The 55,105-nt window shown below is 71.3% G+C and carries 58 protein-coding genes, 1 tRNA gene and 1 pseudogene (2 of these 60 only partly in view); 39 read left to right on the top strand and 21 right to left on the bottom strand.

Translation table 11 applies throughout. The features are described 5' to 3' along the window. Both nhaA and P4R38_RS11185 read right to left on the bottom strand, forming a co-directional pair. On the bottom strand, positions 1-975 hold the 5' portion of the coding sequence (gene nhaA / locus P4R38_RS11190) for a Na+/H+ antiporter NhaA (RefSeq protein WP_277192196.1). The gene continues 333 nt to the left of window position 1, outside the view; only the first 975 of its 1,308 coding nucleotides appear in the window; it begins with the start codon at positions 973-975; its stop codon lies off the left edge, out of view. Between the two features lie 135 nt (positions 976-1,110). Next, positions 1,111-1,815, bottom strand: coding sequence for a TetR/AcrR family transcriptional regulator (locus P4R38_RS11185; protein WP_277192195.1), 705 nt, complete (start codon positions 1,813-1,815; stop codon positions 1,111-1,113). Positions 1,816-1,946: 131 nt separating this feature from the next. Between P4R38_RS11185 and P4R38_RS11180 the strand changes: the two genes are divergently transcribed. Next, complete coding sequence (locus P4R38_RS11180; protein WP_277192194.1) at positions 1,947-2,384, top strand: nitroreductase family deazaflavin-dependent oxidoreductase; 438 nt, start codon at positions 1,947-1,949, stop codon at positions 2,382-2,384. Next, complete coding sequence (locus tag P4R38_RS11175) at positions 2,381-2,791, top strand: DUF4260 family protein (protein WP_277192193.1); 411 nt, start codon at positions 2,381-2,383, stop codon at positions 2,789-2,791. The genes P4R38_RS11180 and P4R38_RS11175 overlap by 4 nt, the downstream gene beginning before the upstream one ends. Positions 2,792-2,946: 155 nt before the next feature. Here P4R38_RS11175 and acs read toward each other — a convergent pair whose 3' ends face one another. The 4 genes from acs to P4R38_RS11155 form a co-directional block, all read right to left on the bottom strand. Further along, positions 2,947-4,935 (bottom strand): acetate--CoA ligase, encoded by a 1,989-nt coding sequence (acs, locus tag P4R38_RS11170; RefSeq protein WP_277192192.1) that lies wholly within the window; start codon positions 4,933-4,935, stop codon positions 2,947-2,949. A 169-nt stretch (positions 4,936-5,104) separates the two neighbouring features. Then, positions 5,105-5,794: a response regulator gene (locus tag P4R38_RS11165; protein WP_277192191.1), complete on the bottom strand. Its 690-nt coding sequence runs from the start codon at positions 5,792-5,794 to the stop codon at positions 5,105-5,107. Continuing rightward, positions 5,791-6,576 carry an alpha/beta fold hydrolase gene (locus P4R38_RS11160; RefSeq protein ID WP_277192190.1) on the bottom strand — a complete coding sequence of 262 codons (786 nt, stop codon included), beginning with the start codon at positions 6,574-6,576 and terminating at the stop codon, positions 5,791-5,793. Before P4R38_RS11160 ends, P4R38_RS11165 begins: the two co-directional genes overlap by 4 nt. Continuing rightward, positions 6,573-8,213 (bottom strand): sensor histidine kinase, encoded by a 1,641-nt coding sequence (locus P4R38_RS11155; RefSeq protein ID WP_277192189.1) that lies wholly within the window; start codon positions 8,211-8,213, stop codon positions 6,573-6,575. The genes P4R38_RS11160 and P4R38_RS11155 overlap by 4 nt, the downstream gene beginning before the upstream one ends. Before the next feature lie 100 nt (positions 8,214-8,313). Between P4R38_RS11155 and P4R38_RS11150 the strand changes: the two genes are divergently transcribed. From P4R38_RS11150 to P4R38_RS11135, 4 genes are all read left to right on the top strand, one after another. Then, positions 8,314-9,303 (top strand): Bug family tripartite tricarboxylate transporter substrate binding protein, encoded by a 990-nt coding sequence (locus tag P4R38_RS11150; RefSeq protein ID WP_277192188.1) that lies wholly within the window; start codon positions 8,314-8,316, stop codon positions 9,301-9,303. Positions 9,304-9,392: 89 nt separating this feature from the next. Next, positions 9,393-9,917, top strand: coding sequence for a tripartite tricarboxylate transporter TctB family protein (locus tag P4R38_RS11145; protein WP_277192187.1), 525 nt, complete (start codon positions 9,393-9,395; stop codon positions 9,915-9,917). Then, on the top strand, positions 9,917-11,419 hold the full coding sequence (locus P4R38_RS11140) for a tripartite tricarboxylate transporter permease (protein WP_277192186.1): 1,503 nt from the start codon (positions 9,917-9,919) through the stop codon (positions 11,417-11,419). Before P4R38_RS11145 ends, P4R38_RS11140 begins: the two co-directional genes overlap by 1 nt. After that, on the top strand, positions 11,416-11,802 hold the full coding sequence (locus P4R38_RS11135) for a universal stress protein (RefSeq protein ID WP_277192185.1): 387 nt from the start codon (positions 11,416-11,418) through the stop codon (positions 11,800-11,802). The genes P4R38_RS11140 and P4R38_RS11135 overlap by 4 nt, the downstream gene beginning before the upstream one ends. Before the next feature lie 70 nt (positions 11,803-11,872). Here the strand turns inward: P4R38_RS11135 and P4R38_RS11130 are convergent, their stop codons facing one another. The 3 genes from P4R38_RS11130 to P4R38_RS11120 all read right to left on the bottom strand — a co-directional run bounded on the left by P4R38_RS11130 (position 11,873) and on the right by P4R38_RS11120 (position 14,395). Beyond that, positions 11,873-12,466, bottom strand: a complete 594-nt coding sequence (locus P4R38_RS11130) for an AMIN-like domain-containing (lipo)protein (RefSeq protein ID WP_275239566.1) — start codon at positions 12,464-12,466, stop codon at positions 11,873-11,875. 220 nt (positions 12,467-12,686) lie between these two features. Continuing rightward, on the bottom strand, positions 12,687-13,676 hold the full coding sequence (locus P4R38_RS11125) for an OmpA family protein (RefSeq protein ID WP_277192184.1): 990 nt from the start codon (positions 13,674-13,676) through the stop codon (positions 12,687-12,689). A gap of 80 nt (positions 13,677-13,756) precedes the next feature. Next, entirely contained in the window at positions 13,757-14,395 is a 639-nt protein-coding gene (locus P4R38_RS11120; protein ID WP_277192183.1) for a nucleoside/nucleotide kinase family protein, read from the bottom strand. A 186-nt stretch (positions 14,396-14,581) separates the two neighbouring features. Here P4R38_RS11120 and P4R38_RS11115 point away from each other — a divergent pair, with 186 nt between their 5' ends. Both P4R38_RS11115 and P4R38_RS11110 read left to right on the top strand, forming a co-directional pair. Next, entirely contained in the window at positions 14,582-15,784 is a 1,203-nt protein-coding gene (locus P4R38_RS11115; protein ID WP_277192182.1) for a beta-1,3-glucanase family protein, read from the top strand. After that, positions 15,781-16,749: a chitinase gene (locus P4R38_RS11110; protein ID WP_277192181.1), complete on the top strand. Its 969-nt coding sequence runs from the start codon at positions 15,781-15,783 to the stop codon at positions 16,747-16,749. The genes P4R38_RS11115 and P4R38_RS11110 overlap by 4 nt, the downstream gene beginning before the upstream one ends. Before the next feature lie 290 nt (positions 16,750-17,039). On the opposite strand, the gene P4R38_RS11105 is transcribed toward P4R38_RS11110, so the two are convergent. Then, a complete protein-coding gene (locus P4R38_RS11105) occupies positions 17,040-18,680 on the bottom strand; it encodes a solute symporter family protein (protein ID WP_277192180.1) in 1,641 nt (546 codons plus the stop codon). Next, entirely contained in the window at positions 18,677-19,015 is a 339-nt protein-coding gene (locus P4R38_RS11100; RefSeq protein WP_275239558.1) for a DUF485 domain-containing protein, read from the bottom strand. The genes P4R38_RS11105 and P4R38_RS11100 overlap by 4 nt, the downstream gene beginning before the upstream one ends. A gap of 123 nt (positions 19,016-19,138) precedes the next feature. Between P4R38_RS11100 and P4R38_RS11095 the strand changes: the two genes are divergently transcribed. The 10 genes and pseudogenes from P4R38_RS11095 to srmL all read left to right on the top strand — a co-directional run bounded on the left by P4R38_RS11095 (position 19,139) and on the right by srmL (position 26,323). Continuing rightward, a complete protein-coding gene (locus P4R38_RS11095) occupies positions 19,139-19,987 on the top strand; it encodes a Fic family protein (protein WP_277192179.1) in 849 nt (282 codons plus the stop codon). A 759-nt stretch (positions 19,988-20,746) separates the two neighbouring features. Beyond that, complete coding sequence (locus tag P4R38_RS11090; RefSeq protein WP_277192178.1) at positions 20,747-21,460, top strand: nucleotide-binding protein; 714 nt, start codon at positions 20,747-20,749, stop codon at positions 21,458-21,460. Next, entirely contained in the window at positions 21,457-22,599 is a 1,143-nt protein-coding gene (locus tag P4R38_RS11085; protein ID WP_277192177.1) for a TadA family conjugal transfer-associated ATPase, read from the top strand. Before P4R38_RS11090 ends, P4R38_RS11085 begins: the two co-directional genes overlap by 4 nt. Next, positions 22,593-23,300 (top strand): type II secretion system F family protein, encoded by a 708-nt coding sequence (locus P4R38_RS11080; protein WP_277192176.1) that lies wholly within the window; start codon positions 22,593-22,595, stop codon positions 23,298-23,300. The genes P4R38_RS11085 and P4R38_RS11080 overlap by 7 nt, the downstream gene beginning before the upstream one ends. Continuing rightward, positions 23,297-23,872, top strand: coding sequence for a type II secretion system F family protein (locus P4R38_RS11075; protein ID WP_277192175.1), 576 nt, complete (start codon positions 23,297-23,299; stop codon positions 23,870-23,872). The genes P4R38_RS11080 and P4R38_RS11075 overlap by 4 nt, the downstream gene beginning before the upstream one ends. Before the next feature lie 113 nt (positions 23,873-23,985). Further along, positions 23,986-24,204, top strand: coding sequence for a DUF4244 domain-containing protein (locus P4R38_RS11070; protein WP_346770754.1), 219 nt, complete (start codon positions 23,986-23,988; stop codon positions 24,202-24,204). A 71-nt stretch (positions 24,205-24,275) separates the two neighbouring features. Continuing rightward, on the top strand, positions 24,276-24,617 hold the full coding sequence (locus tag P4R38_RS11065; protein WP_277192173.1) for a TadE family type IV pilus minor pilin: 342 nt from the start codon (positions 24,276-24,278) through the stop codon (positions 24,615-24,617). After that, positions 24,614-24,976, top strand: coding sequence for an Rv3654c family TadE-like protein (locus P4R38_RS11060; protein ID WP_277192172.1), 363 nt, complete (start codon positions 24,614-24,616; stop codon positions 24,974-24,976). The genes P4R38_RS11065 and P4R38_RS11060 overlap by 4 nt, the downstream gene beginning before the upstream one ends. A 200-nt stretch (positions 24,977-25,176) precedes the next feature. Beyond that, positions 25,177-25,569: pseudogene (locus tag P4R38_RS11055) on the top strand (hypothetical protein); the annotation flags it as partial. Positions 25,570-25,672: 103 nt separating this feature from the next. Beyond that, positions 25,673-26,323: a PheS-related mystery ligase SrmL gene (gene srmL, locus P4R38_RS11050; protein WP_277192171.1), complete on the top strand. Its 651-nt coding sequence runs from the start codon at positions 25,673-25,675 to the stop codon at positions 26,321-26,323. A 47-nt stretch (positions 26,324-26,370) separates the two neighbouring features. On the opposite strand, the gene P4R38_RS11045 is transcribed toward srmL, so the two are convergent. Then, positions 26,371-26,886, bottom strand: coding sequence for a hypothetical protein (locus P4R38_RS11045; protein ID WP_275239548.1), 516 nt, complete (start codon positions 26,884-26,886; stop codon positions 26,371-26,373). Between the two features lie 72 nt (positions 26,887-26,958). Further along, the gene (locus P4R38_RS11040) at positions 26,959-29,307 is read right to left on the bottom strand and encodes a DEAD/DEAH box helicase (RefSeq protein WP_277192170.1); all 2,349 of its coding nucleotides are present in this window, start codon (positions 29,305-29,307) and stop codon (positions 26,959-26,961) included. 88 nt (positions 29,308-29,395) lie between these two features. Between P4R38_RS11040 and P4R38_RS11035 the strand changes: the two genes are divergently transcribed. The 3 genes from P4R38_RS11035 to P4R38_RS11025 are packed head-to-tail and all read left to right on the top strand — an operon-like array spanning position 29,396 to position 32,056. Beyond that, a complete protein-coding gene (locus P4R38_RS11035) occupies positions 29,396-29,734 on the top strand; it encodes an STAS domain-containing protein (RefSeq protein ID WP_277192169.1) in 339 nt (112 codons plus the stop codon). Between the two features lie 58 nt (positions 29,735-29,792). After that, on the top strand, positions 29,793-30,500 hold the full coding sequence (locus P4R38_RS11030) for an AIM24 family protein (RefSeq protein WP_277192168.1): 708 nt from the start codon (positions 29,793-29,795) through the stop codon (positions 30,498-30,500). A gap of 56 nt (positions 30,501-30,556) precedes the next feature. Further along, positions 30,557-32,056, top strand: coding sequence for a DUF7059 domain-containing protein (locus tag P4R38_RS11025; RefSeq protein WP_277192167.1), 1,500 nt, complete (start codon positions 30,557-30,559; stop codon positions 32,054-32,056). 116 nt (positions 32,057-32,172) lie between these two features. On the opposite strand, the gene P4R38_RS11020 is transcribed toward P4R38_RS11025, so the two are convergent. Next, a complete protein-coding gene (locus P4R38_RS11020; protein ID WP_275239542.1) occupies positions 32,173-32,955 on the bottom strand; it encodes a dioxygenase family protein in 783 nt (260 codons plus the stop codon). Positions 32,956-33,115: 160 nt separating this feature from the next. On the opposite strand from P4R38_RS11020, the gene topA reads away from it, so the two are divergent. Further along, complete coding sequence (gene topA / locus P4R38_RS11015; RefSeq protein WP_277192166.1) at positions 33,116-36,004, top strand: type I DNA topoisomerase; 2,889 nt, start codon at positions 33,116-33,118, stop codon at positions 36,002-36,004. Positions 36,005-36,086: 82 nt separating this feature from the next. After that, complete coding sequence (locus P4R38_RS11010; protein WP_277192165.1) at positions 36,087-36,776, top strand: hypothetical protein; 690 nt, start codon at positions 36,087-36,089, stop codon at positions 36,774-36,776. A gap of 52 nt (positions 36,777-36,828) precedes the next feature. Here the strand turns inward: P4R38_RS11010 and P4R38_RS11005 are convergent, their stop codons facing one another. Beyond that, the gene (locus P4R38_RS11005; RefSeq protein ID WP_277192164.1) at positions 36,829-38,190 is read right to left on the bottom strand and encodes a serine hydrolase domain-containing protein; all 1,362 of its coding nucleotides are present in this window, start codon (positions 38,188-38,190) and stop codon (positions 36,829-36,831) included. Positions 38,191-38,317: 127 nt separating this feature from the next. Here P4R38_RS11005 and P4R38_RS11000 point away from each other — a divergent pair, with 127 nt between their 5' ends. The 7 genes from P4R38_RS11000 (at position 38,318) to P4R38_RS10970 (ending at position 43,086) form a co-directional block, all read left to right on the top strand. Then, positions 38,318-39,187: a hypothetical protein gene (locus P4R38_RS11000; RefSeq protein WP_277192163.1), complete on the top strand. Its 870-nt coding sequence runs from the start codon at positions 38,318-38,320 to the stop codon at positions 39,185-39,187. A gap of 27 nt (positions 39,188-39,214) precedes the next feature. Next, a complete protein-coding gene (locus P4R38_RS10995; RefSeq protein WP_277192162.1) occupies positions 39,215-39,850 on the top strand; it encodes a GNAT family N-acetyltransferase in 636 nt (211 codons plus the stop codon). Between the two features lie 67 nt (positions 39,851-39,917). Beyond that, on the top strand, positions 39,918-40,421 hold the full coding sequence (locus P4R38_RS10990) for a hypothetical protein (protein WP_277192161.1): 504 nt from the start codon (positions 39,918-39,920) through the stop codon (positions 40,419-40,421). Beyond that, a complete protein-coding gene (locus tag P4R38_RS10985) occupies positions 40,418-41,671 on the top strand; it encodes an APC family permease (RefSeq protein WP_277192160.1) in 1,254 nt (417 codons plus the stop codon). The genes P4R38_RS10990 and P4R38_RS10985 overlap by 4 nt, the downstream gene beginning before the upstream one ends. Before the next feature lie 4 nt (positions 41,672-41,675). Next, positions 41,676-41,867, top strand: a complete 192-nt coding sequence (locus P4R38_RS10980) for an antitoxin Phd (RefSeq protein ID WP_275239531.1) — start codon at positions 41,676-41,678, stop codon at positions 41,865-41,867. Further along, entirely contained in the window at positions 41,867-42,250 is a 384-nt protein-coding gene (locus tag P4R38_RS10975) for a type II toxin-antitoxin system death-on-curing family toxin (protein WP_277192159.1), read from the top strand. Before P4R38_RS10980 ends, P4R38_RS10975 begins: the two co-directional genes overlap by 1 nt. Before the next feature lie 44 nt (positions 42,251-42,294). After that, a complete protein-coding gene (locus P4R38_RS10970; protein WP_277192158.1) occupies positions 42,295-43,086 on the top strand; it encodes a MerR family transcriptional regulator in 792 nt (263 codons plus the stop codon). A gap of 69 nt (positions 43,087-43,155) precedes the next feature. On the opposite strand, the gene P4R38_RS10965 is transcribed toward P4R38_RS10970, so the two are convergent. Beyond that, positions 43,156-43,506 (bottom strand): hypothetical protein, encoded by a 351-nt coding sequence (locus tag P4R38_RS10965; RefSeq protein ID WP_277192157.1) that lies wholly within the window; start codon positions 43,504-43,506, stop codon positions 43,156-43,158. Here P4R38_RS10965 and P4R38_RS10960 point away from each other — a divergent pair. From P4R38_RS10960 to P4R38_RS10940, 5 genes are all read left to right on the top strand, one after another. Further along, a complete protein-coding gene (locus P4R38_RS10960; RefSeq protein ID WP_277192156.1) occupies positions 43,505-43,747 on the top strand; it encodes a hypothetical protein in 243 nt (80 codons plus the stop codon). The two genes, P4R38_RS10965 and P4R38_RS10960, sit on opposite strands and share 2 nt — an antisense overlap. Before the next feature lie 284 nt (positions 43,748-44,031). Further along, the gene (gene tmk / locus P4R38_RS10955) at positions 44,032-44,679 is read left to right on the top strand and encodes a dTMP kinase (protein ID WP_277192155.1); all 648 of its coding nucleotides are present in this window, start codon (positions 44,032-44,034) and stop codon (positions 44,677-44,679) included. Further along, positions 44,676-45,815 (top strand): DNA polymerase III subunit delta', encoded by a 1,140-nt coding sequence (locus P4R38_RS10950; RefSeq protein WP_277192154.1) that lies wholly within the window; start codon positions 44,676-44,678, stop codon positions 45,813-45,815. The genes tmk and P4R38_RS10950 overlap by 4 nt, the downstream gene beginning before the upstream one ends. A gap of 69 nt (positions 45,816-45,884) precedes the next feature. Further along, positions 45,885-47,462 (top strand): alpha/beta hydrolase, encoded by a 1,578-nt coding sequence (locus P4R38_RS10945; RefSeq protein WP_277192153.1) that lies wholly within the window; start codon positions 45,885-45,887, stop codon positions 47,460-47,462. Positions 47,463-47,613: 151 nt separating this feature from the next. Continuing rightward, positions 47,614-47,690: transfer RNA gene (locus P4R38_RS10940), tRNA-Thr, on the top strand. 156 nt (positions 47,691-47,846) lie between these two features. On the opposite strand, the gene P4R38_RS10935 is transcribed toward P4R38_RS10940, so the two are convergent. The 5 genes from P4R38_RS10935 to P4R38_RS10915 all read right to left on the bottom strand — a co-directional run bounded on the left by P4R38_RS10935 (position 47,847) and on the right by P4R38_RS10915 (position 51,367). After that, positions 47,847-48,857, bottom strand: coding sequence for a methyltransferase (locus P4R38_RS10935; RefSeq protein ID WP_277192152.1), 1,011 nt, complete (start codon positions 48,855-48,857; stop codon positions 47,847-47,849). After that, the gene (locus tag P4R38_RS10930) at positions 48,854-49,429 is read right to left on the bottom strand and encodes a hypothetical protein (RefSeq protein WP_277192151.1); all 576 of its coding nucleotides are present in this window, start codon (positions 49,427-49,429) and stop codon (positions 48,854-48,856) included. The genes P4R38_RS10935 and P4R38_RS10930 overlap by 4 nt, the downstream gene beginning before the upstream one ends. After that, entirely contained in the window at positions 49,426-50,340 is a 915-nt protein-coding gene (locus tag P4R38_RS10925; protein ID WP_277192150.1) for an alpha/beta fold hydrolase, read from the bottom strand. Before P4R38_RS10925 ends, P4R38_RS10930 begins: the two co-directional genes overlap by 4 nt. Further along, positions 50,337-51,137 carry a hypothetical protein gene (locus tag P4R38_RS10920; protein ID WP_277192149.1) on the bottom strand — a complete coding sequence of 267 codons (801 nt, stop codon included), beginning with the start codon at positions 51,135-51,137 and terminating at the stop codon, positions 50,337-50,339. Before P4R38_RS10920 ends, P4R38_RS10925 begins: the two co-directional genes overlap by 4 nt. Positions 51,138-51,226: 89 nt before the next feature. Further along, on the bottom strand, positions 51,227-51,367 hold the full coding sequence (locus tag P4R38_RS10915; protein WP_277192148.1) for a hypothetical protein: 141 nt from the start codon (positions 51,365-51,367) through the stop codon (positions 51,227-51,229). A 429-nt stretch (positions 51,368-51,796) separates the two neighbouring features. On the opposite strand from P4R38_RS10915, the gene P4R38_RS10910 reads away from it, so the two are divergent. From P4R38_RS10910 to P4R38_RS10895, 4 genes are all read left to right on the top strand, one after another. Then, positions 51,797-52,453 carry an ABC transporter ATP-binding protein gene (locus tag P4R38_RS10910; RefSeq protein ID WP_277192147.1) on the top strand — a complete coding sequence of 219 codons (657 nt, stop codon included), beginning with the start codon at positions 51,797-51,799 and terminating at the stop codon, positions 52,451-52,453. Continuing rightward, the gene (locus P4R38_RS10905; protein ID WP_277192146.1) at positions 52,450-53,805 is read left to right on the top strand and encodes a hypothetical protein; all 1,356 of its coding nucleotides are present in this window, start codon (positions 52,450-52,452) and stop codon (positions 53,803-53,805) included. Before P4R38_RS10910 ends, P4R38_RS10905 begins: the two co-directional genes overlap by 4 nt. A gap of 796 nt (positions 53,806-54,601) precedes the next feature. Further along, positions 54,602-54,862: a hypothetical protein gene (locus P4R38_RS10900; protein ID WP_277192145.1), complete on the top strand. Its 261-nt coding sequence runs from the start codon at positions 54,602-54,604 to the stop codon at positions 54,860-54,862. Then, on the top strand, positions 54,859-55,105 hold the 5' portion of the coding sequence (locus tag P4R38_RS10895; protein ID WP_277192144.1) for a hypothetical protein. The gene runs 161 nt beyond the window's last position; 247 of the gene's 408 nt are visible here — the first part of the coding sequence; its start codon is at positions 54,859-54,861; its stop codon lies off the right edge, out of view. Before P4R38_RS10900 ends, P4R38_RS10895 begins: the two co-directional genes overlap by 4 nt.

Raw genomic sequence — 55,105 nt, 5'->3', positions numbered from 1 at the left:
GACGCACTTGCCGGCGACGAGGCCGGCGACCACGCCGATCGTGACCGGGTCGCGCAGCGCGTCGCCGAACCCGCCGTCGACGACGGTGACCCCGGCTGCCATGAACGCGAACACCGGTACCGCGACTCCGGCGGACAGCGGTCGCAGCCGGTGCTCGAGGTCCGCGGCGTGCGAGGAGGACCCGTCCGCGGAGCCGCCGCGCGCATCGCGGACGGGAACCAGCAGCCCGAGGACGACGCCGGCGATGGTGGCGTGGATGCCGGACCCGTGCACCAGCGCCCAGGTCAGCACGCCGAGGGGCAGGAGCAGCCAGGGGGTGCGTACGCCGCGCTGCACGAGCACCCCGAACGCCGCGATCGGCAGCAGCGCCAGACCGAGCACGACCAGGTCGAGGTCGGCGGTGAAGAACATCGCGATGATGGTGATCGCGATGAGGTCGTCGACCACCGCGAGCGTGAGCAGGAAGGACCGCAGCGCCGACGGCAGGTGGGTCCCGAGCACCGCGAGCACGGCGAGCGCGAAAGCGATGTCGGTGGCCGTCGGCACCGCCCAGCCGGCCGGGCGGCCGTCCGCGGCGATGTTGACGACCGTGTAGACGACGGCCGGGACGACCACGCCGCACGCCGCCGCAACGACCGGTACGGCGGCGCGGGACGGTTCGCGCAGGTCGCCGACGACGAACTCCTGCTTCAGCTCCAGGCCGACGACGAAGAAGAAGATCGCGAGCAGCCCGTCCGACGCCCAGTGGGCGAGGCTCAGGTCGAGTCCCAGGGCCGCGGGTCCGACGTGGGCGTCGCGCAGGGCGGTGTAGCCGTCGCGCCACGGCGTGTTCGCCCACACCACGGCCAGCAGGGCGGCGACCAGCAGCAGGGCGCCGCCGACCGTCTCGGCGCGTAGGGCGGCGGCGATCCGGTGGGCCTCGGGCCAGGAGCCTCTGCTGAGCAGGCGTGGTGCGCGAGGAGTCGGCAGGACCATCGGTCGCCCCCTTCGAAGGGTCGGGTGTCGGTGTCGCCGCGAGCGCTCGCGACGGCCGACCAGACTTCCCGGCTCACCACCGCCCATCGTAGTTGTCCGGGTGCCGGCCCGTCCTTGGTGCGAGCGCGGGACGCGTCAGAGGTCGGTGAAGCCGACGTGCCGCGCGGCAGTCGCGAACGTGTGCGCCGCGAACGCGTCGGCCGGGTCGAACGTGTTGCGCAGCTGCCCGAACAGCTCGAAGCTGATCGCGCCGTAAACCTGCGTCCAGGCCTGGGCCAGCCGCAGCACCACTGGTTCGGGGACGCTCATCCCGAGCGCCTCACCCATCGCCGCGCACTGCCCCGCGAGCACCCGGCCGAGGGGCGGTCCCGGCTCGTGCACCTCGAGCGTCCCCGCGTCGTACGCCTCCTGCACGAGCGCGGCGGCGGCGCGGGGCGTACGCGTCGCGATGTCGGTGGTGGCCTCCGGTGCGTGGTAGCCGGGCACGGGGGAGCCGTAGAGCAGGGCGTACTCGTGCGGGTGCTCCTGACCCCAGGTGCGCAGCGCGCCGCACAGCCGGACGAATCGCCGCCCCGGCGTGGTCCGCGCGGACGCGGCGTGCTCGGCGGCGTCGGCGACCGCGCCGTACGCCTCGCTGATCAGTGCGGTGAGCAGGTCGTCCCGGCTCGCGACGTAGCGGTACACCGCGGACGACACCATCCCGACCTCGCGAGCGACCGCGCGCAGGGAGAGGCCGTCCGCGCCGCGCTCGGCGAGCTCGCGGCGGCCGGCCTCCAGGATCGCCGCCATGACCTCCTGCCGAGCGCGCTCGCGGGCAGTCCGGGGCGGGTCTGTCGTCATGGGAGGGGAGCGTGCCATCCAAGAGCGGTGCTCGCAAGAGAGAGCACTGCTCTTGCATTCTGTGCCGTGCGGGTGCATGATGGCGACATCAAACAGAGAGCACTGCTCTCGCAAATGCCTCGGAGGGCACCATGACCCAGCAGGTCGGCCGGATGACCAGGATCTTCAACTCGCTCGTGGGAGTGCTGGCGCGCCGTGGAGTGAGCCTCGCGGGCTCGCGAGAGCTCGAGACCATCGGCCGCAAGAGCGGGCAGCCGCGTCGCACCCCGGTCAACCTCATGGTGGTCGACGGTGCGACGCATCTCGTCGCCCCGCGCGGGCAGACCGACTGGGTGCGCAACGCGCGCAAGAACCCTGAGGTGACGCTGCGGCTCGGGCAGCGCGCGACGACGTACCGCGCCGTGGAGGTGCACGGTGAGCCGGCGGTCCCGGTACTGCGCCACTACCTGAAGAAGTGGGCTTGGGAGGTCGGAGCGTTCTTCCCGAAGGGCATCTCCGCGAAGTCCTCGGACGCCGAGCTGCTCGCGATCCTGCCCGACCACCCGGTCTTCCGCCTGGAGCAGGTGTGAGACGGGCGGCCTGGGCGGTCGCGGCGCTCGTGCTCGCGGCGTTCCTCGGGTTCGAGGCATTGACGTACGGCGGATGGGCCTGGGCGACCGGCGCACTCGGGCTGATCGGTCCCGACCTGGCCTTCCTCGCGGCCATCGGATCCGACCCGCGCGAGTCTGGCCAGGGGCGGCTCGCTCCGCGCGCCGTCCCGGCGTACAACCTGCTGCACCGGTGGCAGGTCGCCCTCGCGGTGACGGTGGCGGTGTGCTTCCTGCCGATCTCCCACGCCGCGTTCGTGCCGTGGTTCGTGCTCGGTCTCGGCTGGCTGCTGCACATCGCCGTGGACCGGCTGGCGGGCTACGGCCTGCGGGACGCCGACGGCTGGATCCGTGGCCGCCGCCACGTCGCGGTGGCCGATCGTGGCTGACCGACTACCACCCGCCGGTCGAGCCCTCCCACCCGCCGGTCGAGCCGGCGAGCCCCCAGGGGCGAGACGTGTCGAGACCAGGTGCACGCGCGCACCTGGTCTCGACACGGACCTCCGCTAGCGCTCCGGCCCGGCTCGACCGGCGAGGGCGGTGATCAGTCGGCGGAGGGCTTGGACATGCCTTCCTTGATCAGGTCCATCACCGAGGAGTCGGCGAGCGTCGTGACGTCGCCCACCTCGCGGTTCTCGGCCACGTCGCGCAGCAGGCGGCGCATGATCTTGCCGGACCGGGTCTTCGGCAGCTCGGCGACGACCATGATCTGCCGCGGCTTGGCGATGGCACCGATCTCCTTGGCGACGTGGTTGCGCAGCTCGGCGACCAGATCACCACCCTCGCCCTCCTCGTCGGCCTCCTGAACCGCGTCGCCGCGCAGGATGACGAACGCGCACACGGCCTGGCCCGTCGTCGCGTCGGAGGCCCCGACGACCGCGGCCTCGGCGACCTTCGGGTGCGACACCAGCGCCGACTCGATCTCGGTGGTCGAGAGCCGGTGGCCGCTGACGTTCATGACGTCGTCCACCCGGCCGAGCACCCAGATGTTGCCCTGGTCGTCCTTCTTGGCGCCGTCACCGGCGAAGTAGATGCCGGGGAAGCGCGACCAGTACGTCTCCTTGAACCGCTCCGGGTCGCCCCAGATGCCGCGCAGCATCGAGGGCCACGGCTGGTCGATGACGAGGTACCCGCCGTGGCCGTTCTCCACGGACCGGCCCTGCTCGTCCACGACGTCCACCGAGATGCCGGGGACGGCCAGCTGCGCGGCGCCGGGCTTGAGCGAGGTCACGCCGGGCAGCGCGCTGATCATGATCGCGCCGGTCTCGGTCTGCCACCAGGTGTCGACCACGGGGGTCTTCCCCCCGCCGATGACCTCGCGGTACCAGATCCAGGCCTCGGGGTTGATCGGCTCTCCGACCGACCCGAGCACACGCAGCGAGGACAGGTCGAACTTCGCCGGGATCTCCTTGCCCCACTTCATGAACGTGCGGATCGCGGTCGGGGCGCAGTAGAGGATCGACACCTGGTGCTGCTGGACGATCTCCCACCAGCGGCCCTGGTGCGGGGTGTCCGGCGTGCCCTCGTACATCACCTGGGTCGCGCCGTTGGCGAGCGGGCCGTACACGATGTAGGAGTGGCCGGTCACCCAGCCGATGTCGGCCGCGCACCAGTAGACGTCCTTCTCCGGGTGCACGTCGTGCACGACCGCATTGGTGTACGCGGCCTGCATCAGGTAGCCGGCGGTCGTGTGGAAGATGCCCTTGGGCTTCCCGGTCGTCCCGGAGGTGTAGAGGATGAACAGCGGGTGCTCGGCGTCCATCGGCTCGGCCTCGTGCTCCGGCGACGCGGCCTCCAGCGCCTCGTGCCACCACACGTCGCGCTGGTCGTCCCACTCGACGTCCTGCTCGGTGCGCCGGACGACGAGGACCTTGCCGACGCTGGGGCTCTGCGCGACCGCCTCGTCGACGGCGGACTTCAGGCCCGAGGGCTTGCCGCGCCGGTACCCGCCGTCGGCGGTGATGACGAGCTTGGCCTCGGCGTCGGCGATGCGGGTCCGCAGCGCGTCCGAGGAGAAGCCGCCGAACACCACCGAGTGCGGCGCGCCGATCCGGGCGCACGCGAGCATCGCCACGACCGCCTCGGGGATCATCGGCAGGTAGATCGCCACCCGGTCGCCCTTGCTGACGCCGGACTCCAGCAGGACGTTCGCGGCGCGCTTCACCCGGTCGAGCAGGTCGGCGTACGTGATGTCCTGGGTGTCGCCGGGCTCGCCGACGAAGTGCAGCGCGACCCGGTCGCCGTTGCCGGCCTCCACGTGCCGGTCGACGCAGTTGTACGCAGCGTTGAGCTGACCGTCGGCGAACCACTTCGCGAAGGGGGCCTCGGACCAGTCCAGCGTCTGGGTGAAGTCCTTGCTCCAGGCGAGCCGCGCACGGGCCTGGTCGGCCCAGAACGTCTCCCGGTCGGCGGCCGCCTGGTCGTACAGCTCGGCCTTCCCGACCGCCTGCTCGGTGAAGGCCTGGTCCGGAGGGAACTCACGGTCCTCGTGCAGCAGGTTGGACAGTGTCTCCTCGGATGCGGCGTCAGCCACGTCGACCTCCTCGTCAGCGGAAAAAGTGCTGCCCACACTCAACCCGTCCCCGCCGACGGGTTCAACCGTTCCCCGCACGTTGGGACCGTCCGGTGACGGCGTCCCTGCCCGTTCGTCCGCCCCCCTCGGCAAAAGCTGGTGCTCGGCACAGGTATGCCTGTGCTGACGATCAACTTTTGCCGGTGGGGATGCTGTAGAGGCGCTCCGGGCGGCCGACGCGGCCGTACTGCTGCCGGACGTGCGCCCGTCCGGTCGCCACGAAGTGCTCGAGGTAGCGCCGTGCGGTGACGCGCGCCAGCCCGAGCGCGTCCGCGCACTCGGCGGCCGACTGCTCGCCGTGCTCGCGCAACGACCGCAGCACCAGCTCGCCGGTCTGCGCACTCAGCCCCTTCGGCAGCCCGGTACCGGCCGCCGCCGACGACGCGCCGCCGAAGACCTGGTCGATGTCGGCCTGCCCGGGCTCCTCGACGTCGTGCAGCCGGTGGCGCAGCCGACGCAGCTCCTCCAGCCGGCCGGCGAGATCGTCCTGGGAGAACGGCTTGACCAGGTAGCCGACGGCGCCGGTGAGGCGCGCGGCCCGGACGCTGTCGAGCTCGCGCTCAGCGGTCACCATGAGCACCTCCACGTCCAGGCCCTCCGCCCGCAGGGCGCGCAGCACGTCCAGGCCGGACATGTCCGGCAGGTGGACGTCCAGCAGGACCAGGTCGGGACGGTGGCGCCGGACCGAGTCGAGGGCCTCGGAGCCGGTCCGCGCCGTCGCGACGACCTCGAACCCCTCCACCCGCTCGACGAACTTCGTGTGGACGCGCACGACCATGAAGTCGTCGTCGACGACGAGGACGGTGAGCGGACGCGTCACGACGCGCCCCCGACGAACGCGGCGACCCGTGGCGTGACGGTCGCGCTGAACTCGTCGAAGAAGCCGTGCCGCCCGCCCTCCGTGATCTCGGCGCGGGCGCCGGGGATGCGCCCGGCTATCGCGTGTGCGTTGGACGCCGGCGCCATCAGGTCGTCGCTGCCGTGCAGGACGAGGGTGGGCGCGGTGATCTGCGGCAGGCGGTCCCACGCGTCGTGGCCCGCACTCGCGCGCAGGTGCAGCTGACGGGCCCGCGCCGTCATCGTCGGGTCGCCGAGCAGCCTGCTGGGCGCGCCGCTGCGGGCGCGTGCCGGTGTGTACATCAGGTCGAGCAGGGCCGCGTCGCGGGCGGCGGGGTCGGGGGAGGCGAGCCGCCGGCGTACGTCCGCGTCGCGCTCCTGCGCGCCGGCGCCGCCCGGGGAGGTGCACGCGAGGACGAGCCGGTCGACCAGGTCGGGGTGGCGCAGCGCCAGCTCCTGGGCGACCCGCCCGCCCATCGAGGTGGCGTACACGTGAGCGCGCTCGACGCCGCACGCCGCGAGGACGGCCGCCGCGTCGTCCGCGAGCAGCGCGGTGCTCCAGCCGGCCTCGTCCGCCTGGGTGTCGCCGGTGCCGCGGTAGTCGAAGGTGATGGTGCGGTACGCCGGGCGCAACCCGTTGCGCAGGTCGTCCCACCAGGTGTGCGAGCTCGCCTGCCCGGGCAGCAGCAGGAGGGGCGGCGCGTCGGTGGCGTCGTCCTGGAGGGCGATGACCGCGCCGTCGTGCGTGCGGGGCGTGCCGGTCATGGGTGCTCCTGGTCGGCGGCGGCCACGTCACGGCCGGGACGGACCGGCAGCCGCGCCGTGAGAACCGCCCCATGATCGCCGTTCGCCGCCTCGACGTCGCCACCGCGTCGTGAGCAGATCGCCTGGACCAGGGCGAGCCCGACGCCGCGGCCGGCCGGACCGGAGGGCTTGGTGGACCACCCGCGCTCGAAGATCCGCTCGATGTCGACGGCGTCCACGCCGGCCCCCGTGTCGGCGACGCGGACCCGTACGACGTTGTCACTCAACGTGACTCGCGTGGACACCTTCAGGCCCGAGTTCGCTCGCGAGGCGTCCACCGCGTTGTCGACGAGGTTGCCGAGGACGGTGCCGACGTCCGCGCTGAGGCCCGGGGCGAGACGCGGCAGCGTGCTCTCCGGCTCCAGCGACAGGGTGACGCCGGCCTCCGCGGCCGAGGTGATCTTGGCGACCAGCAGCGCGGCCACGCGCGGGTCGGCGATCCGCTGCGTCACCGTCTCGTTGATCCGGGTACGCCGCCGGCTGACCTCGTCGATGAGCGCGACGGCCTCGTCGTACTCGCCGAGCTGCAGCAGCCCGGAGATGGTGTGCAGCCGGTTGTCGAACTCGTGCGTCTGTGCCCGCAGCACGTCGGTCACGCTCGCCTGCGCCGACATCTGGCTCTGCATCGACATCAGGTCGCTCCGATCCATGAGGGTCGTGACCGTCCCGACCGAGCGTCCCTCGTACGACGCGCGCCGGCGGTTGAGGACCAGGGCCCGGCCGTCGACCACGATGACCGTGCTCTCGCTGTCGCCCTGCGCGAGCAGCAGGTCGGCGACGCCCGCGTGCGGCACCACCTCCTGCACCGGCCGACCGACCGGGTCGCCGGGCAGGTGCAGCAACCGGTGGGCGGAGGCGTTAGCGAGCGTCACCGTCCCGTCCAGGCCCACGCCGACGACGCCTTCGTGGATGCCGGTCAGCAGGGCCTCCTGGTGGTCGGCGAGATGGGCGATCTCGGCCGGCTCGAGGCCACGGGTCTGCCGACGGATGAGGCGGGACAGCACGAGAGCGCCGGCCATCCCGAGCACGGCGGCGATCCCGAGGACGAGGAGCAGGTCCGGTACGGCGTCGGTGAGGCGGTCCCACCACGGCGGGTACTCCTCGAGCACGAGCACCGCGCCGACCGTTCGCGGTGGGGCGCCCTCCTGTGCCCAGATGACCGGCGCCTGCCCGCCGACCATCTTCCGATGCTGGACGGTCAGGTCACCCGACCACGAACGTCCTTGGCTCACAGGCGATCTCAGCGTCGCGACGGCATCCATGTCGCGGGGATCGGACGAGGCGACGACCCGCCCTCGCAGGTCGACGATCTGGACCACTCGGGCCCCGGACAGGCTGGACACCCGCGCGATCTCGGGCTGGAGCGCCAGCCGGTCCGGGGTGCTGTCGGTGCCGAGCTCGCTGCGGACGACGCCCGTACCGGCGAGGTTCTCCGCGACGGCGAGCAGGCGGCTGCTGCGGCTGCTGCGGAAGTCCTGGGTGGTCTGCTGCACGGTGATCGCGACGACCGCGGCGAGGACGAGGCCGAGCACGACGAGCTGGAGCAGCAGGAACTGCCGTGCCAGGGAGAGCGGACGGTGCCGCCGGGAGGACCACAAAGAACACAACCTCCTTTGCGTGCACAACGGTGACCTGCGCCACACCTGCGCGCCACTATCGGCCCTGCACAGCGTGCCGCGCTACCCGAGAGGTCCGATGATGAACCCCCCGTCCAGACGCCGCTTCCTGGCGGTCACGGCGATGACCGTCGCGGCGGTCCTGCCGCTGTCGTCGTGCGGTGTGACCCGCGGCGACGACGCCGGGTCGACCCGGCTGCGGATGATGATCCCGAACAGTCCCGGCGGCGGGTACGACGTCACCGGCCGCACCGCCGTACGGGTGATGGAGGACGACGACATCACCGGCCGGTTCGAGGTCTTCAACGTGATCGGCGCCAGCGGGACGGTCGCGATGTCCCGACTGAAGAACGAGAAGGGCAACGAGGACCTGCTGATGACCATGGGTCTCGGCGTGGTCGGGGCGACGTTCACGAACAAGTCGGACGCCCGCGCCTCCAAGGCGACGCCGTTGGCCCGGCTGATCGAGGACCAGGAAGGCGTCGTCGTCCCCAAGGGCTCGCCGTACAAGACGATCGACGACGTCGTCGCCGCCTGGAAGAAGAACCCGGGCAAGCTGCGCGTCGGCGGTGGCTCCGCTCCGGGTGGTCCGGACCACCTGTTCCCGATGGAGCTCGCCCGAACGGTCGGCGTGACCCCCAAGAAGGTCAACTTCATCTCCTACGACGGCGGTGGCGAGCTGCTGCCCGCCCTGCTCGGCTCCAAGATCGACATCGCGACCACGGGGCTCGGGGAGTTCTCCGAGCAGATCAAGAGCGGTCAGATCCGGGTGCTCGCGGTCTCCGGCGACAAGCGGGTGGCGGGCATCGACGCGCCGACGCTGAAGGAGGCCGGGGTGAACCTGAGCTTCACCAACTGGCGCGGCGTTCTCGCGCCGCCCGGCGTCTCACCCGAACGGCGTAAGGAGCTGATCGCCCTGCTCCGGCGGATGCACGACAGCCCGGAGTGGCGAAAGGCGTTGCAGGACAACGGATGGACGGACGCGTTCCTGACGGGCGACCAGTTCGGCTCGTTCCTGAAGGCGCAGGACAAGCGCGTCGAGACGACGCTCGAGGAGCTGGGACTGGCATGAGCGCCGACCCGAACGAGGATACGAACGAAGTGAGGCCCGGAGTGAGGGCCAGAGGCGCGACAGAAGGTATGAGCGCCGACCCGAGAGAAGTGACGTCGGGAGCCACGGCCGCTGCGAGTCCGCCGGCGCGGGAGCGGGACCTGTCCCAGCTGCTGCTGATCGGCATCCTGGCGGTGCTCGGCGTGGTCGTTGCCGTGGACGCCTCGCGCCTGCGCAACGACTTCGCCAAGCTGGACCCGGTCGGGCCGAAGGCGTTCCCGTACGCCGTGGCGGCGGCGCTGCTGGTGCTCGCCGCGCTGCTGGCCGTGTCGGTGCTGCGCGGCTCGGTGCCGGAGGCGGAGGAGGGGGAGGACATCGATCTCACCCAGCGGGCCGACTGGACCACGGTCGCCAAGCTGGTCGGTGTCTTCGTCTTCCTGATCGCCACCGTGAACGTGCTCGGCTGGGCGATCTCCGGTGCGCTCTTCTTCGCCGGCTGCTCGCTCACCCTCGGCAGCCGAACCTGGTTGCGGGACCTCGCGATCGGCACGGCCCTCTCGGTCGCCACCTTCTACGCGTTCTACAGCGGCCTCGGCGTCCCGCTCCCGGCGGGCATTCTGGACGGGATTCTCTGATGGGCAACATCGGCCACCTCGCGGACGGGTTCGCGTCCGCCCTGACCCCCATGAACCTGATGTTCGCCTGCCTCGGTGTCCTGCTCGGTACGGCGGTGGGCGTCCTGCCCGGCATCGGCCCGGCGATGACGGTCGCGCTGCTGCTACCGGTCACGTACAACGTCGACGCGGCGAGCGCGTTCATCATGTTCGCCGGCATCTACTACGGCGGCATGTACGGCGGCTCGACCACGTCCATCCTGCTGAACACCCCGGGCGAGTCCTCCTCGGTGGTCACCGCGATCGAGGGCAACAAGATGGCCAAGGCCGGCCGAGCGGCGCAGGCGCTCGCGACGGCGGCGATCGGGTCGTTCATCGCCGGTGCGATCGGAACCGCCCTGCTCGCGCTGTTCGCCCCGACCATTGCCACCCAGGCGGTCAAGCTCGGCGACCCGTCCTACCTCGCGATCATGGTGCTCGCCCTGGTCGCGGTGACCGCCGTGCTGGGCTCGTCCAAGCTGCGCGGGTTCATCTCGCTCTTCCTCGGGCTGGCGATCGGGCTCGTCGGCATCGACAGCGTGACCGGCCAGTCGCGCCTGACGTTCGGCATCCCGCTGCTGTCCGACGGCATCGACATCGTCGTCGTGGCGGTCGCGATCTTCGCCATCGGCGAGGCGCTCTGGGTCGCGGCGCACCTGCGGCGCCGCCCGCAGGAGATCGTGCCCGTCGGTCGTCCGTGGATGGGCCGGGAGGACTGGCGCCGGTCGTGGAAGCCGTGGCTGCGCGGGACGGCGTACGGGTTCCCGTTCGGCGCCGTCCCGGCCGGAGGTGCGGAGCTGCCGACCTTCCTGTCGTACGTGACCGAGCGCCGGCTGACCAAGCACCCGGAGGAGTTCGGCAAGGGGGCGATCGAGGGCGTCGCCGGTCCGGAGGCCGCGAACAACGCCTCGGCCGCGGGCACGCTGGTGCCGATGCTCTCGCTCGGCCTGCCGACGAACGCCACCGCGGCGGTCATGCTGGCCGCGATGGTCGGGTACGGCATCGACCCCGGTCCGACGCTGTTCACCAGCCAGAGCGACCTCATCTGGACGCTCATCGCGAGCCTGTTCATCGGCAACCTGCTGCTGCTCGTGCTGAACCTGCCGCTCGCGCCGGTCTGGGCGAGGCTGCTGCGGACACCCCGCCCGTACCTGTACGCCGGCATCCTGTTCTTCGCCTCGCTGGGCGCGCTCGCGGTCAACCTGCAGTGGTTCGACCTGGCGCTGCTGCTGGTGTTCGGGCTGCTGGGCCTGATGATGCGCCGGTTCGGCCTCCCGGTCCTGCCGCTGATCATCGGGGTGATCCTCGGCCCGCGGGTCGAGAGCGCCATGCGCAAGTCGCTGCAGCTGTCCAGCGGTGACTGGTCGGGCCTGGTGTCCGAGCCGGTCGCGAAGATCGTGTACGCGCTGATCGTGCTCGGCGCGGTCGGGCTGCTCGTCGTGGGCAGGCTGCGTCGGCCCACCACCCAGGAGGTGACCTCATGACGATCGTCGTCGGCTACGTCACGGGTGCGCCCGGCGAGGCCGCGGTGGAGCAGGCGCTGGTCGAGGCGCGCCGTACCGGCGCGCGTCTGGTCGTGGTCAACGGGACGCGCGGCGACGCGTACGTCGACACCCGGTTCAGCCAGGGTGCGGACGTCGACCGGCTGCGCAGCCACCTGGAGGCCTCGGGGGTGCAGCACGAGGTCCGGCAGCCGCTCGGCCCGGACGTCGCCGACCTGATCCTCGACGCGGCGGAGGAGGTCGGGGCCGACCTGATCGTGGTCGGCCTGCGGCGGCGCACCCCGGTCGGCAAGCTGATCCTCGGCTCGACCGCACAGCGGGTGCTGCTGGACGCGGCGTGCCCGGTGCTCGCGGTCAAGCCCTGACAGCCGGCAGCGACGCGCCCACCCCGGTCGGGGTGGGCGCGTCGTGGTGTGTGCGGCGTGGTGGCCGCGGTCAGTACCAGAGGTGGGCGACGTCGACGACCAGCCGACGGGACCCGTCGGTGTCGCTCAGGACGAAGACCCGCATCGGCAGCCGGGCGCGGACGCCGAGGGCGATGGTGCTCTGCCCCTCGAACGAGCCGGCCCAGCGGAGCTGGCGGAACGTGCGGTAGCCCGACACGTTCGACAGCTCGTTCGGGTTGGACGGGGTGTAGGTCGGCGCGCCGGTGCTGACGTTGTACGCCGGCGCGTTGACGGTCACCTTGATGTCGGCGTCGCCGCGGACGGGCAGTGGTGCACCCGAGCCCTCGGCTCCGACGACGGACACATAGCGCACGTCGTACCCGACGGCGCCTGTTCCGGACCGGCCGATGTCGAGCACGAGCCGGTCGTAGCAGAGCTGCTGGCCGGTACGGACGCCGGTCAGCGGCTTGGTGGTGTGACTGGAGCTCGTCTTGGGAAGCGACCCCCACGGCGCTTCGCAGACGGTGGCGCTGGCGCGCGATGATGCGACGAGTGGGCCGAGCAGGCCCAGGAGCAGCCCGAGGACGACGAACGCCACGGTGGCGAGTCGCGGGCGGCGGGTGGTGGTGCGTGACCGGGACATGGTCCCCCCTTGATCCTTCTTCTGCCGTCGACCGGGATGTCCCCCGGAGCCGACGTACCCGCAGCCGGGTGGCTGCGAGTGTGTGGAGGACGTACGAGCTGCTCCACCGGTTGGCCCTCGCGACAGATTTGTGTGATGTACGTCACATCACAAGAATGCCGACGGTTCCCGGTGATACCGCCGGACCGGGGTGGCGCGGTGGACGCGCCACCCCGCTCGGTCAGCGCGCGTAGCTGATGGTCACGCGGCGGTTCTTCGCCCGCCCCGCCTCGGTGGCGTTGCTCGCGGCCGGCTGCGTCTCGCCGGCGGTGCTGACCTCGAGGCGGATCCCGGGCACCTGGGTGCGCAGCTTCGTCGCGACGGCGTTCGCCCGGCGCAGCCCGAGCGAGGCGTTGTAGTCGGCGCTCCCGGTGCTGTCGGTGTGGCCGACGACATTGACCGCCTTGCCGCGGACGTCGTCGCGGATGGTGCTCGCCGCGCTCGCGACCACGAGCTCGCCGGCCGGGGTCAGCGTCGCCTTGTCGAAGTCGAACAGCACGTCGGAGTAGAGATCGACGCTCACCTGCTTGTCGATGTTGCAGACCGTGAACCGGCCGGCCGCCCGGCCGCCGGCGGTCGGGCTGCCGTACGAGGTCTTCTTGCCGTCGGCGTCCACGAAGAACGCGCCGTTCTTGCTCGCCTGTCCCTTGCTGCCGTCCGAGCCGACGAACTGCAGGCCCTGACCGTTGGCGCAGGTGGTGCTGCCGTCCGGGGCGACGACGATCGCACCCGTCTTGTCGATGACGGTGCCGGCGCCCTGCCCGTCGACCGTGCTGGTGGAGCGGCTGCGCAGGTCGACCCAGGTCGCGGTGGTGTCCTTGAGGGTGAGGGTCCCGGTGCCGTTGCGGATCGTGGTCCGGTCACCGACCGGGGCGCCCACGTCGAGGACGTAGCGCACGCCGTTGTTGTAGACGAAGGTGACCTTGGAGCCCTGGACGACGTACCCGCCCTTGTCGGTGAGGTGCTCCCGACGGCCGGCGTCCGTGCCGTCGGCCCCGGGGGTCGCGTCGCCGCTCGTGGCCCCGGAGGACGTGCTGCTGTCGCTGCGCTGCCCGCTCGAGGCGTTCGCCGAGGGGGTGCCGGTGACGACCTGCTCCTCCTGGCACCCGGACAGCAGCGTCGCTGCCGTGATGACGGCGGCGAGAGCGCTCACCCGCGTCCTGATGTTCATCGTGTCTCCTCGAGCCCCGAGCGACCCCGCGAGTGCGGGCGTACGCGCCGTTGGACGTCACCGACGCCCGGACGGATCCCTCAGGACCGCTCGGGCGCCAGGACGACGCGGTCGGCGCGATGGACACTAGCCGCGATCCGTACCGCGTTGTGCTCGTCGGTGCCGTACGCGCGAGAGACGGCCTCGTCGTGGGTGCGGCCGTACGCCTCGTGGCGAGCGACGAGGCGCGCGCGGCGTACGTCGTCGTCGAGCCGGACGTACCAGGTCTCCTCCAGCAGGGGCGCGATGTCACGCCACGGGGGAGTGTCGTCCAGGAGGTAGTTGCCCTCGGTGACGACCAGCCGGACGTCCGGCGGCACCTCGATGCTGCCCGCGACCGCGTTCTCCAGCGCCCGGTCGAACGCCGGCGCCCACACCGTGGAGTCGGCCGCGCGGATGCGCCTCAGCAGGGCCACGAACCCGGCCGCGTCGAAGGTGTCCGCGGCGCCCTTCACCCCGGCGAGCCCGCGGGCGTCGAGGACCGACTGAGCGAGGTGGAAACCGTCCATCGGCACCACGACGGCGCTGATGCCGGACCGCGACGCCGCGTCGGCGACCTCGGCGGCGAGCGTCGACTTCCCGGATGCCGGCGGACCGGCGATCCCGAGCAGGAGGTGCGTCGAGTGCCGGAGGCGCAGCAGTACGTCGCGGACCGCGTCAGCAGCGGTGACCTCCCTCATCGGAGCGGCCGCCCGGGCGGCGCGGTGATCGGCATGGGACCGAATCTGGTCCGAGTGCGCGGCTTTTCGCAACGACCTCCGTACATATCCGTGCACATCGGGGTCATCCGGATGACCTGCCGCTGACCAGGGCTTCGGTAGGCAGGAGTGATCCAACGATGTAACCGATCAGAGGAGAGATTTGTCGTGCAGCTCCAGACACGAGTCCGCAACGCTCTGCTGGCCGCCACCCTCATCGCCCCTGTGGGCGTCGCCGTCGCGTCACCGGTCGACGCACTCCCACCGGACGTCCTGCCGGTCGTGGTGGGCAACAGCACCGGACGGGGCGATGCGACGTACCTGTACGTCATCGGCACCGACCTCGGCAGCGGCCGGCTCGGCTACGTGAACCAGGCAGGCGCGTTCACGCCCTGGCCGGCCGGTCAGAACCCACCGTCGCCCGCGCCCGACGTCGCGATCCCCGGTCCGGGTAACGGCGGCAGCGGCACGATCAACGTGCCCCGGGGCTTCTCCGGGCGGGTCTACTTCTCGCTCGGCTCCAAGCTGGACTTCAGGCTGACGCCGGACGGTCTGGTGCAGCCAGCGCCGTGGGCCGAGGGGGATGCGAACCGCGACATCCTCTTCGACTGGAGCGAGTTCACCTACAACGACGGCGGCCTCTGGCTGAACAGCTCCCAGGTCGACATGTTCGCCGTCCCGCACGCCGTCTCGGTGACCGGGAGCGACGGCTCGACGAGCACCACCGGCGAGCCGAAGCCGGGCGGCCGGCAGGCGGTCATCGACACGCTCCGCTCCGACCCGGCGTGGTCGCGGTCGGTCTACACCCGGTCCGACGGCACCGTGCTGCGCGTGCTCGCGCCCGGGAAGGCCGCCGGCGCCGGCCAGCTGGACCCCGGCTACCTCGACTCCTACATCAGCTCGGCGTGGGACGCGTACGCCTCCAAGACGCTCACCGTGCAGCCGTTCGGCGACCGCCCGGACACCAAGTTCTTCGGCCACACCTCCGGCAACGTGATGACGTTCACCGATGGGTCCGGCGCGCAGGTGGCGTCCTTCAACAAGCCGAGCAGCGCCAGCGTCTGGGGCTGCGACGGCGACCTCCCTTCGCCGAACGACCAGGTCGTGGGCCCGATCTCGCGCACTCTCTGCGCCGCGCTCAACCGCGGAACACTCGGCACCATCGACACCCAGCCGAGCACGAGCGCTGCTGACTTCTACCGGACCTCGCCGACCAACCTGTACGCCAAGGCCGTCCACGCCAACATGATCGACGGCAAGGCGTACGCGTTCGCGTACGACGACGTGGGCAACTTCGAGTCACTCGTGCACGCGGACGACCCGCGCTCGGCGTCCATCACGCTGAGCTCGTTCGGGCAGGGCGTCCGATGAGCCGCGTCGCGCTGGCCACCGCAGGCCTCGCCGCGGCGTCCGCGCTGGCCGTCGGGACCGTCCTGCCGACCGGGAGCGCGCGGGCACAGGAGGTCGAGGGCACCCAGGTGGCGCCGTACGTCGACCTCTCCGCCAACAGTGCCGACATGCTGGACCGCGCGATCGCGGACGGCGGCCTGCGTACGTTCACGGCAGCCTTCGTGCTCGGCTCCGGGTGCAAGCCCATCTGGGGCGACACGCTCGGCATCGAGGACTCCACGGTCAACCCGCGGATCGACCGCGCGCGGGCCGCGGGCGCCGAGCCGATCATCTCCTTCGGTGGAGCGGGCGGCATCGAGCTCGGCCAGTCGTGCACGGACGAGGCGGCGCTGACCGCGGCGTACCAGAGCGTCATCGACAAGTACCAGGTCAGCAAGATCGACTTCGACGTCGAGGGCGGCGCGATCGGCGACACCGCCTCGGTGGAGCGGCGGTTCCGCGCGATCAAGGCGCTGCAGGACCGCAACCCGGGTCTGCAGGTGTCCGTGACGATCCCGGTGCTGGAGACCGGGCCGGTCGACACCGGGCGCGCCTTCCTCGCCGCGGCAGCAGCCCAGGGCGTACGGCTGGACGTCATCAACGCGATGGTCATGGACTACGGCCACCCGGTCGACGACATGGCGGGGGCGGCCAGGACCGCAGCCGCCGGCACGCTCAGCGCCGCGCAGGAGAGCGGCCTCGACGTGACGTGGGCCAACATCGGCGTGACTCCGATGATCGGCGCGAACGACAGTGCCGGAGAGACGGTCTCGCAGGACGACGCCCGCGCGATCGTCGCCTGGGCGAAGGAGCAGGGCGTCGGACGACTGGCGTTCTGGTCCGTCGGGCGCGACCAGCCCTGCCCGGGCGGCGGCGCGCAACCGACCTGCTCCGGTGTCGACGGCGCCCCGCTGGACTTCACCAAGGTGTTCACCGCGGCCGGCTGATCCGGTCGGACCCAACTGCGGCCCCGGACGTCTCGGTGACGTCCGGGGCCTGCAGCGTCCGTCAGCTGCTCACCGAGACCTCGCCGAGGCGACGAGTACCGTCTGCGCGGCACCGATCCGACCCCTGCGGCCACGAGCTCCGAGGAGTGCCCCGAACGGTCGCTTGTCGCGGTCGCGGGGGTCGGTTGGTGCTGAGGAGGGTCCCGAGCGGTCGCGTGTCGAGGTCGGGCTCGGCTGCACGCGAGCGGTGGGCCGGCCGCGAGACGCGACCGGCCCACCGTCGTACGGACCTAGTGCTGGACGGCCTTCTCGGCGCCCGCTCCGGTCAGCGAGCGCACTTCCATCTCGGCGTACCGGTCGGGGTCGGACCGCTCCTTGCTGGTCACGCTGCCGAGCCAGCCGAGGAAGAACCCGAGCGGGATCGACACGATGCCGGGGTTGTCCAGCGGGAACCAGTGGAAGTCGACCGAGGTGTCGGTGATCATCGACAGGCTCTTGCCGTCCGGCCCGGCCGGCTTCCCCGACACCACCGGGCTGAACACGATCAGCACCAGCGCCGAGATCAGGCCGCCATAGATGGACCACAGGGCACCGCGGGTGTTGAACCGCTTCCAGAACAGCGAGTACAGGATCGTCGGCAGGTTGGCGCTCGCGGCGATCGCGAAGGCCAGCGCGACCAGGAAGGCGACGTTCTGACCGTTGGCGAAGATACCTCCCACGATCGCGACCGCACCGATGACCAGGGCGGTGATCCGGGCCACCCGCACCTCGCGCTCCGGCGTGACCGTGCCCTTCTTGATGACGTTGGCGTACACGTCGTGCGCGAAGGACGCGCTCGCCGTGATCGTCAGGCCGGCGACCACCGCGAGGATCGTCGCGAACGCCACGGCGGAGATGAGCCCGAGCAGGACCTCGCCGCCGAGCTCGAACGCGAGCAGGGGCGCAGCGGAGTTGACCTTGCCCGGCGCGGCGGCGATCTTCTCCGGCCCGACCAGGGCCGCGGCGCCGTACCCGAGCACCAGGGTGAACAGGTAGAAGAACCCGATCAGCCAGATGGCCCAGGCGACGGACTTCCGTGCGTCCTTGGACGTCGGGACCGTGTAGAAGCGCATCAGCACGTGGGGGAGACCCGCGGTGCCGAGGACGAGCGCGAGGCCGAGAGAGACGAAGTCGAGCTGGGTCGTCTCGGTCTTGCCGTACTGCAGCCCCGGACCGAGGATGTTCTCGCCGGCCTTCGGCGAGTTGTCGATCGCGCCCTGCAGGAGGTGGGACAGGTTGACGTCGTACTTCACCAGCACCCAGACGGTCATCACCGCGGCGCCGATGATCAGCAGCACCGCCTTGACGATCTGCACCCAGGTGGTGCCCTTCATGCCGCCGACGAGGACGTAGAACACCATGATGACGCCGACGATCGCGATGACCACGCGCTGGGCGTTGACCCCCTCGATGCCGAGCAGGAGCGAGACGAGTCCGCCTGCTCCGGCCATCTGAGCGAGCAGGTAGAAGAAGCTGACCGTGAGCGTCGAGATCGCGGCGGCCGTCCGGACCGGCCCCTGCCGGAGGCGGAACGACAGGACGTCCGCCATGGTGAATCGGCCTGTGTTCCGGAGCAGCTCGGCCACGAGCAGCAGGGCCACGAGCCACGCGACCAGGAACCCGATCGAGTAGAGGAAGCCGTCGTACCCGTTGAGCGCGATCGCACCGGCGATGCCCAGGAACGACGCCGCCGACAGGTAGTCACCCGCGATGGCGATGCCGTTCTGGCGTCCGGTGAAGGCGCGACCGCCGGCGTAGTAGTCCGCCGCCGTGCGGTTGTTGCGCGAGGCGCGGATGACGATCGCGAGCGTGATCGCGACGAACACCGCGAAGATCACGATGTTGACGGTGGAGTTCCCGACCGTGGTCTGCATCGGCATCAGCGCGTTCATCGGTCACCCTCGATCCGGCGCGCCAGCGCCTCGGCGGCCGGGTCGAACGTGCGGTTCGCCCAGCGCACGTAGATCAGCGTGATCGCGAACGTGCTGACGAACTGGAGCAGTCCGAGCACGAGTCCGGTCGTGATGTTGCCGAAGAGCTTGTGCGACATGAAGTCGTGGGCGTACGCCCCGAGCAGGACGAACGCGAAGTACCACGCCAGGAAGAGCGCGGTCATGGGAAAGACGAACCGGCGGAACCTGCTTCGCAGCTCGGCGAACTCGGGCGACTCCTGGACGTCCCGGTACGACTCCGCCAGAGGCGGGTCGTCGGCGGGGGAGGAAGACATGACGCTCCTTCCGGGGGTGGGCGAGGCCACCGTGGTCGATCAGTGTGACGGGAATCACATCACTATGGCGCTCGCGTCGTCCGGCGGTGGGGAGTTCTGCGCAACCGATCTAGGGTGTCGGGCGTGAGTGACCCCGACGTCGTCGAGAGCCTGCGAGCCCTGCAGAACCTGCCGGGAGTCGCCGAGGCGGTCGACGCCGCGCGCGACGCCTGCACCGAGCTGCGGTGGCACCAGGCGCTGCGGCGGCGTATCCCGCAGGCGGCCGCCGAGTCGCGCGTCCGCGGCGCCCGCGCGAGCGCCGCGCTGGAGGGCGCCGAGGTCGACGTCGCCGTGGTCCGTGACCTGATGCGGGGCGCGTTGTCGTGGCCGGACGCGGACGACCACGTCATGCGTACGCTGCGCTCCGCCGTCCAGGCCACCGCGGAGACCGAGCACGTCAGGTCGCTCGTCGGCGTGTCCCCGGCGCAGGCTCTCGCCCGGCTCCACGTCGCGGCCGGCGCGCCGCTCCTCGACCCGGAGCAGGTCGGCCGTCCCCGGGTGGGCGAAGAGGACTCTCGCGAGCTGGTCGAGGTCGGCCCGGCAGCGCCGCCCGCCGTCGTCGCCGAGCGCCTCCGCGGGCTCGCCGACGTGGTCGCCGCCCTCGACTCCGCACCCGCCCTGGTCGTGGCCGCCGTCGCGCACGGCGAGATCGCGACGCTGAGGCCGTTCGTCCGCGGGAACGGCCTGGTGGCGCGGGCTTTCGAGCGCGCGCTGCTGCAGGAGAGCGGCCTCGACCCGACCGGAGTCGCCGTCCCCGAGCTCGGTCACGGACGAGAGGGCGCCACCGGTTACGCGGGTGCCCTGGCCGCGTACGCGTCCGGGACGACCGAGGGTGTCGCGCTCTGGCTCACGCACTGCGCCCAGGCCGTCCGGCGTGGGGCGCAGGAGGGGCTCGCCATCGCGGACGCCGTCCTGGCGGGGCGGATCTCCTAGTCCTCCGGGCGCAGCATTGTGGCGCCCGTCCGGTGCGGAAACAAGTCTTGAGATCCGGGCGCGACCGGCGTAGAAACGAAGGGAAAGAACTTCATAGCCACCGTGTCCGACCCAGGCACCCACGCGCAGGCAGTTCACTAATGGACGGCTCGACCCGGGGCTCGTTCCCCGGGCGACAAACCAATGAATGCACGCTTGGTCACCCGGTTAGGTCACGGCCGATGGCACCTCGCCCTTGTGGCGGGGTGCCATCACCCTGTCTGGGAACCTTCGCATGTGAACAATCAACGACCTGCAGACGTTGCATCCGGGGCCGCCGACCACGGAAGATGGGCGTGAGCGCTCCCTTCGGGTAGAGCGCCGAAGCACCAGCCCCTCCCCCCCGGGGTTAGGCGCTTCTGACGGGCCCCGCTGTCCCCCCAGCGGGGCCCGTCGCTTTTCTTTTGTCCCAGCTCCTCCTCCGGTCGGCGTCGCAGGCTCCGCCGAGCCGGCATCGTCGCCGGGACGTCGTAGCGCTTTGCCGAGCCGGCGTCGTCGCCGAGACGTCGTCGGGCTCGACCCAGCCGACGTCGTCGGCTGAGGCTGGAGCCTGCGCGTCGGTGAGTGACGCTGGCAGTCCGAGGGATCCGGACGTGGAGGGAGGCCGGTGGTCCGCCCGCTGAGGTCCCCTCATCCACACCCCAGCGGTCAGGCTCACCGGCCTCCACAACGACTGACGTCGACCTGGCCGCGAGGGTTCCGGCGCGATGCGATCGGGCCATGACTTCTTCCACGGCTGCGTTCACCCTCGCCGTTGTCGGCGGCTCCGGCGGCAGCGGCGCCTCGGTGCTCGCCGGCGCGGTCGCCACCCGAGCGGCCCGGGCCGGGCACCGTACGGTCGCGGTCGACCTCGACCCGGGCGGCGGCGGTCTGGACGTCGTGCTCGGGCTCGAGCAGGAGGACGGACCACGCTGGCGCGACCTGCACGGCCTGCGGGGAGCGGTCGATGCCGAGGCTCTCGTCGAGCAGCTGCCGACGACCTCCGACGGCGTGGCGGCCCTCTCGTTCGACCGGCAGTGGTTCGAGCCCGACGCCGGCCTGACCCGAGCGCTCGTCGAGGCGCTGCGAGGCTCGTCGGACGTCGTCGTCCTGGACCGCGCGCGCGGGCCGTTCGTGCCCGTGCAGACCGACGCCTGGGTTCTCCTCGCCCACGGCACGCTGACCGGCCTGGCCGGTGCACAGGTGATGGCCGACCACCTGGTCGGTCTCGACGCCGAGCCGTGGCTCGTGACTCGCGACGTCGACGAGGCGGTGGTCCATCAGGTCTGCGAGGCGCTCGCGCTGCCGCTGCTCGCCGAGATGCGTCAGGAGTCAGCGGTCGAGACCGACCTGGTGCGGGGTGTCGCACCCGGGCGGGCGCCGCGCTCGGCCCTGTCGCGGGTGGCCGACGAGGTGCTGCACGAGCTCATGATCGAGCGGAGGGCGGTGGCATGACCGTCGGCGACACGATCTGGAAGCACATCCGCGACGGCCAGGCACCCACTCCGGGGAACGTCGCCGCACTCGCCCGGCACGACGCCGCGGTGCTGGGAGAGGACCGGGCGAAGGAGCTGCGCGAGCGGCTCTCCGCCGACGTGCTCGGCGCCGGGCCGCTGGAGGACCTGCTCGCCGAGTCCGGCGTCACCGACGTCCTCGTCAACGGCACGGCCGGCGTCTGGATCGACCGTGGCTCGGGTCTGCACCGGAGCCAGGTCGAGGTGGGCGACGCCGAGACGGTCCGGCGGCTCGCGGTCCGACTGGCGGGTGTGGCCGGTCGTCGGCTCGACGAGACCAGTCCGTACGTCGACGGCCTCCTGCCCGGCGGTGTGCGGCTCCACGCGGTCCTCCCGCCGCTCGTGGACGGCGCCGCACACATCTCCCTCCGCATCCCGCAGCGCGACCGTCCCGACCTGGAGGCGCTGCACGGCTGGGGAGCGGTCGACGACGTGGGCGTCGCGGCGCTCCGGCGGCTCGTCCGCGCCCGTCAGGCCTTCGTGATCAGCGGCGGGACCGGTTCCGGCAAGACCACGCTCCTAGGCGCCTTGCTGCGAGAGGTCGAGGCGGACGAGCGCATCGTGCTGGTCGAGGACGTGCGTGAGCTGCAGGTCGCCCACCCGCACGTGGTCCGGCTGGAGGCTCGCGCGCCGAACGTCGAGGGACGCGGCGAGGTCGGGCTGTCGACGCTGGTACGCCAGTGCCTGCGGATGCGCCCGGACCGACTGGTCGTCGGCGAGGTCCGCGGCGCCGAGGTTCGAGAGCTGCTGAGTGCGCTCAACACCGGCCACGAGGGTGGCTGCGGCACGGTCCACGCCAACGCCAGCTCCGACGTCGTGGCGCGCTTCGAGGCTCTCGGCGCGCTCGGCGGGATGAGCCCGCAGGCGGTCCGAACCCAGCTCGCGAGCGCGATCAGCGTGGTCGTCCACCTCCGACGCGTGGCGGGTCTGCGGCAGGTCAGCGAGATCGGCGTGCTGACCCGGGACGATGGCCGGGTCGAGGTCACCCCAGGGCTGGTGCGCCGTGGCGCCGGGCTCGTCCCCGGTCCGGCCTGGGACGAGCTGCGCGCGCGCCTCGCCCTGGATGGTGACCCGTGCTGACCCTCGCCGTAGTGACGCTGGTGGCCGCCTTCGCGCTGTGGCCGGCCCGGACGCCAGGGCGAGGTCTCGTGCTGCCCGATCGCGCCGGTGCGGTCGACCCGCCCGCTCGACCTCGGTCGGGTCGGGCGGCGCGCAACGCCCGCGCCCGTACGCAGGCGGTCCTGCAGATCCTGGAGTCGGTCACCCCAGCAGTACGGGCGGGTGTGCCGCCGGCGCAGGCGGTGGCCCTGGCCGTCCGGACCTCGACGGTCGACGACACCGCCCTGCGCGGCGACCTCGAAGAGATGGCGGTCGCCGCCGACGCGGGCGCGGAGCTCGGACCGCTGTGGACCGACATGGCCGGCCGTCGGCAGGTCGACGGCCTGGCCGAGGTAGGGCGCGCCTGGACTCTGTCGGACCGTCTCGGGACCCCGCTGACCGACGCGCTGAGCAGCGCGACCGAGTCGGTCCGGGCCAGGCTCGAGCACGAACGTCGGGTGCAGGTGCTCACTGCAGGGCCCAGGGCGACCATGCAGCTCCTCACGCTGCTGCCGGTCGGCGGCCTGCTGCTCGCGCCGCTGATCGGCGTGAGCCCTGCCCAGGCGTACTCCGGTCCGCTCATCCTGCTCGCCGGTCTGCCCGGGGTGGCTCTCCTGCTGGTGGGGCGCTGGACCGTGCGTCGGATGGTGCGCTCGGCGACGGCCGAACGAGGGCTCGCATGAGTGCGGGCCTGGTGGGGCTGCTGACGCTGCTGGCGTTCTGCCTCTGGCCCGCCCGACGCGGAGCGACGCCGGTGGCCGCCCAGGTCGCGCCGGTCGCTCCGAGCGGTCCGGTCGTCGGGAAGGGCTCGGGCGAGGGCCGGCTCGCCGTGGCCGAGGCCATGGACCTGTTGTCGCTGGCGCTGGGGAGCGGAGCTGCCGTGGTCAGTGCGGTGGAAGAGGTCGCGGCGCACGCCGGACCCGTCGTCGCTGCGCACCTGCGCCATGTCGCCGCGGCGCTGCGATGGGGCGTGGATCCGGCCGCCGCCTGGGAAGGGCTGCCGGAGGTCTGGCGGCCGGCCGCGCAGGCCATGTCGATGGCGACCCTCGCCGGAGTTCCGCCCGGGCCACTGCTGCGGCGTGCGGCAGGCGACGTGCGGGAGGTCGAGCGGCGGCGGCTCGAGGAGTCGGCCTCCCGGCTGTCGGTGCGGATCGTCATCCCGCTCGGCCTGTGCTTCCTGCCCGCCTTCGGGCTGCTCACCGTCGTCCCGATCGTCGGTGCGCTGGCCTCGGAGCTGATGGCCGGCATGCCCTGACCGGGTGGCCGCCCGGTCACCTCGTACGCCGTCTCGTACGGCACGGCGCAACCGCGCTGACCCATGACGTCCGCGGGAAAGACCCACGGATCACGAAAACCCCTGGAGGAACGATGAGTTCGACGACCTTTGGAGCTCGACGTCGTGTCATGCGGCGATGGCGGGCTGCGGTCTCGCGCGGCGGGCAGGCAGGAATGACGACGGCCGAGTACGCGGTGGGCACCCTGGCCGCGGTGGCCTTCGCCGCGCTGCTGATCGCCGTCATCAAGTCAGGCGCGGTGAAGTCGGCCCTGAGCGCCATCATCCAGTCCGCGCTGAGCACGGTCTCGTGACGGTCCGGCGGCTGCGAGCCCGGGACACGACCGGGGAGCAACGGGGTCGTGGCCCGGACCGTGCCGCGGGCATGGTCTCGGCGGAGCTCGCGGCCGCCGTTCCGGCCGTCGTCCTGGTGCTTGCCATCGCGCTGAATGCGCTGGTGATCGGTATCGACCAGATCCGTTGTGCGGACGCCGCGCGGGTGGCGGCTCGGAGCGCGGCCCGCGGCGATGCGGCGGCCGCGGTCGAGAACGCCGGACGACGCAACGCGCCCGCCGGAGCAACCGTGGTCACGGGCGGGCAGGAGGAGCTCGTGCAGGTCACCGTGCGCAGTCCGGTACCGGGGCCGTTCGGCTGGCTGCTCGGTCGCGACGAGCTGTCCGCCTCCGCCCGGGCCCAGCGTGAGCAGGCCGCAGGGGAGGGGTCATGAGGTCGCGGCGCGCGGACCTCGGCTCCGGCACGGTGGTGATGGTCGGCGTCTGCGGCGTCCTGCTCCTCGTCCTGATGGGTGGCCTGGCGCTGGTGAGTGCCGTCCATGCGAGCACCCGCGCGCGGACGGCCGCCGACCTCGCAGCGCTCGCCGCAGCCGACCGCGTTCTCAACCCGGTCCCGGGCGTTGCGCCGTGTGCGGCAGCCGGCCGTCTCGCCGTGACCAACGGTGGGGTACTGCTGGAGTGCACCGCGAGCTCCACCGATGCCGTGGTGCTGGTCAGCGTGCCCGCCTCGGTCCCCGGCCTGGGCGATGCGACTGCACGCAGCCGTGCCGGCCTGGCGGAGCCGGGGCGATGAGGCCGCCGCGGGGAGCGCCGCGGGAACTCGCTGTGGCCGCGGCACGGAGCGACGTACGCTGGAGAGATGCAGCAGGTGCAGCGATTTATCCGCCCCCGGCCGGTGCTCGGCCGCGGGGCAGCGCGCTCGCGCCGCTAGGTCCGCGTCCGTCCGGCCGGGGGTGACGTCACCCCACCACCGGACGACCCGAAGGACCGACCATGACCACGTACCTCACTCCGGCCGAGCTCCGCCGCGCGCTCGACCTCCGCGACCTGACCGACTCCGACCAGGGCTCTCACGCCCTGCAGCGCCTGCTCGACGCGATTCTCCAGGTCCTGCGTGCGCTGTGGCCCGGCACCGAGACCGAGATCGTCCGCACGAGCCCGCTCGTGAGCGTCCAGGACAACTACGACCGCCTGGGGTACGACCGGGCAGCGATCACCAGGGACGCCCGCTACAGCCGGTACGTCGGGCCGGCGGTCATGCTGCGCAGCCACACGACGGCCGGGGTGCCGCCTCTGCTGGACGCGCTCGCGGACCGGCCGGTCGCCGCGGACCGGTCGGCCGCCGCGACCGACCGGCTGTACGCGCTGCCCGGCCCGGTGTACCGCCGGGACGCGATCGACCGCACCCATCTCGGGACGCCGCACCAGGTCGACCTGTGGCGTATCACCGACCGGCAGCAGCGGGCTCGACACCGACGACCTGATCGCGATGGCGTCTGCGCTCGTCGACGCGGTCCTGCCCGGTGCTCGATGGCGCGTCGTCGAGGCGGACCACCCGTACACCGAGAGCGGCCGCCAGATCGACGTACGGCACGGTGGCCAGTGGCTCGAGCTGGCCGAGTGCGGTCTCGTCGACCCCGGCCTGGTACGCCGTTGTGGCCTGGATCCCGAGGTCTGGTCCGGACTCGCGCTCGGCCTGGGGCTCGAACGAGCCCTCATGCTGCGCAAGGGAATTCACGACATCCGACTCATCGGGAGTACCGACTCGCGCGTCCGCGAGCAGATGCTGGACCTCGAACGATGGAGGCCGGTCTCGATGCAGCCGGCTGTGCGCCGCGACCTGTCCGTCGTCCTGGACCGGTCCGTCGACGAGGAGACCATCGGCGACCGTGTGCGGACGGCCCTCGGAGACCGCGTCACCCTGCTCGAGGAGGTTCGTCTCGTGGCGCGGACGTCGCATGACGACCTCCCGCACGGGGCGCGCCGACGGCTGCAGCTGCGGCCGGGCCAGGTGAACGCCGTGGTGCGACTGACGCTGCGTCCGCTGGACCGGACCCTCACGCACGAGGACGCGAACGCGATCCGCGACGAGGTGTACCGGGCGCTGCACGAAGGGGCGGTGCTGGAGTTGATCGGATGAGATCGACTGGTGCGAGGCCGTACTCGGCCGGTCGCCCTCGGCAGCGCTCAGCGGCGAGGCTCGGGCGGAAGGTCGTCGTGCCGTCCGAGCGGGCGTCCGTCGGCGTCGAGGTCGGCTCCGGCGCGCCGGTCGCCACCGAGGTCGCCGTCGCGGGTCCGGTCACCGAGGCGACCGGCGTCGTGATCTGCCCGGGTCGGGTCGACGTCACGGCCGTCGAGCGGACCGTCCGCGGAGCGCTCGCGCTCGGCGAGGCGGGCGTGCTCACGCTCTCGCGCGGCGACGGCTTCGTCGCGCTGCTTGGCGGTCTCGCGCGCCTGGAGCTCCAGCTCCTTGCGCTCGCGGCGCTTCCGGGCGCCGCGGCGGGTGCCCCAGTAGAAGAACCGCAGCGCGGCCAGCGCGAGCGCCATGGCGACGGCGCCCAGCAGGAAGACGACGAACGGGCCGACGTGGACGTCCAACCCGGCAGCCGAGAGATCGACGTCCGGCGAGTCACCGGTGGCGAAGGCGAACCACAGCACCAGAAGTGCGGCGATGACGATGAAAACGATGGCGACGGCGATCACGGCTACCTCCTGACGCGACCGACGGTCGGTTCGGTCGACAGGTTCTGCTCCGACCCTACTGGCCGAGGAGGGTCAGATGCGGGACCGGTCGGCCGGGTCGACCGCACCACGCAGCACGACGTCGAGCACCGCGACAGCCCCGGCCTTGTCGAGCGGCTGGTTGCCGTTGCCGCACTTCGGCGACTGCACGCACGAGGGGCAGCCGGTGGTGCAGGCACAACCCGCGATCGCGTCCCGCGTGGCTCGCAGCCAGGTCGACACCCGCTCGTACCCGCGCTCGGCGAAACCCGCACCGCCCGGGTACCCGTCGTAGACCACCACCGTGGGGAGCCCGGTGTCCGGGTGCACGGCGGTCGAGACGCCTCCGATGTCCCACCGGTCGGACTGAGCGACCAGTGGCAGCATCCCGATCGACGCGTGCTCGGCTGCGTGCAGTGCACCGGGCAGGTCTCGCTCGGCGACGACCTCGAGAAGTGCGGAGGGCTCGACCGTCCACCACGCACCGCGTGTACGCAGGCGTTGCTCCGGCAGGTCCAACGGGTGCTCACCGAGCACCTCACCGGACGGCAGCCGGCGCAGGAACGACGTGACCTGCGTTCGTACGTCGAGGGTTCCGAAGTGGACCTCCACCGGACCCCAGCTCGTGCGACGCTCGCTCGCCACGATGTCGAACGCGCTGACCGAGCGTGCGACCGTCGACCAGCCCGGGTCGCCTGCGGTCACGTGCGCCGAGCCGTCGGTGAGGTCCAGGTCGGACACGACGTACGTCTGGCCCTGGTGCACGTAGACCGCCCCGGTGTGCGCGGCGCGGTGCGAGCGCTCGGCGTCCACGGTCCCGAGCACCCGGCCGGTGCGGTTCTCGACGATGCGGACCACCGGGTCGCCGGTGCCACGCAGGGACACGTGGTCGCCCGGCCGGTCGTGCCTCGCCCAGAACCAGCCGCGCGGCCGGCGCCGCAGGATCTGTCGCTCCACCAGGCTGTCCAACAGGGGACGCATGGTGGGTCCGAAGTACACCTCGTCGGCCGGGACGACCGGCAGCTCGGCGGCGGCCGCCGCGAGGTGGGGAGCGAGGACGTGCGGGTTCTCGGCGTCGACAACCGACGCCTCGACCGGGCGGCCGAACAGCTGCGCGGGGTGGTGGACCAGGTAGGTGTCGAGCGGGTCGTCGGCCGCGACCAGCAGGACGAGCGAGCGTTGACCGCTGCGCCCGGCACGTCCCGCCTGCTGCCACAGCGAGCCGACCGTGCCCGGCCATCCGGCGAGAACCACCGCGTCCAGGCCACTCACGTCGATGCCGAGCTCGAGGGCGTTCGTGGCCGCGAGTCCTCGCAGGGCCCCCGAGCGCAGCGACCGCTCCAGCTCACGCCGCTCCTCCGGCAGGTAGCCGCCCCGGTAGGCCGCGACGGAACCCTCCAGGCCGGGCTCGGACGACGCCAGCCGCGAGCGCGTCATGTCCGCGATGACCTCGACGCCGACGCGCGACTTGGCGAACGCGAGCGTCTGGATGCCCGACCCCACCAGCGCGGTGAGCAGGTCGGCCGACTCGGCGACCGCCGAGCGACGACCCTCGTCCGGGCCGGAGCCCGGCGGCGGGCCGGGCTCCCACAGCCCGAACGTCATGGCCGCGCGGGGGGATCCGTCACGCGTGACCGGGCGTACGGGTTCGCCCACCAGCGTCGACGCGTGCGCCGCGGGGTCCGCGACGGTCGCCGAAGCGAGCACGAACGTCGGGTTCGACTGGTACCTCGCGGCGACCCTTCGCAGCCGGCGCAGGACGGCTGCCAGGTGCGCGCCGAAAACGCCACGGTAGGTGTGGCACTCGTCGACCACGACGTACCGCAACGAGCGCAGGAACGGCGCCCAGCGCTCGTGGTTCGGCAGCAGCGAGTGGTGCAGCAGGTCCGGGTTGGTCAGCACGATCTGGGCGTGGTCGCGGATCCAGCGCCGCTCGTCGGCCGCGGTGTCCCCGTCGTACGTCGCCGCGCGTACGCCCGGAACCGCCCAGCCGCCGATCCGCGCGAGCTGGTCGGCGGCGAGCGCCTTGGTCGGCGAGAGGTAGAGGGCGGTGGCGCCGCGCCCGGATGCTGCGGTGGTTCCGTCGGACGCCGCGGACAGGATCGGCAGCAGGTACGCCAGGCTCTTGCCCGAGGCGGTACCCGTCGAGACGATCACGTGCTCGCCCTCGTACGCCAGGTCGGCCGCTTCTCGCTGATGGCTCCACAGCCGCGTGAGTCCGCTCCCGCGCAGGGCCGCGGCGACCTGGGGGTTCACCCAGGTCGGCCAGTCGACCAGCTGCTCGCTGCGGGCCGGCAGGTCCTCGACGTGCAGCAGCCGGCCGGTACCGACCCCGGTCAGGCGCGCGAGGGCCTGGGCGGGGTCGAAGGTGGCGGCAGCGTCGGCCGTGGAGGAGCTATCCATCGACAGGACACGGTATGTCGTGCACCTACCGGGCCTCGATACTGTTCAGGATCACCCGAGCAGAAGGAGCAGCACTGTGGACCTGACCGTGACCACTCGCGAAGAGGGCGACATCACCGTCGTGACCCTCGCCGGTGAGGTCGATGTGTTCAGTGCGCCCACGCTGCGCGACGAGCTGGCGGCGGTCATCGCCGCCGACCACACGATGCTGCTCGCCGACCTCACGGACGTGCCCTTCCTGGACTCCACCGGCCTCGGCGTCCTGGTCGGCCGGCTCAAGACGGTCCGCGTCCAGGGCGGCGAGCTGCGGCTGGTCATCACCAGCGACCGGGTGCTGCGCAACTTCCAGATCACGGGTCTGGACAAGGTGTTCCGCATCTACTCGACCGCGCAGGAGGGCCTGGCCGACATGGCCGGGGAACGCTGACCCGCCGTTCGCACGTTGGCGGGTGCGCCACCACTCACCATCTCCTCAAGGGGCGGACATGCAGAGCAACCTTTTCGACCAGCAGAACCTCGAGGTCCAGAGCCAGCAGCGGTTCGGCCTGCAGAACCCGCAGATGCTGCGGGTGTCGCTCGGCCAGGACGTGCTGTCCGTCAAGGGCGCGATGGTCGCCTACCAGGGGCAGGTGACGTTCAACCACGAGGGCGCCGGGTCGGTCGGCAAGCTGCTCAAGAAGGTGATGACCAGCGAGGACGTGCCGCTGATGCGCGTCACGGGTCAGGGCGAGGTGTTCTTCGCCTCCGAGGCGGGCTTCGTCTTCCTGGTCGAGCTCACCGGTGACGGCATCTCGGTCAACGGCCGCAACCTGCTGGCCTTCGACGCGTCGATCGGCTGGGACATCAAGCGGGTCCAGGGCGCCGGCATGATGTCGGGCGGCCTGTTCAACATGGTCCTGAACGGGCAGGGCACGGTCGCGATGCACGCCGTCGGGCAACCGGTGGTGCTCGACTGCTCCCAGCAGCCGACGTACGTCGACGTCCAGTCCGCGGTCGCGTGGTCGGCGAACCTCGTGCCGCAGGTCGTGAGCAGCATGAACATGCGCTCGATGCTGCGCGGTGGCAGCGGCGAGGCGTTCCAGTACGCCTTCCACGGCCCGGGCTTCGTCGTGGTGCAGCCGAGCGAGTGGACGCTGGCGTCGGCTCAGGGCAACCAGCAGCAGGGCGGCCTCCTCGGCAACCTGATGAGCTGAGCGACGCGATCCGTCCTGCCGATCAACCTGACAACACGTCGACGAGGGTGCACGAGATGTCACGAGTGCCGGACACGGGGGCGGAGCTGCCGTCGTTGCGGGACGCGCTGCGCTCGTCCGGCTTCACCCTGGACGGAGTCGCGGACGTCCTCGGCGACCGCGCGAGCCGCGCGCTGAACCGCGAGCAGCCGGTCCCGGCCGAGCTGGTCACTCGCGGCTCGGACGACCCGGTCGCCGTCCTCGTCCGCCTGTTCGGGCTGGGCTGCCCGGTCGAGACCGCGCAGGTGGACCGGGCGCTGCCCGGCTGGGGCGCCGACCGGCTGGCGGCCCTCGGCGTGGTCGAGCGCGTGGGCGACGCGGTCCGCACCCTGTTCGACCTGCGGCCGTACGGCGACGGCGAGCACGAGTGGTGGGTGCTCTCCGACCTCGCGGAGGGCGTCACCCGCAGGCCTCTGCCGGTCGACCACGTCCTCGGCATCGGGGGCGCGTCGATGACCCTGGCGTCCTGGACGGCGCGGCGACCGGTCGATCGGGCGCTGGACCTCGGCACCGGGTGCGGCGTGCAGTCGCTGCACCTGTCCGCGCACGCGTCATCCGTCGTGGCGACCGATGTCTCCGAGCGGGCGCTCGCGACGACCCGCTTCAACGCCGCCCTGAACGGCGTGGACTGGGACGTCCGCGCCGGTTCGATGCTCGATCCGGTGGCCGACGAGACGTTCGACCTCGTGGTCAGCAACCCGCCGTTCGTCATCACGCCGCGCACGGACGCCATGCCGACGTACGAGTACCGCGACGGCGGCCAGGTCGGCCACGCGGTGGTCGAGGGGCTGGTACGGACGGTCGGTGGCCACCTGCGGCCGGGCGGCGTCGCCCAGCTGCTGGGCAACTGGGAGGTCCCGTCCGGCGGCGACTGGCGTGACGTCGTCCGGTCGTGGATCGGCGGCACCGGTCTGGACGCGTGGATCGTGCAGCGCGACGTCCAGGACCCTGCGGAGTACGCCGAGCTGTGGGCCGGCGACGGCGGACACCGTTCCGGCACCGAGGGATTCGAGCAGATGTACGCCGGCTGGCTCGCCGACTTCGACAGCCGCGGAGTGGGAGAGGTCGGCTTCGGCGTGATCACGCTGCAGCGTCCGCGCGACGCTCGCGAGCCCTGGGTCGACCTGGTCGACGCGACCACCGGACCCGTGGCCTCGCCGATGGGACCCACCGTGCTCGCCGGCCTCGAGGCACGGACCTGGCTGGCCGAGCACGGTGACCGAGGTGTGCTCGGGACCGCGTGGCGGTGTGCTCCCGACGTCACGGAGGAACGCCACGGCCGGCCGGGCGCTGACGACCCGAGCGTGATCCTGGTGCGACAGGGTGGCGGGCTGGGGCGTTCCGTCCGCGCCGACACGGTGCTGGCGGCGTACCTGTCCGTGGCCGACGGGTCGCTCACCGCCGGTCAGGCGCTCGACGCCATCGCCTCGCTGGTCGAGGCGAGTCCGGACGCCGTTCGGGCGCAGGCCCTCCCGCAGATCCGCGAGCTCGTCGCCGACGGCCTGCTCGTCCGCTGAGGCCGCCCGCAGCCCCGCCGAGAGGCCCACCAGCCGCCCGAACGGCCCACCGGTCCACCTCGGAACGCTGGGCCTCTGAGGCGAGAGGTGGGCCTCTCGGCGCGGAGGGGTGCGGGTCAGGCGAGCTGCCAGGACCGCTTGGACAGGCCGAACCAGAAGCCGTCGATCACGCTGTCGGCCTCGACGCGGTCCTCGGACGCGGCGCCGAGCGCGACGTACAGCGGCGCCCAGTGCTCGGTCCGGGGGTGAGCCTCCTGGGCCGCGGGCGCGCGGTGCAGGAAGTCCATCAGCGCGTCGACGTCACCGCCCGCGACCGTCTCGGCCGCCCAGGCGTCGAACTCCGAAGACGGGGTCGGCGGGGCGGCATCCGCGCCGGCGCTGGGGTCGAACCAGTGCAGGTTGTGCGTGGTGAAGCCCGATCCGACGACCAGCGTGCCGTCGTCCCGCAGCGGCGCCAGCCGGCGGCCCAGGGCGAACAGCTGCTGGGGGTCCAGCGTCGGCATCGACATCTGCAGGACCGGGATGTCGGCGTCGGGGTACATCTCCTTCAGCGGGACGTACGCGCCGTGGTCCAGGCCGCGGGACTCGTCACGGTGCACGGGTACGCCGGGCTGCCGGACGAGCGCCTCCACGTCGCGGGCCAGGTCGGGAGCGGCAGGGGCGTCGTAACGGACCTGGTAGTAGCGCTCCGGGAAGCCCCAGAAGTCGTACAGCAGGGGAGCGCCGGTGGTGGAGGAGAGCGCAACCGGGGCGGCCTCCCAGTGCGCGGAGACGATCAGGATGCGCTTCGGGCGCGGCAGGTCGGCGCCCCACTGGGCGAGCTCACGGGTCCAGGTGGCGTCGTCGGCCAGCGGCGGCGCGCCGTGACTCAGGTACAGCACGGGCTGGCGATCACTCATGGGCACAGCCTAGAGCCTTGTAGTTGAACATTCAACTAGACTGGGCGGGCAGCGGGCGCCCTGACCGGGAGCATGCAGCGGAAGGCCTTATGGTCGTACCGGCCACACGTCGGAGCAGCGACGAATCCGCTGCACGTGCCCGGCCGGACAGGAGGAGCCCGTGTCCCGCAAGCTCGTCATCGTCGAGTCACCGGCCAAGGCCAAGAAGATCGGCGAGTACCTCGGCAGCGACTACACCGTCGACGCCAGCGTCGGTCACATCCGCGACCTGCCGAACCCGTCGGAGCTGCCGGCGGACATGAAGAAGGGCCCGTACGGCAAGTTCGCCGTCGACATCGACAACGGGTTCGACGCCTACTACGTCGTGGACGCCGACAAGAAGAAGAAGGTGTCCGAGCTCAAGCGGCTGCTCAAGGACTCCGACGAGCTCTACCTCGCCACCGATGAGGACCGCGAGGGCGAGGCCATCGCCTGGCACCTGCTCGAGGTGCTCAAGCCCAAGGTCCCGGTGAAGCGGATGGTCTTTCACGAGATCACCAAGGAGGCGATCCAGCGCGCCGCGAACGCCACCCGCGACCTGGACGACCGCCTCGTCAACGCCCAGGAGACCCGCCGCATCCTCGACCGTCTCTACGGGTACGAGATCAGCCCGGTCCTGTGGCGCAAGATCCGCCGCGGCCTGTCCGCCGGCCGCGTCCAGTCGGTCGCGACCCGGATGGTCGTCGAGCGTGAGCGCGAGCGCATGGCGTTCGTCGCGGCGTCGTACTGGGACGTCGAGGGGGAGTTCCGGCCCGAGTCGGCCGGCCAGGCCTTCACCGCCCGCCTCACCGGCGTGGACGGCAAGCGCGTCGCCGTCGGGCGCGACTTCGATGACCGCGGCGTCCTGAAGACCCAGGACCTCGTCCACCTCGACCAGCAGCGGGCGACCTCGCTGGCCGAGTCGGTCGCCCAGTCGCGCGCGACCGTCAGCTCGGTGCAGGAGAAGCCGTACACCCGGCGTCCGTCCGCGCCGTTCACCACCTCGACGCTGCAGCAGGAGGCCAGCCGCAAGCTGCGCCTGTCCTCCAAGAACGCCATGCGCGTCGCCCAGCGGTTGTACGAGAACGGCTACATCACCTACATGCGTACCGACTCGACCACGCTGTCGGAGTCGGCCCTCAGCGCGGCACGGCAGCAGGCGCGCGACCTGTACGGCGCCGAGTACGTCCCGGACGCACCGCGGACGTACGAGAAGAAGGCGAAGAACGCCCAGGAGGCGCACGAGGCGATCCGCCCGGCCGGCGACCGCTTCCGTACGCCGGCGCAGGTGGCCGGCGAGCTGCGCGGTGACGAGTTCGCCCTGTACGAGCTGATCTGGAAGCGCACCGTCGCCTCGCAGATGGCCGACGCGCGCGGGTCGACCGCGACCGTGCGGCTCTCGGTGCCGGTCGAGTCGACCGGGTTCGCCCGCACGGCCGAGTTCTCCGCCTCCGGCACGGTCATCACCTTCCGTGGCTTCCTCGCCGCGTACGAGGAGGGCCGCGACGTCACCCGCAACGAGGAGGCCGACCAGGAGCGCCGGCTGCCGAAGATGGCCGAGGGGCTCGGCCTGGAGGTGCTGCGGGCCGAGGCGGACGGCCACACCACCAGCCCGCCGCCGCGCTACACCGAGGCGACCCTGGTCAAGGCCATGGAGGAGAAGGGGATCGGTCGGCCGTCCACGTACGCCGCGACCGTCGGCACGATCCAGGACCGCGGGTACGTCGGGACCCGCGGCACGGCGCTGGTGCCCACCTGGCTGGCCTTCGCGGTGACGCGGCTGCTGGAGGAGCACTTCCCGAGCCTGGTCGACTACGAGTTCACCGCCTCCATGGAGGAGGGCCTGGACGACATCGCCGCCGGCAACGACGACCGGGTCGCCTGGCTGACCCGCTTCTACTTCGGCAACCCCGAGACCTTCCACGAGTCCCCGCCGCCGAGCGAGGTCGCGGGCTCCCTCGCGTCCTCCTCCCGCGGGGAGATGACCGGCGAGGGCCTGAGCCATCTGGTCGAGCACCTGGGCGACATCGACGCCCGCGAGATCTCCACGATCGAGATCGGCGACGGCATCGTCGTGCGCGTCGGTCGCTACGGGCCGTACGTCGAGGACACCCGGCCGCAGGGCGTCGACGCCGCGACGGGAGAGGTGACCGACGCGGAGGCGGTCGAGAAGGGTCCGCGCCGCGCGACCATCAACGACGACATCGCGCCGGACGAGATGACCCCGGAGAAGGGCCGCGAGCTGCTGGAGGCGGCGGACGACGACGGCCGCGTCCTCGGGCAGGATCCGCAGACCGGGCACGACATCATCGCCAAGGCCGGTCGTTACGGGCCGTACGTCACCGAGGTGCTCCCCGAGGACGCCCCGGCGCCCGCGCCGGCCGACGGGGAGAAGCCGAAGCGGACCAAGAAGGTCGCCAAGCCCAAGCCGCGCACCGCGAGCCTGTTCAAGGACATGGACCTCGCGACGATCGACATCGACACCGCGCTCAAGCTGCTCAGCCTGCCCCGGGTCGTGGGCGTCACGACCGAGACGGTCACCGGCGAGGACGGCAACGAGTCCGAGAAGCAGGTGGAGATCACCGCGCAGAACGGCCGGTACGGGCCGTACCTCAAGAAGGGCACCGACTCGCGGTCCCTGCAGACCGAGCAGCAGCTGTTCGACATCACGCTGGAGGAGGCGCTGCAGATCTACTCCGAGCCCAAGCGCCGCGGGCGGGCCGCCGCTCCGCCGCTGAAGGAGCTCGGCGCGGACCCGGCGTCCGGCAAGCCCGTCGTGGTCAAGGACGGGCGCTTCGGTCCGTACGTCACCGACGGCGAGACCAATGCGACGCTGCGCAAGGACGACGACCCGGCGACCATCACCCCGGAGCGCGGGTACGAGCTGCTGGCGGAGAAGCGGGCCAAGGGGCCGACCACCCGCAAGCGCGCGGCCAAGAAGACCGCGAAGAAGACGACGACGAAGAAGGCAGCGGCCAAGAAGACGACGGCGAAGAAGACGACCACCAAGAAGGCCGCCGCGAAGAAGTAGCGAGCCGGGGGAACCCCGAGCGGGGGTACGCCGTCGGAGGCACGAACTCATGCCAACGGCACACCGCACAAGGAGCTCCCCCATGACCCGCAACCGCAGCCGTGTCACCCGCGCCACCGTCGTCTCCCTCGCGCTGGTCGGCGCTCTCGGCCTGAGCGCCTGCCAGGACACCGAGGTCACCGCGCCGAGCCCCGCCGCCCCGACGGCGTCGTCCACCAGTGAGGCGCCGACGCCGTCCTCCTCCTCCACAACCACGAGCGAGTCGCCCACGACGTCCGACTCCTCCACCAGCTCCGCGACCTCGAGCGCCTCGAGCGCCTCGGCCCCGGCAGCGGGCAGCACCAAGCTCACCGCCCCGGACTCCACGCTGAAGTTCGGTCAGCCCGGCACCATCGACGAGGGGTCCGACAACAGCCCGGAGATCATGACCATCACTCCGAAGAAGCTGGAGGTCGCGCCGGCGGCCGCCTACACCGAGGCCAACCTGAACAAGGCCAACGGCACGCTCTACTACCTCACCTTCGACGTCACCAACGTCCAGGGCGGCAGCAACAGCACCAGCGTCAACGGCCTGTTCTTCCACCCCAAGATCAGCGCTGCCAACAAGGGTGCGAAGCGGCTGTACGGCGACACGGAGGCCTGCAAGAGCGGCGACAACCCGGAGCTGGGCAAGACGGCCACGCAGTGCTACCTCTACCAGATCCCCGGATCTGCGGTCTCGGACGTCGAGTACGACGGCTTCGACGACCAGCACATCACCTGGACCAAGTAGTCACCGACAGGAAGGGCCGGCCCGAACGGGTCGGCCCTTCGTCGTGCCCGGATCAGTGCTGGGGGACGTCGACGCCGAACGGCAGCGGCTCACGGGTGAACCGGTAGGTCGCCCAGTTCAGCTGGCGCACCGATCCGTCGGAGTGGCGGCGTACCCGCAGCAGCTCACCCTTCTCCCGGCCGGCGACCGTGCGGTAGGCGTCGTCCCCGAGAGGTTCGAAGACCGACGACGGGCGGCTCGCCGGCAGGCCGTCGATGCGTGCCTCCAGGCGGCCGCCCTTGATCACGAAGGTGAAGCCGGTGCCCTCGGAGAACCAGCGGCCGATCAGCGGGACGAGCTCGTCCGGCTGCTCCGTGCCCGGCGCCCAGGCCGTCAGCGGCTCCGGGTCGTGCTCGAGCACGTACGCGCCGAGGTCGATGGCCGCCGCACGCGGGTCCGGGGCGTTGGTGGAGTTCATCAGGACGAGACCCGTTGTGCCGGAGGAGCGTTCGGTGAAGACACCGGTCACCGCACCGGGCAGGCCTCCGGTGTGGCCGACCCAGGTACGACCGTCCTTCCGGGCGAGCTCGAGCCCGAGGCCCCAGCCGAACGTCCAGCTCGTGGTGTCGCCGACGATCTGCGGCTGACACATCTCCTCGACGGTGTCCTGGGAGAGGATCGACGCGTCCGGGGCGGCCAGGAAGCCGTGCCACGCGGCCATGTCGGTTGCGGTGCTCCAGAGCGCGCCGGCGGCCGCGGTCGCGCGCTTGTCCAGCCGGGGCTCGGGCATCGGGACGTCGCTGAACGGCGGGACGTAATAGGTGCCGGCCATCGGAGCGACACCACGAGTTCCGGTGCGGCGCAGGCCGATCGGGTCGATGAGCCGAGCCTGCAGGCTCTCGGCCCACTCGCGGCCGTCGAGCCGGGCGATGATCTCGCCGAGCACCGCGTACGCGAGATTGCTGTAGTGCCAATGGGTGTGGGGCCGGAGCACGCGCTCGGCACCGTTCCATCCCTCGACCAGCTCCGTGCGGTCCGGGAACCTCAGCGTGTCCCAGACGTCGCCGACCGGCTCCCGCTGCATGCCCGTCGTGTGCGCGAGCATCTGCCGCACCGTGACGTGCGGGTGAGCGGACTCGGCGACGTGCAGGTCCGCGGTGTCGTCCAGGGTGAGCCGGCCCTCGTCGCGCAGCTGCATGATCATCACGGCGGTGAAGGTCTTGGTGTTGGACGCGACCTGGAAGTGGGTGTCGGCGTCCAGGGGTACGCCGGCGTCGTCCAGGTCGGCCGCCCCGACGCCGTGGCTCCACAAAAGGTCACCGTGCCGGGCCACCGCGCCCAGCAGGCCGGGCACGCGTCCCTCGGACTGTCGGGCGGTGGCCGTACGGACGAGGGACCGTTCGGTCTCGGCGCACAAGGGGGTGGGCTGGCTCATGGAAGCCGAACCTACGCCCTCGGGAAAGGTCACCCGACGGTCACCCGTGCGTCGCGCGGAGGCCACGTCGGCGGTTCAGAGTAGGACCAACCACACCTGGGCAGAGCACGAGAAGGGGGGTCCGGTGATGGCACTCGCTCCCTCGAACCGCGTGGCGGGCACGGGTTCACGTCTGGAGGCACGGGCCTCCGGCGACCTGCGCCGCATCAGCGTGACCTGGGACCCCTCCCACCATCCCGACGTGGTCGGCTACCGCGTGCACGGTCAGCACGTACGGCGCTCGTCGGCCGCCCGGCTGCGGCCGCGCGCGGAGAACTTGCTGGCCGAGCTGCAGCCGCCGATGTTCGCTCAGCACGGGCTCAGCGCACAGGGTGAGAGCTGGGAGTACGCCGTCGTGGCGGTCGACGTCCACGGTGCTGCGCTGTCGACGAGCGACCCGGTCACGGCGACCTCGACGACGTCGGTCACCGTGACCGGGACGCCGGTCGCGACGGTCGGCCGGTTCGACGGGCGCGGGCGGGAGCTGGCGCTGTCACCCGGGGGATTTGTGCGGTACCAGTCGGTCTTCCCGGCCGACGTCGACTTCACCCACGGCCGGGACCGCGCCGACGTGGCGTGGAGCTACCTGCAGCCCGGTCCGGACGACGCCTGGGCGGGACGGCGTTCGCACCGGTTCCGGCTGCGCTTCCGGCTCGACACCCCGCCGGTGGACGACCTCGACCTGGCCGTGTGGCTGACCGACCGGCACCCCGTACGGGCCGGTGCGGCCGGTCTGGCGGTCAACGGTGTCCGTCTGGAGCCGCTGATCTTTGCCGACGAGGGTGACGCGTCGTTCCTGTCCGAGCGCGGCGCGCCGGGACACGGCGCGGGCCCGGCGTACCTCGAGCGGCCGTTGCGGCGCAGTCTGTTCCGGGCGGGGGAGAACGTCCTGGAGATCGCCAAGGACCAGGGGTCCTGGATCGCGTACGACGCCCTCGGGGTGTTCGCACGAACGTGATGTCCGGCCGGGTGCGAGCATGGCGCCATGAGTGCTGAGCGACTCGAGGTGGACCGACCGGGAGTCGGGATGGTCGAGCTGCCGTGGCGGACCGAGCGGTTGCTGCTGCGGCCCATCGTGTCCGACGACGTCGAGGCGATGCTGGCGTTCCGGTCCGACCCGCAGGTGCAGTGGTACTGCGGCAGCCCGGCCATGACGCGCGCGGACGTCGAGCGACGCGTCGCGTACAACGTGCACCGGATGACGCCGGACACCACCGAGCCGGGCCTGGCGCTCGCGGTGGTGGACCCCACCGACGGTCGGATGTGGGGCGACGCCCTGATCGGGTTCACGCCGTCGTCCGCCGTGGGACGTGTCGCGACCTCGGAGTGGGAGGGCGTGATCGGCTACACGCTGCACCACGACAAGCAGGGTCAGGGTTGGGGTGGTGAGATCGCAGATGCGTTGCTGCGCATGGCTTTCGGGCCGCTCGGCCTGAGGCGCGTCCGCGCGGACGTCTTCGCCGGCAACGTCGCCTCGGAGCGTTTGCTGCGTCGGCACGGGCTCCGATTGGAGGGCCGCTCGGTGCAGGCGGTGCTCGGAGAGGACGGCACGTGGTGGGACGACCTGCACCTGGCGATCCTGCGCGAGGAGTGGCTCGCGAACCGGCATGGCACGGAGTGAGCAAGGCCGATCAAGCCGGCGGCGGTCGTACGGCGGAGTCTGGGATCACGACACCGAGGAGGCCGTGATGTCCCTGCCCTACGCCGAGCCCCTGACCCTGCGCGAGCCCGCTGACCTGGTTGTGCCCGAGCCGCCCCGGCGCGGCGAGTCCGGCGGCGGTCCGTGCGGCGCCTGCGACTGGTCCGACCGCGCCGACGTGCTCTGGTCGGACGAGCACTGGCACCTGCACAACCCCGGCAGTACCTCGCTGCGCGGTGCGGTCTGGCTGGCCAGTGCCGAGCACGTCGACTCGTTCTCGGACCTGTCGCCGGAGGGCCAGGCCGGCTTCGGGGTGGTCTGCGCGAAGGTGGACAGGGCGCTGCTGGGTCTGGGTGACGTCGCTCGCGTGCACCTGTACCGGTGGGGCGACGGCGGTTCGCACTTCCACGTCTGGTTCCTGCCCCGACCTCTCGGCCGGCTCGACATGGCCGGGCACCTGCTGCCGGTCTGGGAGGACGCCATGGAGCCGCTCCCGCGCGAGGAGATCGCTCGGACCGGTGAACGCATCCGTACGGCGATGGCGGCGGCGTGACGACGACACTCGCGCGGCGGCTGGGGCTCGGGGACGCGGTCACCGTCGGGCTCGGCTCGATGATCGGTGCCGGGGTGTTCGCGGCATTCGCGCCCGCGGCCGCTGCGGCCGGCTCCTGGCTTCTGGTCGGGCTGGCGCTCGCCGCGGTCGTGGCCTTCTGCAACGCCACCTCCTCCGGCCAGCTCGCCGCGCAGTACCCCGCGTCCGGCGGCACCTACGTGTACGGGCGGGAGCGGCTGGGCCCGTGGTGGGGGTACCTCGCGGGCTGGTGCTTCGTCATCGGCAAGACCGCCAGCTGCGCCGCGATGGCGATGACGGCTGCGGCGTACGCCGTGCCGGACGGGTGGCAGCGTCCGGTGGCCGCCGCAGTCGTGCTGGCGGTGACCGCGGTCAACCTGCGCGGCGTGACGCGAACGGCGTTGGCCACCAAGGTGATCGTCGGAGTCGTGCTCGTGCTGCTGGCCGTGCTCGTGGTGGCCTGCCTGGGTGGCGGCTCGTTCTCCGGCAGCCGCGTCTGGTCCTCGGGATCCGTTGACCTGTACGGCATCTGGCAGTCCGCGGGGCTGCTCTTCTTCGCGTTCGCGGGCTACGCGCGGATCGCGACCATGGGCGAGGAGGTGCGCGACCCGCGTCGAACGATCCCGCTGGCCATCCTGATCGCGCTGTCGCTCGCCATCGTCGTGTACGTGGTGGTCGGCATGAGCACCCTCGGCGTCCTGGGTGCGGACCGACTGGCCGGGGCGACGGCACCGCTGGCCGACGCCGCCGGTGCCACCTGGTCGTGGGCCGAGCCGCTCGTCCGGGTCGCCGGCGCGCTGGCCGCGACCGGAGCCCTGCTCGCCCTGGTCGCCGGCATCGGGCGGACCTCGCTGGCGATGGCGCGCGAGGGAGACCTGCCGCGTCCGCTCGCAGCCGTGCACCCGACGTACCAGGTGCCGCACCGCGCCGAGCTGACCGTCGGCCTGGTGGTCGCGGCGCTGGTGCTGGTGGCCGACCTGCGCGGCGCGATCGGGTTCTCCTCGTTCGGGGTGCTGCTCTACTACGCGGTCGCGAACGCGTCGGCGCTGACGCAGTCGGGGGAGTACCGGATCTACCCGAGGGCCCTGCAGGTGATCGGGCTCCTCGGCTGCCTGTCGCTGGTGGCGACGCTGCCGTGGCGGTCGGTCGCGCTAGGTGTGGTCGTCCTGGTCGTCGGCATCGCGGGGCGGCTCGTCGTGGTACCGAGACAGGTACCACGCGGCGTACGATGACCGCATGCCCGGACTCAGCCTGACGTTCACCGACGACGAGCTCCAGGACCTGCGCGAGTCCGCGGAGCGCGAGGGCACCTCGCTACGGACCTTTGCGCACCGTGCGGTCATGGAGGCCGTGACGTCCAGGTCGTACGCGGACGTGGCCGCCCAGGTGGCGCGCAAGTCGGCGGAGCTGAACGACCGCCTGGCCTGATGCGGTACCCGACCCAGCGCGACGTCATCGCCGTGCTCGTCGCGGTCGGGGTCGAGGCGCAGGTCAGGGACGCAGGTCTGCTCGCGTCCGCCCTCGCCCGACCGTGTGCAACGGTCTTCGGCGAGGACGCCTACCCCGACCCGTGGGTCAAGGCGGCCGCCCTGATGCACTCCCTGCAGCGCAACCATCCCTTTGTCGACGGCAACAAGCGCGCCGGCTGGAACACCGCATGGACGTTCATCGAGGTGAACGGCATCGGCGAGCTCGATCCTGACTTCGACGTGGACGCGGCAGAGCAGCTCGTGCTGGCCGTGGCGACAGGTAGGACCGAAGACGTCGAGCAGATCGCGCGAGTTCTGCGGGGATTCGCGGTAGACCCGTGAACGCGGCTTGACCCTGACGTCGCGTCAGCGAGCACGCTCGTCCCATGACCGACGGAAGGGCGGAGGTGCCGGCGATGGCGTACACGGTGGGACAGGTGGCCGAGCAGCTCGGGATCACCGTGCGGACGCTGCACCATTACCACCGGATCGGGCTGCTCGTACCCAGCGAGCGGTCGGCGTCCGGGTACCGGCTCTACACCGAGGACGACCTGGTCCGGCTGCAGCACATCGTGGTGTACCGGCGGCTGGAGCTGCCGCTGGAGGAGATCGCCCAGCTGCTGGAGTCCGGCGACGCCGCCACGCACCTGCGCCGGCAGCGCGCCGCGGTCATGGCCCGGCTGGACGAGATGAACCGGCTCGTCACAGCGATCGACAACGCACTGGAGAAGACCATGGCAGACCAGCCGATGACCACCGACGACATGAAGCAGCTGTTCGGCGAGAGCTACGAGGAGCGCCAGGCGGAGGCGCAGGAGCGCTGGGGTGACACGGACGCCTGGAAGGAGTCGCAGCGGCGCGCGAAGACCTACACCCAGGCCGACTGGGCGCAGATCAAGGCGGAGGGCGACCAGATCCAGGCCCGTCTCGCGGCGCTGTTCAAGGCCCGCACGCCGGCTGACAACGTCGTGGCCGCCGACGCCGTCGAAGCGCACCGGGAGCACATGACGCGCTGGTTCTACGACGTGTCGCCACAGATGCACCGCGCCCTCGGGGACATGTACGTGGCCGACCCCAGGTACACGAAGGCGTACGACGACGCGTTCGACGCGCCCGGCCTCGCCGAGTGGGTCCGCGACGCCATCCACGCCAGCAGCGAGCGCGCTGGGCAGGACTGAGCCGCCGTAGACGCCCGGGGCGGGGGCGGCACTCGGTGCCACCCCCGCACCGGGCGTCTCGGAAGGGCGTCAGCCGGTGACGCCGAGCGCGGTCGTGACCGGCGACGGCGTCGGCGGCTCGGCCGTCTGCGGCGCGCTCGGCCCGGTCGTGGACGGCGCTGCCGAACCGCAGGTCGTGAAGTGCGGATGCGCGTCGTACGCCACGGTCTCGCTGGTGTCCACCTCGGACTGGTAGCCGACGTAGACGGCGACGTCCGCGTACTGCGCCGGCCAGGACAGCCGGACCGTGCGTGACTGCCCGGGCTCGATGTGGCCGAGCTCCTTGCGCCAGGAGCCGGCGGCGGCCTGCCGCGAGCGCACCCAGACGTCGTACGTCCCGGCCGAGCTGCTACCCGCCGACGCGGTGTACGTCACCGTCATGGAGTCAGAGCCGTGCATGCCCGGCCCGCACGGCCCGGGCCGGGTCGTGATGCCCGTGCTGCCGCCGCTGGGCGGCGGGACGGTGGCCGTGCTGTCGCCGGTCGGAGTACCCGTGCCGCCGGGGCTGGTCGTGGGCGACCCGGTCGAAGATGTGGCGGGGCTGGTGCCGGGCGACGACGCGGTCGGCGCCGGCGAGGTCGACCCGGCGCTCGCGGTGGCGCCCGGCGTGGTCGCCGCGTGACCGGAGGTCGCGATGACGATCGTGGTGACGGCGGCCGTGATGCCGGCGCCGCAGGCAATGGCGAACCGCTGACGGTTGCTCTTCATGATGCTTCTCCCCTGTGGTGACCCCTTGCCGGACGGCGAGCGCCGCCCGGGACCTATGCGGTGAAGACGCCCGAGCGACGCTGAAGTTGCACGACGTCCGATCCGCATCGCCGACGGCGGGTGGTCGACGGCCTGACGCAGCGACCGGCTTGGGCGGTGAAGCGGCCGTCGTCGTAGGGCTGGCCTAGGCTCATCGCCATGCCGCCAGCCAGTACGTCCCCGTCCGGTGCGTCGGGAGTCTTCATCGCGTTCGAGGGCGGCGACGGCGCCGGCAAGAGCACCCAGATCGAGCGGCTCGCCGCCTGGCTGCGCGAGGGCGGTCACGAGGTCGTGGTCACCCGTGAGCCGGGCGGGACGCCGGTCGGGCAGCAGATCCGCGAGCTCGTGCTGCACGGCGACCACCTCGCGCCGCGGGCGGAGGCGCTGCTCTTCGCGGCCGACCGCGCCCAGCACGTGACGACCGTCGTCCGGCCTGCGTTGGAACGCGGCGCCGTGGTGCTGCAGGACCGCTACCTCGACTCCTCCGTCGCCTACCAGGGTGCCGGCCGCGACCTGGACGCCCAGGAGGTGCAGCGGCTCTCGCTGTGGGCGACCGAGGACCTGCGCCCGACGCTGACCGTCCTGCTGGACGTCACCCCCGAGGTGGGGCGCGCGCGCCGCGGGGACGTCCACGACCGCCTGGAGAGCGAGGGCGACGACTTCCACGAGCGGGTGCGCCGTCACTTCCTCGAGCTCGCCGAGGCCGAGGCGCACCGTTACCTGGTGGTCGACGCCGCGCTGCCCGCCGCCGAGGTCGCGCAGATCGTCAAGGGTTGCGTCGGCGACCTGGTGGGTGAGTCGGCATGAGCGTCTGGCGGGACGTCATCGGCCAGGAGCAGGCCGTCACGACGCTGCGGGACGCCGTCGCGGACCGGGCGCGGATGACGCACGCCTGGCTGCTGACCGGGCCGCCGGGTTCGGGGCGCTCGACGGCGGCGCGCGCGTTCGCCGCCGCGCTGCTGTGCCCGGACGGCGGCTGCGGCACCTGCCACGAGTGCCACACCGTCCTGGACGGCAGCCACGCCGACCTGACCGTGATGGCCACCCAGGGGCTGTCCATCCAGGTCAAGGATGCGCGCGAGCTCGCCCAGCTGGCGCAGCACCGACCCTCCGTCGGAGCGTGGCGCGTCATTGTCATCGAGGACGCCGACCGCCTGACCGAGCGGGCGGCCGACGCCCTGCTGAAGGCGCTGGAGGAGCCGGTCGAGCGGACGGTCTGGCTGCTGTGCGCGCCGTCGGTCGAGGACGTCATCATCACCATCCGCAGCCGCTCCCGGCACGTACGGCTGCGGACGCCTCCGGTGGCCGCGGTCGCCGAGCTGCTGACCCGGCGGGACGGCATCGAGCCGGCGATGGCCGAGTACGCCGCCCGAGCCGCCCAGTCGCACGTCGGGCTCGCTCGGCGGCTCGCCCGCGACGAGGGCGCTCGCGGCCGGCGCCGCGACATCCTGCGCCTGGCGGGCAGGATCCGGTCGCTGGGCGACGCGATGGAGGCCGCGGCGAACCTCGCGGCGATCGCCACCCAGGAGCAGTCGGCCAGCTCGGCCGAGCGGGACGCGGCCGAGAAGACCAGGCTGCTCGAGCAGCTCGGTGCGGACCCCGAGGCTCGGACCCAGCCGCCGCACATCCGGTCCCAGGTGGCCGCGCTGGAGAAGGAGCAGAAGACCCGGGCCACCCGGTTCGGACGAGACGTCGTGGACCGGTCGCTCGTCGATCTGCTGTCGATCTACCGGGACGCCCTCGTCACGCAGGCGGGTTCGCCGGTCGAGCTCGTCAACGCCGACCTGGCGGACGAGGTCCGTACGCTCGCCGGGGCCCTGTCATCCGAGCAGCTTCTCCTCGCGATGGACGCCATCGGCACGGCGCGCGAGCGGATCGAGGCCAACGTGCCTCCGCTGCTCGCGCTGGAGGCGATGGCGATCTCCCTCCGGTTGCCTCGCTGAGCGGGCGCGTCCAGGTCGGTCGGTTAGCGTCTACACGGACGTACAACCTCCAGCGAAATGAGACGACACGTGAGTTCGACGACATCGCGCCGCCCCGGGTACGGGCGGATGGCCGCGGTCGGCCTGCTCGGTCTGGCGACGGTGCTCGCCGGTTGCGACCGGGACGCCAGCGTCGAGGGCGCGCCGCCGAGCGCGACCGGCACGACCGGCGGCGCGAGCACGTCCGCGCCGGCGAACGCCGCGCCGTCTCCGTCGCTGGCGCGCTTCTACACCCAGAAGCTGAAGTGGGAGGACTGCCAGGACGGCGCGAAGTGCGCGGGGCTCACCGTTCCGATCGACTACGCCAAGCCGGCGGCCGGGACGGTCCAGGTCGCGGTCCTGAAGCAGGAGGCGACCGGTGACAAGAAGGGCTCGCTGGTCGTCAACCCCGGTGGGCCCGGCGGCTCCGGCGTCGACTACGCCGCGTCCGCCGACTTCGTCGTGAGCGGGAAGGTGCGCAAGGCGTACGACGTCGTCGGGTTCGACCCGCGTGGGGTGCAGCGTTCCGCGCCGATCACCTGCCTGGACGATCAGCAGCTGGACAGCTATCTCGGTGCCGACCCCTCCCCGGACGACCAGGCCGAGCAGGCGCAGACGATGAAGAACGCCAAGGGCTTCGGCGACGCGTGCAAGACCAAGGCCGGGCCGCTGCTCGGGCACGTGTCGACCGTCGAGGCGGCCAAGGACATGGACGTCCTGCGGGCCGCCCTCGGTGAGACCCGGCTGGACTACCTGGGCAAGTCGTACGGCACCTTCCTCGGGTCGACGTATGCCGACCAGTTCCCTACGCGCGTCGGCAAGTTCGTGCTCGACGGGGTCGTCGCGCCCGACCTCACCAACACCGAGATGAACCGCGGTCAGGCCGAGGGCTTCGAGCGGGCGACCGCGGCGTACGTCAAGGACTGTGTCGCGGGCGGGAACTGCCCACTCGGCTCCTCCCAGGAGGCCGGCCAGCAGAAGATCCGGGACTTCCTCAAGCAGGTCGACGCCAAGCCGATCCCCGTCAGCGGTGACGCCAACGTCTCGAAGCTGACCGAGGGCTGGGCGTCGATGGGCATCGCCGCCGCGATGTACGACCAGGGCAGCTGGGGCGTGCTCACCTCGGCGCTGCGCAGCGCGTTCGGCGGCGACGGCACCGCGCTGATGAAGCTCGCCAACACCTACGCCGAGCGCGACTCCGGCGGCTCCTACAGCGGCAACATCATGCAGGCGATCAACGCCGTGAACTGCCTGGACCGCGACTCCAGCAGCGACCCGGCGGCGTACGCGAAGGACCAGGCGTCGTTCGTGAAGACCGCGCCGACGTGGGGTCCGATGCTGGCCTGGGGCACCGCGATCTGTGGCGAGTGGCCCGTGAAGGCGACCGGCGCACCCAAGAAGGTCACCGCGGCCGGGTCCGACCCGATCCTGGTGCTCGGCACCACCCGCGACCCCGCGACGCCGTACGAGTGGTCGCAGCGCCTCGCATCGATGCTGCAGAACGGTCGGCTGATCACCTACGACGGGGACGGGCATACCGCCTACCGCCGCTCCAACTCCTGTGTCGACAACGCCGTGGACAACTACCTGCTCGACGGCAAGGACCCCGGCAAGTCACTGAAGTGCTGACCACAGCGCCGCGGGCCCGCTGACCTGGTGGTCAGGACGTGAGCCATGGCTCACGTTCTGACCACCACGGGGAGGGCCTCGCCCGATTTCGGGGACGCGCCCGCCCGTGCGTATACTCGTGCCGCGTCCGCGGTGATCCCGCGGACGTAACGCCGCCTTAGCTCAGTCGGCCAGAGCGATTCACTCGTAATGAATAGGTCATCGGTTCGATTCCGATAGGCGGCTCCACCAGATGCCCCCGACTTCCGGTCGGGGGCGCCTGCATGTCCCGGTCGATCGAGGTCGCCCCGCCGGCCGGGCGCGCGCGGGCGCCCGGCTCGCCGGGACGACCGGCAGCCGGCCATGAGCGTCGGGGCTGCAACACTCGAGCGGCGGGGCTTTCTGTCAGGACGAGAGGAGACTCAGCGCGAGGATGCCGCCGCCGAGCGCGGTCTCGTCCACGCACGCGAAACCAGCGAGTTCGCCGATCGCGCGGAGCTCCCCAGAGCTTCGAAGTCGACCGCCGGTCATGGCGAACTGGTGCAGGTTCATGTGCGTGACCAGGGCCGGCGGCGCAAGATCGCTTGCGAGCTCCACCACCACAAGGCGCACCTCGTCGTCCGCGCGTGCCACTCGTCCGAGTAGGGCAGTGGCTCGCTGCTCGGGAAGGTCGACCAAGACATTGCACAAGAGGTACAGGTCGGCCCCGGTCGGCACATCCTCGAAGATGTCGCATGCCATCCCGCGGATGCGGCCCTGCACGTCGTCCTGGGTTGCCCAGTCGGACTCCGCGTGCGCGACCACGGCCGGGAGGTCGACGCCGACACCGGTCAGCGATGGACGCGCGCTCAGGACAGCGCATAGATACTGACCCACCCCACATCCCAGCTCGGTGATGGTCGATCCTTCTGGGATGTCGATCCACTCGGCGAGCCTGCGCGCCGAGTGCTGGGTCAGGGACTTCGCTGACGAGAAGGCCTCGGCGAGGTGACCTGAGTCCGGGCGAAGATCGCGGTACAGGTTCGTACGGTGAGCCAGCTCGTAGCACGGGGTGCCCGTACGGACAGACTCCTCGAGCTGCGCGAACGCTGCCTCGATGCGATGTGCGAACGAGTTCGTGTGCCAGTGCTGCGCGAATCCGTAGGGGTCGCTGACGAGCATGAGTCTCCCTGCGGGCGTCAACCGGAGCTTCGTTCCTCCTTCGCGCTCGACCAGGCCGAGCGACTCGAGGTATTCGACCAGCACCCGAACGGCGGTGGGATCGGCGTCGATCGCCCGGTGGATCGATGTCAACGTGGTCCAGGTGTCGAGCTGCTCGGCGAGACCCGTCGAGACCGCCGCGCGCACCGCGTGTCCCGGCAACGGGTTCATCCGCTCGGCCCATTCGGCGGCCAGCTCCGGAGATGCCGTTGTCATCGCACACCTTCGACGAGCTCGGCGCCCGCACGACCGGTGGACGCGGCGTCCAGGTCGATGGGATCGGAGACCAGGATGGGCTGCATGGCCGCTGCGCCGTCGTCGAGTCGGCTCGCGACGATCATGAACTGCGCGGCATCGGCCCCGCGCGCCGCGCCTTGCTGTCCGATGACTTGGGAAACCGTCTGATAGGCAGCGCTGCTCGTCACTGCCTCCCACTTGGCCCCCACACTGCCCATGCTCTTAAGATGCTGCACGCAGTCGAAGAGTGCTTTGGGTCCGCGGCTACCCGGATTCCACACAATGCACAACCACCCGATCGGCTTCACCAGCGAGAGCTCTTCCCAGGGCTGCCACTCGGGCGCCCGGGGAGCACGGGTCCGGAAGACCAGATGGGTGTTCTCCGTCCCAGGAGTCGGCGCGAAGAACCGCCACTGGGGGAGGTGAGCGAGCCTCTCGCCCTTCGTGCCGAACGAGACCTTTGCGTCGGGCGAATTCTCGAATGCGGTCAGCGTGACATGCGTCGTGAGACCGAGAGCGATTCCCCGGCCCACCAGGCGTTCCCAGATCATCGTGTAACTCCTCTCAAGATCTGCGCCACATCACTCGCCGGCCCGAAGCGTCCGATGATCGAACGATGTGTGCTGCGAGGGACGACGGCGAGATCTGCCGAGATCTTCTGGGCGAGGGCGCGCTGCTGGATGACGTTGTCGTCCGCTGAGACGACAGTCCGTCTCACGTTCAGATGCCTGATCGCCTCACTCGAGATGATGGGTTCACGGGCATGCTCCCGTACGGCGGTGAGCAGGGTGCGCGGCCTGGATGACTCGGTGAGGAACGCACGCTGGATCGCGGCACGGTAGTTCACCTCGGACTCGACGGGGCCGATCGTCCAGGAGCCCAAGCCGGTGACGGCGGCGAACCCCTCTTGGAAGCAGTACTGGCGGAACTGTCGGACTTTTGCGCGATCCTGACGTTCCTGGGCGAGGAGGTCGCCGTCGGTCGCGTCGATGACAGTGGCCGTCGACACCTGGTCGGTCAGCGCGGGGAATTCGGCCAGATCGTTCCACACGAACAGGCCGCCGATGGAGTGTCCCACCAAGTGCTTGTCGTTGTCGTCGACGTCGAGCTGTTCAAGAATGGTGAGTATCAGTTTGCCCGGGCGGTGCCCCGATCGCGTGCGGCCCGTTCCTGGCCTGTGGTAGCGGACGATCCAGAACTCGTGTCCGAGAATCTGCGACAGCCAGTCCCAGCTGTCGAAGGAAGCTCCCAGGCCGGTCTCGAAGATCAGAACCGGCCTGGTCGGGTCGTCCGGTTGTGACACGGCGTACTCGATCTGGCCGCCGCGGCCGTCGTCGACGAGCCGAATGTATGGAGTGCCGACGCGACGATCACGCTCCGCCGCGCGGCGGAGGTGGGCGTTGACAGCGCTGGCTGCGAGCGCCACTCCGCCCGCCCGAAGGGCCTCACGTTCCAGCCTCATCTGACTCCACCTCGCTCCTCGATGACGTAGCTGATCGCCTCGTGCGCGCCGCTGAAAGCCCAGAAGAATCTCGGCAGACCCATCGTGTAAGCAATACCGATATGGAATGCTTTCATCCCGTGGAGAGCCAATTTGGCTTGGCGGGGCGCTAACAGATAGATCAGCGGGTACGAGGACTCCCATATAACGGTCGACCACGTGAGGGTGCGACTGATGCCGGGGCGTTCGCGGATTGCGCGAGCGACCGGAGTGCTTCCGTACACGTTCGTCTTCAGAATCAGCTCCAACGCGTTGCCGGACAGCCACTCGGCAGAAATCGCCTTTGCCAAACCCGCTGCGGCATATGAGATGGTGGCCTGGGCATTCACCGCGCGAAGAAACAGGTCGTCAGAGATCTCTGGGTCCGGAATCACTGCCGTTGCGACCCGGTAGGAGTAGAGAACTCCCAACATCTGGTCCGCGCCGTCACGGCCATAGGGATTGCGCAGCTCGAAGAGCTTGTTGCTCGCGAGTGACGCCGCAGCCGCTGCGATGTGCGTCTTGCGCCGCTGAGGACCGCCGGCGAGCTGCCCGAGCGCCCCGACGAGCGCGAGGCCGTGTACCGCGAGCGCGCCCCGACGAGTGTCCAGGGCTCGTCGGAAGGGCGCTGGGACGATGCTGGTACGTGTTGCACTTCTACCCGCGAGGAGTGCGTTCCGGCCGAACTGCCGATGGCCTACCATTCCTTCTGCGGCGTTGACGAGTTGAGCAATTGCAGCAATCTTCAGCGCGCGGTCGGCGCGCTTGTGGACGGCCATGGGCGGACTCCGAGGCGTGAGGAGGTGGGTGTGTCGATTCCGGCGGACGCCTGGGACTGCGGAAGCACCAGTCCCAGGCGTCCGTCTGATCAGCAGAAGGCGGAGAAGCAGCTCGCCTGCGTGGCAACGACCGCCGCCGGGATGATCACGGGAGTCCACATGACGGGCGACTCGCTGGCCTCGACGTAGCCCGGCCTGACATCCGTGAACTCCTGGTTGACGCGAGCCACGATCTCTTCACTCTGAACTGCAAACGCTGTCGTACGCATTGTTCCTCCAGATCGGTGTGAGAAGCCGCGGATTCCTCGCGGCAAGCGCGACGTTAACAGCGGCCCGCGCAGAGTTCGACGGTGATGTGACGGAGACTTGGGGTCGGCGACTGAATTTACCTAGCCTGACTATTCGTTGGAGATTTTCGTGCTCGGTGGTTGCGATTCTCCGATCGAAGACCTGCACGACGTGCTGATTCCTACGTAAAATCGCGCGCGTCTCGTCATCCCATTCGATCGCCCGCCCATGTCGGCCGGCATGTCCTTGATCGATCGGTCCATCTGCTGAAGCCTGGCCGGCGTGAGTTAGCCTCGCTTCGTGAACATCGATCCTGCGAGACCATTGAGCGCCCGTGACTCTGTACGGCCTCTCGCGGAGCGTTTGAGTTGATGGGCAGAATTGTCGGCTTCACCGCGCTGCGCGCGGTCGGGGCGACGCGGGCGGTCCACGGCATCGAGCTGCTCGCCCCGACAGACATCGACGTGACACCGGGGCAGGCCGTCGTGCTGCGCGGCCCGAACGGCGCCGGCAAGTCGACGCTCCTGCACCTGCTGGCCGGCGCGGCGAGGCCGACGTCGGGGCAGGTTCTCCTGGACGACGTCGGAGTCGATGAACGATCGCCACGGGTGCGCCAGGTCCTCGCGACGCTGCTGAGCCCGATCGCCGGGTACCACGAGCTCACCTTGCAGGATCACCTGGTCCTGGTCGACCAGACCTGGGGTGGCGCGCGAGACACCTGCGCGGACCGCGTGAACGCGATGCTGAGCAGGCTCGACATCGAGCTGCTGCGGCATCGCTTCCTGCACGAGATGTCCTCCGGCCAGCGGCAGCTCGCCGACATCGCGATGACCCTTATTCGCCCGAGCGGTGTCCTCCTGCTGGACGAGCCCGAGCAGCGGCTGGACACCGAGCGGCGTGCCCTGCTCGCGCAGGTGCTGATGGAGGCCAAGCGAGCCGGCGCAGCACTTCTGGTCGCCTGCCACGACGAGACCGTCACCGAGGCGATCGCCGATGACGTCGTCACCCTCGCGCCCGTGACCGCATGAGTGACGGCACCGACGAGCGCGAGCGTCTGTACACGCTGCGCGCGCTCGCGTACGGAGGTCATTCGCCGGTCGAGCGGATGTCTTTCCCGCTGTACGTCGTGGCCCTGTTCGCCGGCATCTACGGCGTCACGGTGGCCCAGGGCGTCCTCGCCCTGGTCGCCGCGGACTCCACCCGTCGCGACGCCTTTGCGGCGTGGTCTCCCCCTGCTGTGGGCGTGCTGGCGGTGGCGGCCCTGCTCGCGGCGTACGCCTTCGGTCGCGTCCGAGGTCCGGTCGTTCCGGACCTGAGTCTCGTCGACCTGGCTGTCCCGACCGACATTCAACGTGCTGCGGTGCTACAACCGTGGTGGCGTGCCGTCGTGCTGACGACGGTCCTGGCCGGTGGCATCGTCGGGGCTGTCGCCGGCGCCGGGCTGGCCATCCAGGACCTCGGGCCGCCCGTGTCGCCGGTGATCGGCGGGGGGATCGGTGCCGGCTACGGCTGGCTGCTGGTGCACGTCTGGCTGCGTGGTCAGGTACTCGGTGCCGAGGACGCGCCCGAGGTACGCGACGTCCTGCATACCGAGGATGCGCTGTGCCAGCTCCGACGGGCGACCATCCGCTCGCAGGCAGCCCTGGACCGCGCCGTGACCGCGGCGCTGTACGCCGGTGACGCCGCGCACCTGCGGCGAGAGGCGAGTCTTGGTCGGCCACGCGCGCGCCAACGTCGCCTGCGCCCCGCGGGAGCATCTTGGGTCCTGCTCCGCGCCGACCTGCTCATCCTGCGCCGTGCCCCATATGCGGCCGCGACCGGCCTGGCGCTCGTCGCGGTGGCCACGCCGGTCGTGGTGTGGGCGCTCGGGCAGGAGGGCGTGCTGCTCGCGCTCGGTGTGGGTCTGGTCGTTCTCAACGCCGGCGCGGGCGCGCTCATGCGCGGCCTGCGCTCGTGCGCGGACCAGGTGGCGAGCCCGTCGTTGCTCGGCATGCCGATTGCACGCTGCGCCCTGCTGCACACGACTGTCGGGCTGGTACCGATCGTGGTGGCGTGGACGGCGTCAGCGGTGTGGATGGGAGGTGGTGTCGCGCCAGGCACCACAGCGCTGGTCGGCATCCTGCTCACCGTGATCGGATCGCAGGTGCTCGGGGCGTTCCGCGGCTCCCCGCCGACGAGCATGATCCTCGGGCCGGAGAGCGGAGGCGTCCTGGCACTGTGGCTGATCCTTCCTCACCTGGTGCCGCTCTGCGTCGGTCTCACGGCCGGCGGTGTGGCCTCTCAGGGCGCGCAGCCTGCGGGCATCCTGCTCCTTCTCGGTGTCGCGGGCCTGGTCCTGGGCCTGTGGCGCCTACGCGTCAACACCGCACCCCAGAGATAGGTCGCCCCGTCGATCGCGCTGCTCGGCAGTCCGTGGCGTTCCGACGACCGGTCGGTCACCTGGCCGGAGTGGATGCAACCATGGGCGCGCTGCCTTCGGTAAGGAACCGACGGGATGAAGGCAACGGCAACCGGGCTGGTGCTGGCCGCGGCTACGGTCGGGCTTGGCGGGTGTGGTGGGGACGGCGCAGCGGCGCCGGCCTCCCACGCGGCCGTCACGGTGGACGATCGCGAGAGCGCACCCTCGACGACGACCACCTAGGAGGTCGGCCTGTGGCCGTACGGTGAGGGCGCTCGTCCTCGACCGGCGCGGCCGTGCTGGTCGAGGCACCGCGTCGGTGCAGCTGAAGGACGGCGACGTCGACCACTCGCGCAAGTACGGCCCCGTCCGCGTGACGCTGTCCACGGCAGCAAGGACCGGTTCCCGTCTTCGGACGTGTCGTTCCGTGGCGCGTGCGACGGCGAGCTGGTGACCTGGACAAGATCACCGCCCGCTACCCCGGGCACATGACCCACCTGGACGTGAAGAAGGTCGGATGCATCCCCGATGGCGGCGGCCGTGCCTGAAGCGGGCACCACGGTCGAGCGCAACGTCCGGACGTCTCGGTACATCGAGGCGTCATCTGCTCAGGAGGCGGATCGGAAGCTGTCGGACCTGGAGAAGGGCGGGAGCGGTGAGCGCGGCGGTCAGCGTCCGGTACGGCCCGTGCACGCTGTACCCGACACCGACGTACCTGCGCACGTCGTCCGACAGGAAGAACGTCGGGGCGAAGCCTCGTACCGTGTGCAGCGTGCCGGTGACGTCGATTCAGCATGCGAGTGACCTGCGGTACAAGTCGTTCATCTGGTGGAAGAAGGCGGGCTCGACGCACACCGGAGGAAACCGTGGCGTCGCCAAGTACGAGCAGAAGAACGTCGAGTACCGGTGTGTGAGCAGCGAGAAGACCGGGTGGACCGGAACCACCGCCGGCACGATCGTCTACGCAGGCAGGACGTACTACGCGCGCGTCTACTTCGACGAGCGGTCTCTCGCGTGCGGCGGGTGGGGTCGGCGGTGAACGCGTTGGCCTCGGGCGATGGCGTCGCCGAGCCCACCGTGCGTGCCGTCTACGGGCGCTCGGTGCCGGATGGTGACGAGCCCCTGATCGCGGTGGTCCGCACCGAGGAGGAGGCTCGTGCCGTCGAAGCGAGGGTGCTGGGTCGTCACGAGCAGGCCCGCGTGATGTGGGAGACCCTTCCCGTGGTGGGTCGGCTCGGCGACTCCGTGCACCTTCTGCTCCAGTCCAGCGGTGAGTCCGACG

The organism is Luteipulveratus flavus (assembly GCF_029439465.1).
GTDB classification, from domain to species: Bacteria; Actinomycetota; Actinomycetes; order Actinomycetales; family Dermatophilaceae; genus Luteipulveratus; species Luteipulveratus flavus.
The sequence above is the reverse complement of the archived record's forward strand: the minus strand, read 5'-3'. Positions and strand labels throughout refer to the sequence as shown.

Coding starts and splice junctions, on each gene's coding strand:
- P4R38_RS11185 (WP_277192195.1), bottom strand. CDS start 1,815: ATGACGACAGACCCGCCCCGGACTGCCCGCGAGCGCGCTCGGCAGGAG.
- P4R38_RS11180 (WP_277192194.1), top strand. CDS start 1,947: ATGACCCAGCAGGTCGGCCGGATGACCAGGATCTTCAACTCGCTCGTG.
- P4R38_RS11160 (WP_277192190.1), bottom strand. CDS start 6,576: ATGACCGGCACGCCCCGCACGCACGACGGCGCGGTCATCGCCCTCCAG.
- P4R38_RS11150 (WP_277192188.1), top strand. CDS start 8,314: ATGAACCCCCCGTCCAGACGCCGCTTCCTGGCGGTCACGGCGATGACC.
- P4R38_RS11140 (WP_277192186.1), top strand. CDS start 9,917: ATGGGCAACATCGGCCACCTCGCGGACGGGTTCGCGTCCGCCCTGACC.
- P4R38_RS11135 (WP_277192185.1), top strand. CDS start 11,416: ATGACGATCGTCGTCGGCTACGTCACGGGTGCGCCCGGCGAGGCCGCG.
- P4R38_RS11130 (WP_275239566.1), bottom strand. CDS start 12,466: ATGTCCCGGTCACGCACCACCACCCGCCGCCCGCGACTCGCCACCGTG.
- P4R38_RS11125 (WP_277192184.1), bottom strand. CDS start 13,676: ATGAACATCAGGACGCGGGTGAGCGCTCTCGCCGCCGTCATCACGGCA.
- P4R38_RS11120 (WP_277192183.1), bottom strand. CDS start 14,395: ATGAGGGAGGTCACCGCTGCTGACGCGGTCCGCGACGTACTGCTGCGC.
- P4R38_RS11110 (WP_277192181.1), top strand. CDS start 15,781: ATGAGCCGCGTCGCGCTGGCCACCGCAGGCCTCGCCGCGGCGTCCGCG.
- P4R38_RS11105 (WP_277192180.1), bottom strand. CDS start 18,680: ATGAACGCGCTGATGCCGATGCAGACCACGGTCGGGAACTCCACCGTC.
- P4R38_RS11100 (WP_275239558.1), bottom strand. CDS start 19,015: ATGTCTTCCTCCCCCGCCGACGACCCGCCTCTGGCGGAGTCGTACCGG.
- P4R38_RS11090 (WP_277192178.1), top strand. CDS start 20,747: ATGACTTCTTCCACGGCTGCGTTCACCCTCGCCGTTGTCGGCGGCTCC.
- P4R38_RS11085 (WP_277192177.1), top strand. CDS start 21,457: ATGACCGTCGGCGACACGATCTGGAAGCACATCCGCGACGGCCAGGCA.
- P4R38_RS11075 (WP_277192175.1), top strand. CDS start 23,297: ATGAGTGCGGGCCTGGTGGGGCTGCTGACGCTGCTGGCGTTCTGCCTC.
- P4R38_RS11070 (WP_346770754.1), top strand. CDS start 23,986: ATGAGTTCGACGACCTTTGGAGCTCGACGTCGTGTCATGCGGCGATGG.
- P4R38_RS11065 (WP_277192173.1), top strand. CDS start 24,276: ATGGTCTCGGCGGAGCTCGCGGCCGCCGTTCCGGCCGTCGTCCTGGTG.
- P4R38_RS11060 (WP_277192172.1), top strand. CDS start 24,614: ATGAGGTCGCGGCGCGCGGACCTCGGCTCCGGCACGGTGGTGATGGTC.
- srmL (WP_277192171.1), top strand. CDS start 25,673: ATGGCGTCTGCGCTCGTCGACGCGGTCCTGCCCGGTGCTCGATGGCGC.
- P4R38_RS11040 (WP_277192170.1), bottom strand. CDS start 29,307: ATGGATAGCTCCTCCACGGCCGACGCTGCCGCCACCTTCGACCCCGCC.
- P4R38_RS11030 (WP_277192168.1), top strand. CDS start 29,793: ATGCAGAGCAACCTTTTCGACCAGCAGAACCTCGAGGTCCAGAGCCAG.
- P4R38_RS11025 (WP_277192167.1), top strand. CDS start 30,557: ATGTCACGAGTGCCGGACACGGGGGCGGAGCTGCCGTCGTTGCGGGAC.
- P4R38_RS11020 (WP_275239542.1), bottom strand. CDS start 32,955: ATGAGTGATCGCCAGCCCGTGCTGTACCTGAGTCACGGCGCGCCGCCG.
- P4R38_RS11010 (WP_277192165.1), top strand. CDS start 36,087: ATGACCCGCAACCGCAGCCGTGTCACCCGCGCCACCGTCGTCTCCCTC.
- P4R38_RS11005 (WP_277192164.1), bottom strand. CDS start 38,190: ATGAGCCAGCCCACCCCCTTGTGCGCCGAGACCGAACGGTCCCTCGTC.
- P4R38_RS11000 (WP_277192163.1), top strand. CDS start 38,318: ATGGCACTCGCTCCCTCGAACCGCGTGGCGGGCACGGGTTCACGTCTG.
- P4R38_RS10995 (WP_277192162.1), top strand. CDS start 39,215: ATGAGTGCTGAGCGACTCGAGGTGGACCGACCGGGAGTCGGGATGGTC.
- P4R38_RS10990 (WP_277192161.1), top strand. CDS start 39,918: ATGTCCCTGCCCTACGCCGAGCCCCTGACCCTGCGCGAGCCCGCTGAC.
- P4R38_RS10980 (WP_275239531.1), top strand. CDS start 41,676: ATGCCCGGACTCAGCCTGACGTTCACCGACGACGAGCTCCAGGACCTG.
- P4R38_RS10975 (WP_277192159.1), top strand. CDS start 41,867: ATGCGGTACCCGACCCAGCGCGACGTCATCGCCGTGCTCGTCGCGGTC.
- P4R38_RS10970 (WP_277192158.1), top strand. CDS start 42,295: ATGACCGACGGAAGGGCGGAGGTGCCGGCGATGGCGTACACGGTGGGA.
- P4R38_RS10960 (WP_277192156.1), top strand. CDS start 43,505: ATGGAGTCAGAGCCGTGCATGCCCGGCCCGCACGGCCCGGGCCGGGTC.
- P4R38_RS10965 (WP_277192157.1), bottom strand. CDS start 43,506: ATGACGGTGACGTACACCGCGTCGGCGGGTAGCAGCTCGGCCGGGACG.
- tmk (WP_277192155.1), top strand. CDS start 44,032: ATGCCGCCAGCCAGTACGTCCCCGTCCGGTGCGTCGGGAGTCTTCATC.
- P4R38_RS10950 (WP_277192154.1), top strand. CDS start 44,676: ATGAGCGTCTGGCGGGACGTCATCGGCCAGGAGCAGGCCGTCACGACG.
- P4R38_RS10935 (WP_277192152.1), bottom strand. CDS start 48,857: ATGACAACGGCATCTCCGGAGCTGGCCGCCGAATGGGCCGAGCGGATG.
- P4R38_RS10930 (WP_277192151.1), bottom strand. CDS start 49,429: ATGATCTGGGAACGCCTGGTGGGCCGGGGAATCGCTCTCGGTCTCACG.
- P4R38_RS10925 (WP_277192150.1), bottom strand. CDS start 50,340: ATGAGGCTGGAACGTGAGGCCCTTCGGGCGGGCGGAGTGGCGCTCGCA.
- P4R38_RS10920 (WP_277192149.1), bottom strand. CDS start 51,137: ATGGCCGTCCACAAGCGCGCCGACCGCGCGCTGAAGATTGCTGCAATT.
- P4R38_RS10910 (WP_277192147.1), top strand. CDS start 51,797: ATGGGCAGAATTGTCGGCTTCACCGCGCTGCGCGCGGTCGGGGCGACG.
- P4R38_RS10905 (WP_277192146.1), top strand. CDS start 52,450: ATGAGTGACGGCACCGACGAGCGCGAGCGTCTGTACACGCTGCGCGCG.